Origin of the sequence: Streptococcus infantis, assembly GCF_047464155.1 — a bacterium.
GTDB classification, from domain to species: Bacteria; Bacillota; Bacilli; order Lactobacillales; family Streptococcaceae; genus Streptococcus; species Streptococcus infantis_U.
Genome location: NZ_JASHCL010000005.1, coordinates 1 through 49,377 on the forward strand (window position 1 = coordinate 1; position 49,377 = coordinate 49,377).

Annotated in this window: 46 protein-coding genes, 1 tRNA gene and 1 riboswitch; of the genes, 8 read left to right on the forward strand and 39 right to left on the reverse strand. The window is 40.5% G+C overall.

Annotated elements, in window-relative coordinates:
• From QM810_RS09015 to QM810_RS09025, 3 genes are all read right to left on the reverse strand, one after another.
• On the reverse strand, positions 1–6,733 hold a 6,733-nt coding region (locus QM810_RS09015), incomplete at its 3' end, for a CshA/CshB family fibrillar adhesin-related protein (protein WP_414254607.1).
• A gap of 256 nt (positions 6,734–6,989) precedes the next feature.
• Positions 6,990–10,640 carry a DNA-directed RNA polymerase subunit beta' gene (gene rpoC, locus QM810_RS09020; RefSeq protein ID WP_414254608.1) on the reverse strand — a complete coding sequence of 1,217 codons (3,651 nt, stop codon included), beginning with the start codon at positions 10,638–10,640 and terminating at the stop codon, positions 6,990–6,992.
• A 32-nt stretch (positions 10,641–10,672) separates the two neighbouring features.
• A complete protein-coding gene (locus QM810_RS09025; RefSeq protein ID WP_414254609.1) occupies positions 10,673–14,275 on the reverse strand; it encodes a DNA-directed RNA polymerase subunit beta in 3,603 nt (1,200 codons plus the stop codon).
• Between the two features lie 533 nt (positions 14,276–14,808).
• Between QM810_RS09025 and QM810_RS09030 the strand changes: the two genes are divergently transcribed.
• From QM810_RS09030 to QM810_RS09040, 3 genes are read left to right on the forward strand one after another with little or no spacing between them, the layout of a single operon-like run.
• The gene (locus QM810_RS09030) at positions 14,809–15,114 is read left to right on the forward strand and encodes a rhodanese-like domain-containing protein (protein WP_006150962.1); all 306 of its coding nucleotides are present in this window, start codon (positions 14,809–14,811) and stop codon (positions 15,112–15,114) included.
• A 19-nt stretch (positions 15,115–15,133) separates the two neighbouring features.
• Positions 15,134–16,789 carry an FAD-dependent oxidoreductase gene (locus QM810_RS09035; RefSeq protein ID WP_414254610.1) on the forward strand — a complete coding sequence of 552 codons (1,656 nt, stop codon included), beginning with the start codon at positions 15,134–15,136 and terminating at the stop codon, positions 16,787–16,789.
• Positions 16,779–17,072 (forward strand): rhodanese-like domain-containing protein, encoded by a 294-nt coding sequence (locus QM810_RS09040; RefSeq protein WP_414254611.1) that lies wholly within the window; start codon positions 16,779–16,781, stop codon positions 17,070–17,072. The genes QM810_RS09035 and QM810_RS09040 overlap by 11 nt, the downstream gene beginning before the upstream one ends.
• Before the next feature lie 97 nt (positions 17,073–17,169).
• Here QM810_RS09040 and QM810_RS09045 read toward each other — a convergent pair whose 3' ends face one another.
• From QM810_RS09045 to QM810_RS09095, 11 genes are all read right to left on the reverse strand, one after another.
• Positions 17,170–17,427, reverse strand: a complete 258-nt coding sequence (locus QM810_RS09045) for a metal-sensitive transcriptional regulator (RefSeq protein WP_006150993.1) — start codon at positions 17,425–17,427, stop codon at positions 17,170–17,172.
• A gap of 86 nt (positions 17,428–17,513) precedes the next feature.
• Positions 17,514–18,368: a VOC family protein gene (locus tag QM810_RS09050; protein WP_414254612.1), complete on the reverse strand. Its 855-nt coding sequence runs from the start codon at positions 18,366–18,368 to the stop codon at positions 17,514–17,516.
• 130 nt (positions 18,369–18,498) lie between these two features.
• Entirely contained in the window at positions 18,499–20,001 is a 1,503-nt protein-coding gene (locus tag QM810_RS09055; RefSeq protein ID WP_414254613.1) for a zinc ABC transporter substrate-binding protein AdcA, read from the reverse strand.
• 9 nt (positions 20,002–20,010) lie between these two features.
• Positions 20,011–20,817, reverse strand: a complete 807-nt coding sequence (locus QM810_RS09060; protein ID WP_414254614.1) for a metal ABC transporter permease — start codon at positions 20,815–20,817, stop codon at positions 20,011–20,013.
• Positions 20,810–21,514, reverse strand: a complete 705-nt coding sequence (locus tag QM810_RS09065) for a metal ABC transporter ATP-binding protein (RefSeq protein WP_045762612.1) — start codon at positions 21,512–21,514, stop codon at positions 20,810–20,812. Before QM810_RS09065 ends, QM810_RS09060 begins: the two co-directional genes overlap by 8 nt.
• Positions 21,514–21,954 (reverse strand): zinc-dependent transcriptional regulator AdcR, encoded by a 441-nt coding sequence (adcR, locus tag QM810_RS09070; RefSeq protein WP_414254615.1) that lies wholly within the window; start codon positions 21,952–21,954, stop codon positions 21,514–21,516. The genes QM810_RS09065 and adcR overlap by 1 nt, the downstream gene beginning before the upstream one ends.
• Positions 21,955–22,201: 247 nt before the next feature.
• The gene (gene dltD, locus QM810_RS09075; RefSeq protein ID WP_414254616.1) at positions 22,202–23,470 is read right to left on the reverse strand and encodes a D-alanyl-lipoteichoic acid biosynthesis protein DltD; all 1,269 of its coding nucleotides are present in this window, start codon (positions 23,468–23,470) and stop codon (positions 22,202–22,204) included.
• Complete coding sequence (gene dltC / locus QM810_RS09080; RefSeq protein WP_414254617.1) at positions 23,463–23,702, reverse strand: D-alanine--poly(phosphoribitol) ligase subunit DltC; 240 nt, start codon at positions 23,700–23,702, stop codon at positions 23,463–23,465. The genes dltD and dltC overlap by 8 nt, the downstream gene beginning before the upstream one ends.
• A gap of 13 nt (positions 23,703–23,715) precedes the next feature.
• A complete protein-coding gene (gene dltB, locus QM810_RS09085) occupies positions 23,716–24,960 on the reverse strand; it encodes a D-alanyl-lipoteichoic acid biosynthesis protein DltB (protein ID WP_414254618.1) in 1,245 nt (414 codons plus the stop codon).
• Entirely contained in the window at positions 24,960–26,507 is a 1,548-nt protein-coding gene (gene dltA, locus QM810_RS09090; protein ID WP_414254619.1) for a D-alanine--poly(phosphoribitol) ligase subunit DltA, read from the reverse strand. The genes dltB and dltA overlap by 1 nt, the downstream gene beginning before the upstream one ends.
• A 19-nt stretch (positions 26,508–26,526) precedes the next feature.
• Entirely contained in the window at positions 26,527–26,658 is a 132-nt protein-coding gene (locus tag QM810_RS09095; RefSeq protein WP_006154052.1) for a teichoic acid D-Ala incorporation-associated protein DltX, read from the reverse strand.
• Between the two features lie 279 nt (positions 26,659–26,937).
• On the opposite strand from QM810_RS09095, the gene hslO reads away from it, so the two are divergent.
• Both hslO and dusB read left to right on the forward strand, forming a co-directional pair.
• Positions 26,938–27,810, forward strand: a complete 873-nt coding sequence (gene hslO / locus QM810_RS09100; RefSeq protein WP_414254620.1) for an Hsp33 family molecular chaperone HslO — start codon at positions 26,938–26,940, stop codon at positions 27,808–27,810.
• Entirely contained in the window at positions 27,797–28,777 is a 981-nt protein-coding gene (dusB, locus tag QM810_RS09105; RefSeq protein WP_414254621.1) for a tRNA dihydrouridine synthase DusB, read from the forward strand. Before hslO ends, dusB begins: the two co-directional genes overlap by 14 nt.
• A 47-nt stretch (positions 28,778–28,824) precedes the next feature.
• Here dusB and QM810_RS09110 read toward each other — a convergent pair whose 3' ends face one another.
• On the reverse strand, positions 28,825–29,511 hold the full coding sequence (locus tag QM810_RS09110; RefSeq protein ID WP_414254647.1) for a YoaK family protein: 687 nt from the start codon (positions 29,509–29,511) through the stop codon (positions 28,825–28,827).
• Positions 29,512–29,627: 116 nt separating this feature from the next.
• On the reverse strand, positions 29,628–30,314 hold the full coding sequence (locus QM810_RS09115; protein ID WP_414254622.1) for a hypothetical protein: 687 nt from the start codon (positions 30,312–30,314) through the stop codon (positions 29,628–29,630).
• A 277-nt stretch (positions 30,315–30,591) separates the two neighbouring features.
• On the opposite strand from QM810_RS09115, the gene QM810_RS09120 reads away from it, so the two are divergent.
• Complete coding sequence (locus QM810_RS09120) at positions 30,592–30,822, forward strand: hypothetical protein (protein WP_414254623.1); 231 nt, start codon at positions 30,592–30,594, stop codon at positions 30,820–30,822.
• A 50-nt stretch (positions 30,823–30,872) separates the two neighbouring features.
• Here QM810_RS09120 and QM810_RS09125 read toward each other — a convergent pair whose 3' ends face one another.
• From QM810_RS09125 to QM810_RS09155, 7 genes are all read right to left on the reverse strand, one after another.
• Complete coding sequence (locus QM810_RS09125) at positions 30,873–31,646, reverse strand: NUDIX domain-containing protein (protein WP_414254624.1); 774 nt, start codon at positions 31,644–31,646, stop codon at positions 30,873–30,875.
• Between the two features lie 73 nt (positions 31,647–31,719).
• Complete coding sequence (locus tag QM810_RS09130; protein WP_414254625.1) at positions 31,720–34,152, reverse strand: ATP-dependent Clp protease ATP-binding subunit; 2,433 nt, start codon at positions 34,150–34,152, stop codon at positions 31,720–31,722.
• Positions 34,153–34,158: 6 nt separating this feature from the next.
• A complete protein-coding gene (locus QM810_RS09135; protein WP_178895548.1) occupies positions 34,159–34,617 on the reverse strand; it encodes a CtsR family transcriptional regulator in 459 nt (152 codons plus the stop codon).
• A gap of 270 nt (positions 34,618–34,887) precedes the next feature.
• Positions 34,888–35,076 carry a 16S rRNA processing protein RimM gene (locus QM810_RS09140; protein ID WP_414254626.1) on the reverse strand — a complete coding sequence of 63 codons (189 nt, stop codon included), beginning with the start codon at positions 35,074–35,076 and terminating at the stop codon, positions 34,888–34,890.
• A 67-nt stretch (positions 35,077–35,143) separates the two neighbouring features.
• Positions 35,144–35,359 (reverse strand): hypothetical protein, encoded by a 216-nt coding sequence (locus QM810_RS09145; RefSeq protein WP_414254627.1) that lies wholly within the window; start codon positions 35,357–35,359, stop codon positions 35,144–35,146.
• 45 nt (positions 35,360–35,404) lie between these two features.
• Complete coding sequence (locus QM810_RS09150) at positions 35,405–35,572, reverse strand: hypothetical protein (protein WP_414254628.1); 168 nt, start codon at positions 35,570–35,572, stop codon at positions 35,405–35,407.
• 387 nt (positions 35,573–35,959) lie between these two features.
• Complete coding sequence (locus tag QM810_RS09155; protein WP_414254629.1) at positions 35,960–36,184, reverse strand: hypothetical protein; 225 nt, start codon at positions 36,182–36,184, stop codon at positions 35,960–35,962.
• 236 nt (positions 36,185–36,420) lie between these two features.
• On the opposite strand from QM810_RS09155, the gene QM810_RS09160 reads away from it, so the two are divergent.
• Together QM810_RS09160 and QM810_RS09165 are read left to right on the forward strand one after the other, a co-directional pair.
• A complete protein-coding gene (locus tag QM810_RS09160) occupies positions 36,421–36,630 on the forward strand; it encodes a CPCC family cysteine-rich protein (protein ID WP_414254630.1) in 210 nt (69 codons plus the stop codon).
• 34 nt (positions 36,631–36,664) lie between these two features.
• Positions 36,665–36,880 carry a hypothetical protein gene (locus tag QM810_RS09165; RefSeq protein ID WP_414254631.1) on the forward strand — a complete coding sequence of 72 codons (216 nt, stop codon included), beginning with the start codon at positions 36,665–36,667 and terminating at the stop codon, positions 36,878–36,880.
• Positions 36,881–37,147: 267 nt separating this feature from the next.
• Here the strand turns inward: QM810_RS09165 and QM810_RS09170 are convergent, their stop codons facing one another.
• The 16 genes from QM810_RS09170 to QM810_RS09245 form a co-directional block, all read right to left on the reverse strand.
• Positions 37,148–37,468, reverse strand: coding sequence for a hypothetical protein (locus QM810_RS09170; protein ID WP_414254632.1), 321 nt, complete (start codon positions 37,466–37,468; stop codon positions 37,148–37,150).
• Positions 37,469–37,495: 27 nt separating this feature from the next.
• On the reverse strand, positions 37,496–37,735 hold the full coding sequence (locus tag QM810_RS09175) for a hypothetical protein (protein WP_414254633.1): 240 nt from the start codon (positions 37,733–37,735) through the stop codon (positions 37,496–37,498).
• A gap of 157 nt (positions 37,736–37,892) precedes the next feature.
• Positions 37,893–38,153, reverse strand: a complete 261-nt coding sequence (locus QM810_RS09180; protein ID WP_414254634.1) for a hypothetical protein — start codon at positions 38,151–38,153, stop codon at positions 37,893–37,895.
• A gap of 151 nt (positions 38,154–38,304) precedes the next feature.
• Positions 38,305–38,580, reverse strand: coding sequence for a hypothetical protein (locus QM810_RS09185; protein WP_414254635.1), 276 nt, complete (start codon positions 38,578–38,580; stop codon positions 38,305–38,307).
• Between the two features lie 50 nt (positions 38,581–38,630).
• Entirely contained in the window at positions 38,631–38,957 is a 327-nt protein-coding gene (locus QM810_RS09190; RefSeq protein WP_414254636.1) for a hypothetical protein, read from the reverse strand.
• Between the two features lie 123 nt (positions 38,958–39,080).
• Positions 39,081–39,809: an ABC transporter ATP-binding protein gene (locus QM810_RS09195; protein WP_414254637.1), complete on the reverse strand. Its 729-nt coding sequence runs from the start codon at positions 39,807–39,809 to the stop codon at positions 39,081–39,083.
• Entirely contained in the window at positions 39,809–40,816 is a 1,008-nt protein-coding gene (locus QM810_RS09200; protein ID WP_414254638.1) for an ABC transporter substrate-binding protein, read from the reverse strand. The genes QM810_RS09195 and QM810_RS09200 overlap by 1 nt, the downstream gene beginning before the upstream one ends.
• 36 nt (positions 40,817–40,852) lie before the next feature.
• Positions 40,853–41,611: an ABC transporter permease gene (locus QM810_RS09205; RefSeq protein ID WP_414254639.1), complete on the reverse strand. Its 759-nt coding sequence runs from the start codon at positions 41,609–41,611 to the stop codon at positions 40,853–40,855.
• Complete coding sequence (locus QM810_RS09210) at positions 41,574–41,864, reverse strand: MTH1187 family thiamine-binding protein (protein WP_414254640.1); 291 nt, start codon at positions 41,862–41,864, stop codon at positions 41,574–41,576. Before QM810_RS09210 ends, QM810_RS09205 begins: the two co-directional genes overlap by 38 nt.
• A gap of 74 nt (positions 41,865–41,938) precedes the next feature.
• Positions 41,939–42,041, reverse strand: a riboswitch (TPP riboswitch).
• Between the two features lie 78 nt (positions 42,042–42,119).
• Entirely contained in the window at positions 42,120–43,652 is a 1,533-nt protein-coding gene (cls, locus tag QM810_RS09215) for a cardiolipin synthase (RefSeq protein WP_414254641.1), read from the reverse strand.
• A gap of 171 nt (positions 43,653–43,823) precedes the next feature.
• Complete coding sequence (locus QM810_RS09220) at positions 43,824–44,768, reverse strand: 3-oxoacyl-[acyl-carrier-protein] synthase III C-terminal domain-containing protein (RefSeq protein ID WP_414254642.1); 945 nt, start codon at positions 44,766–44,768, stop codon at positions 43,824–43,826.
• 14 nt (positions 44,769–44,782) lie between these two features.
• Positions 44,783–46,045 (reverse strand): F390 synthetase-related protein, encoded by a 1,263-nt coding sequence (locus QM810_RS09225; protein WP_414254643.1) that lies wholly within the window; start codon positions 46,043–46,045, stop codon positions 44,783–44,785.
• On the reverse strand, positions 46,023–46,838 hold the full coding sequence (locus QM810_RS09230) for an MBL fold metallo-hydrolase (RefSeq protein WP_414254644.1): 816 nt from the start codon (positions 46,836–46,838) through the stop codon (positions 46,023–46,025). Before QM810_RS09230 ends, QM810_RS09225 begins: the two co-directional genes overlap by 23 nt.
• Positions 46,813–47,793 (reverse strand): NAD-dependent epimerase/dehydratase family protein, encoded by a 981-nt coding sequence (locus QM810_RS09235; protein ID WP_414254645.1) that lies wholly within the window; start codon positions 47,791–47,793, stop codon positions 46,813–46,815. The genes QM810_RS09230 and QM810_RS09235 overlap by 26 nt, the downstream gene beginning before the upstream one ends.
• Complete coding sequence (locus QM810_RS09240) at positions 47,790–49,064, reverse strand: glycosyltransferase (protein ID WP_414254646.1); 1,275 nt, start codon at positions 49,062–49,064, stop codon at positions 47,790–47,792. Before QM810_RS09240 ends, QM810_RS09235 begins: the two co-directional genes overlap by 4 nt.
• A gap of 188 nt (positions 49,065–49,252) precedes the next feature.
• Positions 49,253–49,326 (reverse strand) — tRNA-Pro (locus QM810_RS09245).
• Between the last annotated feature and the right edge of the window lie 51 nt (positions 49,327–49,377).

Below are 49,377 nucleotides of genomic sequence, written 5' to 3' on the forward strand. Positions count from 1 at the left end.
GAATTTCATTTCCGTCTTTATCCTTGTGACTAGTCTTCACTTTTTCGTAGACATGTTCTGTGTCGCCGTTTGGAAGTTTCTTAGTCTCTACGAAGCGGTATCCTGGAATATCTTTCTTAGGATTTTCACCATCTTCTGTTGGATATCCTGGAATTGCTTTACCTTCTTTATCTACAAACGTAGTAACTGGTGTTACTGTTGGTGTGTATGTTGCAGAAGCTTTTGTTCCGTTCATATCTTCACGAACAACTGTTACAGATGGAGCTGTTCCTGTAAATTCAGGTTCTGGTTTGAAGGTTACTGTTCCGTCTGGTGCTACTGTGTAAGTACCAACACCTGGAATTGTCTTAGTTGTTGAACCATCGTCAAATGTAGCTGGAACATCATCGTTCATTGGAACACGTCTATCGCCTTCCTTGAATGTTGGTTTACCAGACTGTTCTTTACCTTTTGGTCCAATAGTTGTAGCTGGTTCTGCTGTTGGTGTTACTGGTGTAACAGTTGGTGTGTACTTAGCTGTTACTGGTGTACCGTTCTTATCTACACGTTTCACAGTCACGCCTGTTCCTGTTCCTGTGAATGATTTTTCTGGTACGAATGTTACAGTTCCATCTGGCGCTACTGTGTATGTTCCTTCACCTGGAATTACCTTAGTTGTTGAACCATCTTCGAAGGTTGCAGGTGTATCATCATCCATCGGTACGTCTGAGTTACCTGGTGTGAATGTTGGTTTACCTGTTTGTGTTTGACCTTGAATATCTGTTGATGTTACTGGTTCTGCTGTTGGTGTGATAGGTGTAACAGTTGGTGTGTACTTAGCTGTTACTGGTGTACCGTTCTTATCTACACGTTTCACAGTCACGCCTGTTCCTGTTCCTGTGAATGATTTTTCTGGTACGAATGTTACAGTTCCATCTGGCGCTACTGTGTATGTTCCTTCACCTGGGATAGTCTTAGTTGTTGAACCATCTTCAAATGTTGCTGGAACATCGTCATCCATTGGTACACTTGGATCACCTTCTGTAAACTTAGGTTTACCTGTTTGTGTCTTACCTTGGATATCTGTTGAAGTTGCTGGTTCTGCTGTTGGAACTACTGGAGTAATCTTAGGTGTGTAAGTTGTTTCTACAGCAGTACCGTTAGCATCTTTAGCTTGAACCTTAACTGGAACAACATCACCTGAGTATGACTTGTCAATTGGTGTAAATGTTACAACACCTGTTTCTTTATCAACTGTGAAAGTACCGATTTCTTTACCTTCTGGTGACTTAGCAACTACTGATGTAGCTGGTTGACCACTTTCGTCAAGAAGAGTAATCGTATCCTTGTCGATTGGTGCAACTGGGTCACCTTCTGTGAATGTAACAGTACCAGTTTGAACCACACCTTGAGGTGCAACTGATTCAGCTGGTGTTGCAGTTGGTGTTACTGGTGTTACTGTTGGTGTGTACTTAGCTGTTACTGGTGTACCATTCTTATCTACACGTTTAACAGTCACGCCTGTTCCTGTTCCTGTGAATGATTTTTCTGGTACGAAGGTTACAGTTCCATCTGGCGCTACTGTGTATGTTCCTTCACCTGGGATAGTCTTAGTTGTTGAACCATCTTCGAAGGTTGCAGGAACATCATCATCCATTGGTACGCTTGAGTTACCTGGTGTAAATGTTGGTTTACCTGATTGTGTTTGACCTTGTTTATCAGTTGAAGTAGCATCTTCAGCTGTTGGTGTTACCGGAGTTACTGTTGGTGTGTACTTAGCTGTTACTGGTGTACCATTCTTATCTACACGTTTAACAGTTACGCCTGTTCCTGTTCCTGTGAATGATTTTTCTGGTACGAATGTTACAGTTCCATCTGGGGCTACTGTGTATGTTCCTTCACCTGGGATAGTCTTAGTTGTTGAACCATCTTCGAAGGTTGCTGGAACATCGTCATCCATTGGTACACTTGGATCACCTTCTGTAAACTTAGGTTTACCTGTTTGTGTCTTACCTTGGATATCTGTTGAAGTTGCTGGTTCTGCTGTTGGAACTACTGGAGTAATCTTAGGTGTGTAAGTTGTTTCTACTGCAGTACCGTTAGCATCTTTAGCTTGAACCTTAACTGGAACAACATCACCTGAGTATGACTTGTCAGTTGGTGTGAATGTTACAACACCTGTTTCTTTATCAACTGTGAAAGTACCGATTTCTTTACCTTCTGGTGACTTAGCAACTACTGATGTAGCTGGTTGACCATTTTCGTCAAGAAGAGTAATGGTATCCTTGTCGATTGGTGCAACTGGGTCACCTTCTTTGAATGTAACAGTACCAGTTTGAACCACACCTTGAGGTGCAACTGATTCAGCTGGTGTTGCAGTTGGTGTTACTGGAGTTACAGTTGGTGTGTACTTAGCTGTTACTGGTGTACCGTTCTTATCTACACGTTTAACAGTCACGCCTGTTCCTGTTCCTGTGAATGATTTTTCTGGTACGAATGTTACAGTTCCATCTGGGGCTACTGTGTATGTTCCTTCACCTGGGATAGTCTTAGTTGTTGAACCATCTTCAAATGTTGCTGGAACATCTTCGTTGATTGGTACACGGCTATCACCCTCAGTAAATTCAGGTTTACCTGTTTGTGTCTTACCTTGGATATCTGTTGAAGTCACATCTTCAGCTGTTGGTGTTACCGGTGTTACTGTTGGTGTATATGTTGCAGAAGCTTTTGTTCCGTTCATATCTTCACGAACAACTGTTACAGCAGGAGCCTTACCAACAAATGATTTTTCAGGAACAAATGTTACTGTTCCATCAGCTGTTACTGTGTATGTACCAACTCCTTCAACTGTCTTAGTTGTTGAGCCATCGTCAAATGTTGCTGGAACAGCTTCGTTGATTGGAACAGTTTTTTCTACTCCATCAACAGTCACAGTTCCACCCTTGAACTCAGGTTTCCCTGTTTGAGTTGCACCTTGAATATCTGTTGTTTCAGCTGGAGTCGCAGTTGGAGTTACTGGAACAATCTCAGGAGTGTAAGTTGTATCAACCTTGATTCCGTTTGAGCTTTCAGCTTGAACCTTAACAGGAGTTACTTTACCTGTATAAGATTTATCTGTTGGTGTGAAGGTTACAGTACCAGTTGCTGGGTCGATTGTGAAAGTACCGATTGGTGTTGTTCCATCTTCAGCATAAGCAGTTGTAGTTGTAACTTCATTGCCATCTTTATCCAAAAGCGTGTAGCTGTTGTCTTTAATAGTGATTTCTTTGTCTTCACCGTTAACAGAAACAGTTGTACCTGCAAAGGTTGGTGTACCTGTTTGAGTTGCACCTTGGATGTCTTTAGAAGTAGCTGGTTGAGCTGTCGGAACAGCTGCTTTTACAGTTGGTGTGTAGCTTGCTTCAGCAGTAATAGTTGAAGTTTCGCCTTTAGCATTTGTAATAGTTGCAGTTGCTTGAACCTTAACTCCTTTAGCGGTTCCAACAAAGTCTTTTTCAGGTGTGAAGGTTACTGCTCCTGTGGTAGGATCGATTGTGTAGCTTCCTTCTCCTGGAACTGTCACAGTAGTTTCATCAGTAGGTTGACCAGTAGCTGGGTCTACCAATTTCTTGCTTGTGATTTTTGCAGTTTTGTCATTGCTCAACTCAAATGTAGGAGTTTGAGTTTGTGGAACGTTTTGGATATCCTCAGAGACCTTATCTGTTGGAGTGATTGTAATTGGAGTTACTGTTGGTGTGTACTTAGCTGTAGCAGTCTTGAGGTATTCATCACGAACAGTACCATCTTTATCTCTTCCGACAGGTGCAGTCAATGACACAGTAACACCTTTTGCAGTACCAGTAAATCCTGGTTCTGGAACAAAGGTAACTTCTCCTGTAGCATCATTGATTGAGTATGTTCCTTCTCCCGCTACTGTTACAGAAGTTGCGTTGGTGACTTGTCCAGTTGCTGGGTCCACTAATTTAGCAGGATACTCTAAGCTTGGAGTGACAGCAATCTTATCCCCATTAGCATTTGTAAGAGTTGTGTTAAAGGTTGGTGTACCTGTTTGAGTTGCTCCTTGGACATCAGTTGACGTCTTATCAACACCTTCAATATCACTTGGAGTTACTGTTGGGATGTAAAGACCATCCATTGTGTTTAATACTGTATCAACGTTTGCTTCCTTATCTGGGAATTTAGTTGACCAACCAGTATCGTAACCATTACTATCTGTACGACGGATAGAGATTCCATCAGCTGTGCCTAGGAAGTGATCTTCTGGGATGAATTCCACATCTACGTCTTTACCATTACCAGTAACTTTGTATTTACCTTGACCTGGTACGACATAGTAGCCTTCAGCATCCAAAGTAGCCTTGTTCCCATTTGCATCGACAATGTATGGTGCTACTGTTTCATCAATTTTTGCTGACTCAGTTAGACTATAGCCTTGCAAACCTCGAGCAGTAAAGGCTACAGTTGCTGTTTGTTTAGCACCTTGAGGACCAGTTGTTTCTTTGAATTCTCCTTTTGGTGGATGGGTGATTTGAGTCTTGAAGTCCTCAACCTCCCCTGAAAAGGCCATTCCTGTCGGACTCTCAATTTGAGCAGCATCCTTAGCAATTCGTAACCGTACTCCTAGTTCGTTGACACTAGGATCGATATAGGTTTTGCTCTTGGTGAATCTTAGGGTAACGGCTCCATCCTTAGTAATGGTTGCTAAATCAGAGCGTTCGTCTTCATCAAAGGTACCGTTTTGGTTAAAGTCAACCCAACCATAAATATTGGCTTGAGGCGCCCCGTCTGTATGAGCTTCAACAGTAATCGTGTAATTCCCTGGTTTTGTACGATCCATCTTGATCAACTCATTGGTTTTTCCTTTGAGGTCATTCGGAAGCAATTGGTCGATTCCTTCATCAGCCGTTGTCGCTTTATCGTCACCAGTCCAATCAAGGGTATTGTTTTCATCCATATCAGGACTCAAGTGGCCGAGATAAGGTTGGTTTACTTTCTTACCTGTAAGCCCATCAACCGTTGCGATAGAATGAATAGCCTTACCATATGATTCAGGGGCATCTCCTTCATCAAGCGGGAAGAAACCAAGCATTGCTGATTGTTTACCTGAAGATGCGATATATAATCCAATTTCAGAAGCCCCACGCGTCATAACGAGTGGTACTGAAACATTAGCTGCGGATATGTTAGGACCAAATACTCCTGTTCCTAAACCACCTGTCTTCAAGTCTGCGCTTCCATAGTATTTCCATGCTACAGTTTTACCTTCTTCACCCACACCAGTTGCTCTACGTAAAAGGTTTAAGTTAAGTCCAGTAATGTTAACTCCATCAATATTTACAACGTTATTAGGTTTTGTAGGATCGAATAAGTTATTTGTATCTTGAGGAACATAGGTTTTCGTATTTTTATTATTATTTTTAAACCATTCCCCGATATGTTGCCAACCTGAACCGTTTGTAGTGAAGAGTACTAACTCACCTGGGTTAGCTGACTCACCATCGGCCATAACAATAGCAGGTTTGACCATTTTTCCGCGGAAGGTCGCAGAAATTTCAAACTGAGCACCGATATTTCCACCGTTGAATTCTGAAGAAATCGTAGTTTGTTTATTACCAGTGTCGATCCCTTCTTTACGGATTTCAGTCCATTTATTTTGTGGATCCGCAATTACTTTTGCTTCTTCTTTATTATTAAAAGCAGCTCTTGTTGTTGCATCACCAATAGAGTTGATATATCCATTTTTTGCATTTGGATCATAGGTAGCTTTTTCAGCTTCTGTAGCTCCTCGTTCTTCTAACCGCTTTTTGTAGATTTCTGTCGCTTGGAAGGGTTTCAAAGACTTAACCTTGATGGTTACCACATAGCCCGGCATAATTTCTTTAGTATATGTAGCACCAACTTGAAGTGCAAGTTTGCCATCTGATGTAGTCGTTGTACCTGTCCAGTTAGCCTTATCTCCAAAGTCCAACCAAGAGATTTGGCTGGCTATGTCTTTAGCATTGATATTTGTTGTAAAGCCAGGTTTTTCTACCTTTGGAGTTGAAGTTGCGTCTTCAACGTCTGCACCAATTCCAGTAGCTGTTGCAGTATCTGCACGGAAGGCAGTATTCTTATCAATCTCTTTACCATTACGAGGGTCGTTTTTACCTGTATTCGCAATTGAGTTTGTACCTTCAGCTGGTTTTGTATTTTCTGCAGGTTTTCCAGTTGTTGCTTCTGTCTTATCAGCAGTTGCTACTTTTTCTTCAGCTACAACTTTTTCTTTATTTTTTAGTTTAGCATTGACAGTTGTTACAAGCGATTGATAAGCTGCATCTAGTTCAGCTTGACTTGTAGCAGAAGTAAGTGCGTTTTTAGCATTAGCAAGAGCTACTTTAAGAATCTCAACACTCTCGTCTGTCTTGTTGCTGTATTTACCATTTGCCACGTTTGCTTCAATTTCAGCAACATAAGCTGACAACTTTTCAGTCTTAAGCTCAGGTTTCACTTCAGTAGAAACTGCAGGGGCTGCTTCTGCTTGATACGTTACTTCTTTAGCAGGAGCTGCTTCTGTAGTAAGAGGAGCTTCTGCTTTATCTACTTCTGTTGTAGTTGCAACTCCGTTAGCTTGTTTTTCTTCTGTTACTTCATCAGCTCCGACACCTGTAGCTGTTCCAAGCATTACTAACGTTCCGAGTAAGACCGAGCAAACTCCTACATGAAGCTTACGGATCGAGAATCGACTAATTCGGTCGTTAAACAGATCATTTTTCATGATTTACCTCCATTACCCTTTAGGGAGTGTATATATTGTTATATTTTATGCATTGTTTTTCAAAAAAACCTAAACATGCAACGTCTTATTTTAGCACTATTATACTTAAAATCAAAACATAATGCTCATCATTTTGAGACATAAAAATAAGTTAACTTAATTTCAATTTATTGCCATTTTTCAGAAAAATTACATATAATTTTCAGTGCCTAAACATGCCAAAAGAGGGGTGAGCCCCTCTTTTAACTATATAAGATTATTCAACAGTTTCGCTAGTCCCTACTAGAGTATCAGCTTGTTCCTCTTCTTGCGAATCTGCAAGGAGGGATTCTTCGTTGACTGCTTGTGGTTCAAGGTTACGGTAGCGAGCCATACCAGTACCAGCTGGGATGATCTTACCGATGATAACATTTTCCTTGAGACCAAGGAGATGGTCTTTCTTACCACGGATAGCCGCATCTGTAAGGACACGAGTTGTTTCCTGGAAGGAAGCAGCTGACAAGAAACTGTTTGTTTCGAGTGAGGCTTTGGTAATTCCCATAAGGACTGGACGACCAGTTGCTGGAACACCACCTGCGATAAGAACATCTTTGTTGGCATCTGTAAAGTCATTGATGTCCATGAGAGTTCCCATGAGAAGGTCTGTATCACCTGGATCCATGACACGGACTTTACGGATCATTTGACGAACCATTACCTCGATGTGTTTGTCTCCGATTTCTACCCCTTGGCTACGGTAAACTTTTTGGACTTCACCGAGGAGGTAGGTTTCAACTGACAAGACATCACGTACAGCAAGGAGACGTTTTGGTTGGATAGAACCTTCTGTCAATGCTGCACCACGAGAAATTTGATCGCCAACTTCTACACGCATACGTGCTGTGAATGGTACCACGTATTCGCCTTCGCCAGTTTCACCTTTAACGAAGACTTTCTTAGTACGAGTTGAAGCATCTTCTTCAATAGCAGTAACCTGTCCTTTGACTTCTGTGATGACCGCTTCCCCTTTAGGATTGCGGGCTTCAAAGATTTCTTGGACACGAGGAAGACCCTGAGTGATATCGGTATTTGAGGCAACCCCACCCGTGTGGAAGGTACGCATTGTAAGCTGTGTACCAGGTTCCCCGATAGATTGGGCAGCGATTGTACCAACTGCTTCACCGACTTCAACAGCATCACCAGTCGCCAAGTTGATACCGTAACAGTGACGGCAGACACCATGACGAGTGTTACATGTAAATACGGAACGGATAGTTACTTCTTCGACACCAGCATTGACAATTTCACGTGCTTTGTCTTCTGTAATTAATTCATTTGGACCAATGATAACCGCCCCAGTTTCTGGGTGTTTAACAGTTTTCTTAGTGTAACGACCATTGAGACGTTCTTCAAGAGACTCAATCATCTCTTTACCTTCAGTGATAGAACGGATCAAGAGACCACGGTCTGTTCCACAGTCATCTTCACGAATAATCACATCTTGGGCAACGTCAACCAAACGACGAGTCAAGTAACCTGAGTCGGCTGTTTTAAGGGCCGTATCGGTCATACCTTTACGAGCACCGTGAGTTGAGAAGAACATTTCGAGTACTGACAAACCTTCGCGGAAGTTTGAAAGGATTGGCAATTCCATGATACGTCCGTTCGGAGCAGCCATCAGACCACGCATACCGGCAAGCTGTGAGAAGTTTGAGATGTTACCACGGGCTCCAGAGTCCATCATCATAACGATTGGGTTCTTAGGATCTTGGTTAGCAACCAAACGTTTCTCCAATTTTTCACGGGCAGCACGCCATTCAGCTGTAACAGCGTTATAGCGCTCGTCATCTGTGATCATACCACGACGGAATTGTTTTGTGATTTGTTCTACACGTTTGTGTGATTCTTCGATGATTTCAGCCTTGTCTTCAACGACTGGAATATCGGCGATACCCACTGTCAAACCTGCAAGAGTTGAATGGTGATAGCCGAGGTTCTTCATACGGTCAAGTAGGGCAGATGTTTCTGTCGTACGGAAACGTTTGAAGATTTCAGCGATGATATTTCCAAGGTTTTTCTTCTTGAATGGTGGGTTGAGTTCAAGCCCATCGATAGCTTCCTTGATATTTCCACCTAATGGCAAGAAGTACTTAGCCGGAACACCTTCTGTCAAGTTAGCGTTTGTTGGCTCTTGCAAGTAAGGTAGTCCTTCTGGCATGATATCGTTGAAGAGGATTTTACCAACAGTTGTAAGCAAGATTTTGTGTTTCTGCTCTTCTGTCCATGGTTTGTTAAGGCTATCTGTTGCGATACCTACACGTGAGTGGAGGTGAACATAACCATTGCGGTAAGCCATGACAGCTTCGTCACGGTCTTTAAAGACCATACCTTCGCCTTCACGACCAGCTTCTTCCATGGTCAAGTAGTAGTTACCCAAAACCATGTCCTGAGATGGAGTAACAACTGGTTTACCATCTTTAGGGTTCAAGATGTGCTCAGCAGCAAGCATCAAGATACGAGCTTCTGCTTGGGCTTCTTCTGAGAGCGGTACGTGGATGGCCATTTGGTCACCGTCAAAGTCGGCATTGTAGGCTTCACAGACAAGTGGGTGCAAGCGAAGGGCTTTACCGTCAATCAAGACAGGCTCAAAGGCTTGGATACCCAAACGGTGAAGGGTAGGTGCGCGGTTCAAAAGTACTGGGTGTTCTTTGATAACTTCTTCGAGGATATCCCAGATACGTTCATCCCCACGTTCTACCAAGCGTTTAGCCGCTTTAACGTTTTGCACGATATCGCGAGCTACGATTTCACGCATCACGAATGGTTTAAAGAGCTCGATTGCCATTTCACGTGGCACACCACATTGGTACATCTTAAGAGTTGGACCAACGGCGATAACGGAACGTCCTGAGAAGTCAACACGTTTACCGAGCAAGTTTTGACGGAAGCGTCCTTGTTTCCCTTTGAGCATGTGACTCAATGATTTAAGCGGACGGCTACCTGGCCCTGTGATCGGACGACCACGACGACCATTGTCAATCAAAGCGTCGACCGCTTCTTGAAGCATACGCTTCTCATTTTGAACGATGATACCTGGTGCATTCAACTCAAGCAAACGAGCCAAACGGTTATTACGGTTGATAACACGGCGGTAAAGGTCGTTCAAGTCAGATGAGGCAAAACGGCCACCATCCAACTGCAACATTGGACGAAGATCTGGTGGAATAACTGGAAGGATGTTGAGAATCATCCATTCAGGCTTGTTGCCAGACTTGTGAAAAGCGTCTAAAACATCCAAACGACGGATAGCTTTGACACGTTTTTGTCCAGTAGCTGTTTTTAACTCTTCTTTGAGTTCAGCAATTTCTTTTTCAAGATCTACTTGTTTCAAGAGGTCTTGGATAGCTTCGGCACCCATTTTGGCAACGAATGAACCATGACCAAACTCACGCAAGCGTTCACGGTATTCACGCTCTGTCATGATAGACTTGTGCTCAAGTGGTGTATCTTTTGGATCGATCACCACGTAAGCAGCAAAGTAGATAACTTCCTCGAGGGCACGAGGACTCATATCAAGGGTCAAGCCCATACGGCTTGGAATCCCCTTGAAATACCAGATATGAGATACAGGAGCTTTCAACTCGATGTGTCCCATACGTTCACGACGAACTTTTGTACGCGTTACTTCGACACCACAACGGTCACAAACAATCCCTCTGTAACGAATGCGTTTGTATTTACCACAAGCACACTCCCAGTCTTTTGTAGGACCAAAGATCACTTCATCAAAGAGTCCTTCACGTTCTGGTTTCAACGTACGGTAATTGATTGTTTCAGGTTTTTTGACTTCTCCATAAGACCATGAACGGACTTTGCTTGGAGAAGCTAGTGTGATTTGCATACTTTTAAAACGATTTACATCAACCACTATTTCTTCCCTTTCTATTATAAGTGAACTGCTTATTCTTGTTCAGCAGCTTCTTCTGTTGCTTCCGCTTTTGCATTTTCTTCAGCTTCAAAGGCTGCTTTAGCCTCTTGAGCTGCTCTTTCGCGGGCTTTTTCAAGGTCATCTACGTGGATGACATCTTCGTCCATTCCTTCATCAAGGTCACGAAGTTCCACTTCTTGATCATCTTCGTCAAGGACACGCATGTCAAGACCAAGAGATTGCAATTCTTTTACAAGAACTCGGAATGATTCTGGAACACCTGGTTTTGGAATTGGTTTTCCTTTAGTAATAGCTTCATAAGCTTTCAAACGTCCGTTGATATCGTCAGACTTGTAAGTCAAGATTTCTTGAAGGACATTTGATGCACCATAGGCTTCAAGCGCCCAAACCTCCATCTCACCGAAACGTTGTCCACCAAACTGAGCTTTACCTCCGAGTGGTTGTTGTGTAACGGTTGAGTATGGTCCGACTGAACGAGCGTGCAATTTATCATCAACCATATGGTGAAGTTTGATCATGTACATGACACCAACTGACACACGGTTATCAAATGGTTCACCAGTACGCCCGTCGTATAGGATAGTCTTAGCGTCGCTATCCATACCTGCTTCTTTGACAGTGTCCCAAAGATCTTCAGAACTTGCTCCGTCAAAGACTGGCGTTGCGATGTGGATGCCAAGAGTACGAGCCGCCATACCAAGGTGAAGTTCCATAACCTGACCGATATTCATACGTGATGGTACCCCAAGTGGGTTCAACATGATATCAACTGGAGTTCCATCTGGAAGATAAGGCATATCTTCTACAGGAACGATACGAGAAACAACCCCTTTGTTCCCGTGACGTCCGGCCATCTTATCTCCGACCTTGATCTTACGTTTTTGAGCGATGTAGACGCGAACTAGCATGTTGACACCAGATTGCAATTCATCACCATTTGCACGTGTAAAGATTTTAACATCACGAACGACACCGTCGGCACCGTGTGGTACACGAAGAGAAGTGTCACGAACTTCACGAGATTTGTCTCCGAAGATAGCGTGCAAGAGGCGTTCTTCAGCAGAAAGGTCTTTTTCACCCTTAGGTGTTACTTTACCTACAAGGATATCCCCTTCTTTAACCTCAGCACCGATACGGATGATACCCATTTCGTCAAGGTCCTTAAGGGCATCTTCACCAACGTTTGGAATTTCACGAGTGATTTCTTCAGGCCCAAGCTTTGTATCGCGAGTTTCTGATTCGTATTCTTCGAGGTGAACAGATGTGTAAACATCGTCTTTGACCAAGCGTTCGCTCATGATAACGGCATCCTCGAAGTTGTAACCTTCCCATGTCATGTAGGCAACGATTGGGTTTTGTCCAAGCGCCATTTCACCTTTTTCCATAGAAGGTCCATCAGCGATAAAGTCGCCTTTTTCAACGACATCACCAACTTTTACAAGGGTGCGTTGGTTGTAGGCAGTACCTGAGTTTGAACGACGGAATTTTTGGATATGGTAAACATCAAGCGAACCGTCTTCACGACGAACTTCTACCTTATCTGCATCTGCATAGGTAACTTTACCATCGTATTGAGCGATAACAGCCGCTCCAGAGTCATGGGCTGCTTGATATTCCATACCAGTACCAACGAATGGTGCTTTTGGATCAATCAATGGTACAGCCTGACGTTGCATGTTGGCACCCATGAGGGCACGGTTGGAGTCATCGTTTTCCAAGAAAGGAATACATGCTGTCGCAACAGCAACTACCTGTTTAGGAGAAACGTCCATGTAATCAACACTTGACGCCGGATATTCTTGGTTAACCCCTTGGTGACGTCCCATGACAACTTTTTCTGCAAAAGTTCCATCTGCGTTCAATTTAGAATTAGCCTGTGCTACTGTGTATTCATCTTCTTCATCGGCAGTCAACCAAACGATTTCGTTGGTTACTTTACCAGTCGCACGGTCAACTTTACGGTATGGTGTTTGAATGAAACCATACTTGTTGAGGTGCCCGTATGAAGACAAGTTGTTGATCAAACCGATGTTTGGTCCTTCAGGTGTTTCAATCGGACACATACGACCATAGTGAGTGTAGTGCACGTCACGCACTTCATATCCAGCGCGGTCACGTGTCAAACCACCAGGCCCTAAGGCAGACAAACGACGTTTGTGAGACAACTCAGAAAGTGGGTTGTGTTGGTCCATGAACTGTGACAATTGTGAAGAGCCAAAGAATTCTTTAATCGCCGCAGTCACTGGACGGATGTTAATGATTTGTTGAGGTGTTAATACTTCGTTATCTTGAACAGACATACGTTCACGAACGTTACGTTCCATACGTGAAAGTCCAAGACGTACTTGGTTGGCAAGCAATTCACCAACAGCACGGATACGACGATTTCCAAGGTGGTCAATATCATCAACACGACCGATACCTTCAGCCAAGTTGAGGAAGTAGCTCATCTCAGCCAGGATGTCTGCTGGAGTGATTGTGCGAACTTTATCATCTGGATTTGCATTACCGATGATTGTTACAACACGATCTGGATCAGTTGGTGCTACAACCTTGAATTTTTGGAGTACGACTGGTTCTGTCAATACTGCTGAGTCATTTGGAGTGTAGACAATCTTATTCAAGTCACCATCCAAGTGGCCTTCGATACTTTCAATGACATCGCGAGTCATGACAGTACCCTTTTCAACCAAGATTTCACCAGTTTCTGGGTCTACCAATGGTTCAGCGATTGTTTGGTTAAGCAAACGAGTTTTAATATTTAATTTCTTGTTAATCTTGTAACGTCCAACGGCTGCCAAGTCATAACGACGTGGGTCGAAGAAACGAGCCACAAGTAAGGTACGTGAACTCTCAGCAGTTTTTGGTTCACCTGGACGAAGACGCTCATAAATTTCTTTCAAAGCTTCGTCTGTACGAGAGTCCATTGGGTTTTTATGGATATCTTTTTCAACAGTGTTGCGAACCAACTCGCTGTCACCAAAGATATCAAAGATTTCGTCATCACCTGAGAAACCAAGCGCACGAACCAAGGTCGTAAATGGGATTTTACGAGTACGGTCGATACGAGTGTAGGCGATGTCTTTTGAGTCGCTTTCCAGTTCCAACCAAGCTCCACGGTTAGGGATAACAGTTGAACCGTAGCCCACTTTACCGTTTTTGTCTACTTTATCATTAAAGTAAACACCTGGAGAACGCACCAACTGTGATACAATAATACGTTCACCACCGTTGATGATGAAAGTACCCATCTCAGTCATGATTGGGAAATCACCAAAGAAGACTTCTTGAGTTTTGATTTCGCCAGTTTCTTTGTTAATCAAGCGGAAAGTTACAAAGATTGGTGCTGAATAACTAGCATCATGGATGCGAGCTTCTTCAAGCGTATATTTAGGTTCTTTGATTTCGTAGCCAACAAATTCCAACTCCATTGTTTCTGTGAAGTTTGAAATTGGCAATACATCTTCAAACACTTCCTTCAGACCATGGTCTAGGAAATCTTTAAATGAATCAGTTTGAATTTCAATCAAATTTGGTAAGTCAAGAACTTCTTTGATTCTTGAAAAACTACGACGGGTACGATGTTTCCCGTATTGAACGTCATGTCCTGCCAAGATGATTCTCCTTTGTAAATAAAGTTCCAAGCTTAGTCGCCTAAGCTAATAATTATCGTTTAATGGTTCTAAAACCCCTATCAACTTATCCCCCTTGACTAATTTTTCAGAATCTTTAAATCTCTGTTACAGATGCAAAAAATACCGAAAAAAAGCACAAAAAGAGCAGTTAAATCCGACTTTTTTGAGGAGATTTAACTGCTGTGAGCCTTGTCCGGACAATATTTCAGACAAAACCTACGACAAATGATTACTCATATTATACCTGATTTTCTCTGATTTTTCAAGACCTTTGAAGGATTTTTCTTGCTTTAGTATAGTTGTAGCTTGTTTTCAGAAAAGGTAATTTTCTAGACAAGTAGTTGTTGAATAAATAAGACAGGTTCTATTCATTAACCTATCAACCAACTCTTTAGTTTGTAAGTTGGCATCTTGTATACTGAAAAAGAAACAATACTAATCAATTCAACTTACTTGACAAAAGCGTTGCTTAGTGGTTTAATATACCCCATAAGGGTATATCGGAGGTGCCTATGTTTCATTTATTTACAAAAATTGATAGTATTTCTACCAGCGAATTGGAAGCTAAACTCAAGGAACCAATTCAGCTACTGGATGTGCGGACGCCTACGGAATTCCGTAGAGGCCATATCAAAAACGCCAAGAATGTTCCTCTAACCGAAATCGGAGCTTACACACCTGCGACAAATGAAACACTTTATGTCATTTGCCATTCCGGTGTTCGAAGCAAGATGGCTGCAAAAAAGCTAAAGAAAAAAGGCTATGATGTTATCAACGTCCGAGGTGGTATGAGCGCTTGGACAGGCAAGATCATATAGAACAAGAGGGAGAAAATTAATGAAAATTATCATTATTGGAGGAGTTGCAGGCGGTATGTCTGCAGCAACCCGTCTCAGACGTCTCTTAGAAGACGCTGAAATCACTATTTTTGAGAAAGGTCCCTTTGTTTCCTTTGCAAACTGCGGACTTCCTTACTATGTTTCAGGAGAAATTTCTAAACGGGAAGCTTTGTTAGTCCAAACCCCTGAAAGTCTCAAGGCACGCTTTAATCTGGATGTGCGACCTTTCCATGAGGTCATCAGCATTTGCCCAGCAGAGCATACTGTGACTGTCCGCCATGATGGACAAGAATTCACACAAAGCTATGACAAACTCATCCTCTCTCCAGGAGCTAAACCATTTGTTCCTGCCATTGAAGGCTTGGCAGAAGCTAAGAATACCTACACGCTGCGCAATGTTCCCGATCTCGATGAAATTATGGCAGCCTTGGATAATCAACCAAAAGAAGCTGTCGTTATCGGTGCAGGCTTTATCGGGCTTGAAATGGCTGAAAACCTGGCAAAACGTGGATTACAGGTTACTATCGTGGAGAAAGCACCTCATGTCTTGCCACCATTAGATAAAGAAATGGCAGCCTTTATCCAAGCAGAATTACTGGCAAACGGTGTTCGTGTTATCACTTCCCAGTCTGCGACTCGATTTGAAGATCAAGGAAAAATCATCGTTATCGAAAACGGTCAAAAAATCACATCTGACCTCACCATCCTTTCTGTCGGTGTTGAACCTGAAAATGGACTGGCTAAAGCTGCGGGAATTGAACTGGGACTTCGCGGTGGGATCCTGGTCGATGAACGTTACGAAACCAGTCAAAAAGATATTTTTGCAGTTGGAGATGCCATCGTCGTTAAGCAAGAAATCACAGGCCAAGACGCCCTCATCTCTCTTGCTTCTCCTGCCAATCGGCAAGGACGCCAAGTAGCGGACGTCATCGCAGGACTCGTTCGTACAAACAAGGGTAGTATCGGCACTGCTATCGTTCGTGCCTTTGATATGACAGCTGCTTCGACTGGTCTCAGCGAACGTATCCTTAGCATGAATCAACTTCCTTACAAGGCACTTCATGTAAGTGGGAAAGACCACGCTGGTTATTATCCTGGTGCTACTGATATCACCTTGAAGCTCCTCTTTGACCCAAATACTGGAAAAATCTATGGTGCACAAGGAGTTGGGAAGAAAGGTGTTGACAAGCGAATCGATATCCTAGCAACTGCTATCAAAGGGAATCTCACTGTATTTGACTTACCAGAGTTAGAGTTCACCTATGCGCCACCATTTGGCTCTGCCAAAGATCCAGTAAATATGCTGGGCTACGCAGCCTTGAACCTTATCGAAGGTCTCAGCGACAATGTTCAATGGTACCAGCTCGAAGGCGAACTAGCTAAAGGAAAGAAATTCATTGATGTACGGACAAGTGGCGAATTTCAGAGTGGTCGACTCAAAGTCGATACCATTCATATCCCCCTAAACGAACTGCGAGAACGCTTGGGTGAACTAGACAAGAACCAAGCCTACATCGTTAGCTGCCATAGTGGTTTGCGCAGCTATATCGCAGAGCGTATCCTCAAGCAAGCAGGATTTATCGTCCAAAACCTTGATGGCGCTTATTCACTATACAAAATGGCGAATCCAGAAGGAGTAGAATATGCTAACTAATATCAGCATGGCTGACTTTTATGAAAAATATCAAAATGAAAATCTAGATCTTATCGATGTCCGTGAAGTACATGAATTCCAAGCAGGACATGCACCAGGTGCCAAAAATCTTCCGTTAAGTACCTTGGAGCAAGGCTACAAAGAACTCAATCCTAACCGTACATACCATATCATCTGTCAAGGAGGAGTGCGTTCTGCCTCTGCCTGTCAATTTCTCAGCGCCCAAGGGCTCAACGTTACCAATGTAGAAGGTGGCATGAATGCCTGGCCAGGTGATATTTAATAAATAAAATTCAAAAAGAGCAATTGGTCTAATTTCAAGAAAACCAACTGCTCTTTTAATCATTTATTCACTATTTAAGAGAAACGTATGTTTTTTATTACTTGCGTTTAATCAAGTATTTAACCGCCTTTTCCAATCTTTCCTTCTGTGCTTGAGGATCCTCTAAAGGGTCGTTAATACAAGATGTTAAATTCTCCGTTATCATCAGTTCAATAATACGATCAACACTGGATCGCACTGCTGTTAATTGAGTAATGATATCGACACAATCACGCTCTTCCTCCATCATCTTTTGAATACCTCGCAATTGACCCTCTGAGCGTTTGAGGCGTGTAATGTATTTTGAATTTGTCATGTCTTTATCCTTAAACGATTTTTCTACATTATATCTCTAATACAGACCTTTGTCAAAAAGAGCACTTATCTTAAAGGTAAAGACTTCTAGTTCCCCACTCTAACTCGCGTAACGATACCGTCTTTGTCAGTCATGCTTAATTCTGAGAATGAAAACCACTGAGTTATCGCCTTGCCAGTTTGAGATTGAGCAAATACTTTTAATAATTCCTCTTTGTTCTCAACTTCAACGACATAGTAGGCTAGGCCTGCCATTCCTTGCTCACGAGGAGCTAAGTTTTTACCTCCCCATTCATTGACAGCCAAATGATGATGATAGTCACCTGATGCTATCCAACTGGCATGTGGAATCGTGAATTTATCCTTAAGACCTAGAGAACCTTGGTAAAAGGCAGACGCTTCTCGACTGTTTTTAACGGATAGATGAACATGTCCCATTCTAGTACCACTTGCAATTACAAAGGGATCTAGTTCTTGTCCCAGTTCATAGATATCTTGGGCAGACAGTTCTTCTGTCACACCAATAATACGGCCATCCTCACGAATATCCCAGACTGTCACAGGTTTATCTCTGTAGAGTTCAATCCCGTTGCCCTCTAAGTCTTCCAAATAGATAGCCTCACTATAACCATGGTCCGCTCCACCCACTAGCGGTATCTTTAAATCGAGCAAGTGTTTAAAAACGTTGGCCAAATCTTCTCGAGTCGGTAAAAGCAAAGCCATATGGTAAAGACCGTAGCTCTGCTTAGGATTGCCTGTATTTTCTGTTTGGATAAGCTTCACCAGCGGTTTTCCTCCGGCACCTAGAAGAATTTCTTTTTCCGATTGATTCAATATCTCCAAACCAAGTAATTGATGATAAAATGCAGTTTGACTAGCCAAATCTCTAACATTTAAAGCCACCTCTGCCAAATGAATGCGACTATTATATTCGTAAACCATAGAAAAGCTCCTTTGTTGTAACTTTTATTATTACAGCTATTATACTCTCTTCTCAACCAATGTCAATCCAGATGCTTAGATATGATAAATGAAAGAACAATCCTCCCCATGTAGGAAGGATTGTTTCGCTTTAATGAGCCAACATTTCTTGGGCGATTTCTTGACCAGATAAATTCTCTGGATAGTAGGTTGGCCAGTTGTCCATCTCTTCAAAGAGGGCTTCTTGGCTAGTGCCTCCAAAGAAAATATGGAAATGCTCTGCCTTGACTGGAGCAATATTATGGTCGCTAAACTGAACATACTTAAATTGTCCAGCATCCGCATCTGTCGCTTCAAAGAGGAAGCGTACTCCACGATTGCCTTTCTTATAAGTCAAGATTTTCTTGCCGACATACTTGTAAGTATATTTCTTACTTTGACCACCTTGGATGAATTCCATAGTATTATCCGTGATGTTAATCTTGGTCACATCTGTTTGGTAACCCTTTTGATAGTAGGCCTTATACTCATCCTTGGTCATCTTACCAGTCAATTTAGCCTTGTAGTCAAAAACTTGGTCAAGAGTCCCATCCTCAAGGAAAGGATAGACAGACTGCCAGTTGCCAGCATAGTCACTCAAAGTACGGTCCTTAACATCTGCATCCTCAAAGTAGCCATTTTGAACGGTTTTAGTTTCCTCGGCCTTTTCTGGTTCAATCTCTGCTCCTGCCTGATCAGTTGTCTGCTTGAGAGACTTGAGATTTTTCTCCATGACAGAGATATAGTTTTCTCCAGCCTTCATGTCCTCTTCGGTCAAGCTTTCAAGAGGATTCAGAACATCTAACTTCACTCCTGTTTCTTTTGAGAGGGTATTCGCTAGGGCTTGAGAAGCATTTTCTTCAAAGTAGATATAAGAGATTTTATTTTTCTTGATGTACTCAGTCAATTCTGCTAAACGGCTTGCTGAAGGCTCCGCATCTGGTGAAAGACCTGAAATAGAAACTTGATTGAGTCCGTAATCCAAGGCTAGATAACGGAAGGCAGCGTGTTGGGTCACAAAACTCTTTTGTTTAGCATTAGAAAGCCCTTCAGTATAGGCCTTGTCCAAGGCTTGTAGTTTTTCGATATAGGCTGCTGCATTTTGCTCAAAAGTCGCCTTCTTATCTGGATAGTCATCTGAAAGACTATCACGGATATGTTCTACAAGTTTGATTGCACGCGCAGGAGACAACCATACATGAGGGTCATACTCGTGATGATGGCCTTCTTCGCCATGATCATGGTCTTCCTCTTCTTCACTACCTGGAAGAAGCAACATATCTCCAGTAGCCTTGATTGTTTTTACTTTTTTCGCATCTAGTGAATCTAAAAGCTTGGGAACCCATGTTTCCATGTTCTCATTTTCATAAACAAAGGCATCAGCGTCTTGGATTTTAGCAACTGCCTTAGGCGATGGTTCATAATCATGTGGTTCTGTCCCTGCCCCAATCAAGAGCTCGACATTGGCTGTATCTCCTGCTACTTGCTTGGTAAATTCGTAGACAGGATAGAAAGTTGTGACAATATTTAATTTTCCGTCTGCTTGTTTTTGATTAGAACAAGCGACTAAGAACAAGGTCACAAGACTTGCCAAAAGTAGGCCTAGTTTTTTCATTTACTTCTCCTATTTTATAAAACGTTTAAGTAAGCTGACTAACAAAAAGACAACTACAAAGATAATGGTAATACTTGCACTTGGTGGTGTCTCTGCATAATAGGAAATATAAAGCCCCGCAACCATGCCAAGAAAACCAATGGCACTAGCAAGTATCATCACTGAACTAAAGTTCTTCCCTAGACGCAAAGCAATACTTGCTGGTAAGACCATGATAGTCGATACCAAAAGTGCTCCCGCAGCTGGTATCATGAGGGCAATAGCCACACCAGTTACCATGTTAAAGAGAATAGACATGGTACGCACTGGAAGTCCATCGACAAAAGCTGTATCCTCGTCAAAGGTTAGGATATACATGGGTCTTAAAAAGAGGAAGGTCAGGATTAAAACAACCGCTGCAATGACAAAGAGTCCAATTACCTGCTCTTGACTAATAGTCACAATAGAACCAAAAAGGTATTGGTCCAAGCTCATAGAACTTGAGCTCTTACCTTTACTCATAACAATGAGTGAAACTGCAAGTCCTGTAGACATGAGAATGGCTGTCCCAATCTCCATAAAGCTCTTATAAACCGTACGGAGATATTCAAGAAAGACCGCTGCAATCAAGACAATGGCAATGGTTGAGATGGTCGGAGAAATTCCTAAAACCAAGCCAAAGGCAACACCCGAAAGCGAAACGTGACTCAGAGTATCACTCATGAGACTTTGACGACGCAAGATGAGGAAGGTCCCAAGAACTGGTGAAAAGAGACTCATGGCAATAACTGCCAAAAAGGCTCGCTGCATGAAATCATAAGACAATAGATTAAACATGGTCCACCTCCTGATCATTTTCATGGACATTGAAGCAACGCCATGGGGAATCTTGGTCTCGAACCAGGTGAATGTTACGATCTGCGTAATCCTTGACTTCTTCAGGATCGTGGGTAATCATCAAGACAGCCTTACCATGATGGTGGGCACTATGGTGCATGAGCTCATAGAATTCATTTTTAGTACCTGCATCCATCCCTGTCGTTGGTTCATCCAAGATAAAGATATCTGGATCCGAAGCAAACATACGTGCAATAACCGCTCTTTGCTTTTGTCCGCCAGAGAGAGAGCCAATCCGTTTATCCCGATGTTCCCACATACCGACAGAGTTCAAACTCGCCTTAATGTGTTCTTCATCGTGAGCATTCAAACGACGGAACCAGCCCTTTCTTGGGTAGCGACCTGATTTGACAAACTCATAAACAGTACTTGGAAAGCCCGCATTAAAACTGGCGATCTGCTGGGGAAGATAGGCAATTCTTAATTTTTTCCCATGAATATTTGTCTTTGAGATGGTTACTTTGCCAATTCGTGGTTGAAGAATTCCAAGACTAGCCTTGATAAGCGTTGTCTTGGCTGCTCCATTTTCCCCAGTAAGGGTGACAAATTCCCCACTATCAACACTGTAATTGATATGCTCAAGCACAGGTTCCTTGTCATAATAGAAGGACAAATCCTCTACTGTGATGTATCTCATTACTTGATTTCTCCTACTAAAGCAGTTAAAAACCGCTGGATAATTTTTTGTTCGTTTGGCGTAAACTGAGTGGCAACCTGCTCATAAGTCGAGAGGGTATGTTCATGATGATGGTGGTGTTCCTCAGCAATAGGTCGAGCCAAGTCTGTCAATTGATAGAAGACAACGCGAGCATCCTTAGGATCCTTAGATGTCTCCAACATCCCCTCCTTAATCAGGGATTTGATAGCCTTGGTAACGGCAGCTTGACTAACATTGAGACGACGCGCCAACTCAGAGTTGGTGAGCGACTCCTCTGATAAAAGCATGAGAATATGCTCCTGGGTATTGGTCAAGGCTACATCACTGGTACAATGACCAATGAGAATTTCATGCTGATTTTCCGCCTTGAGAATAATCTCATTTAAAAATTGATCGATATCTTTTGCCAACTGTCTCATGATTTGCTCCTTTCTCAGAACAGAATTTCTATAAATACAAGGTTCTCACACCATTCCTTTACTAGTTAAGTATATCACATCCAAGCAAGGAGTCAAGAAAAAAGATGAAAACAATTTTTTATGTTTTCATTTTCTCGATCTCTTTTTACTTACCTTTGTTCAAATGAAGAGGCCACTACCACAATGTCCATTACCAAAAATCATCTATTACAAAGAGCCCAAACCAAGGTTCAGGCTCTATTGCTATTTATTGAAAATCTTTGATATTACCATCGTAATCCGCCCAATCCTGACTGAAGAATCGATCATTCATTTGGTAATTAGGAGCTGTTGTTGGATTACTCAAAAAAGGATTTACAACCTTATCAAACGCCAACCAGCCTAACCAACCGATATGAATCGTATCCTTGACAAAATAAGGTTCATCACCGTTTTTTGAAAAATCAGCAATATTGGTGAAACCTTGACTCTCCAATTGGTAACGAATTTTTTCGACAGAGTGTTGATACATTTCTTCACTCAAACCTGTATAATCCATCCATTTTTTATTGACAGGTTGAAACACGAAGAGCACATTGACCTTAGACTTGGCAAACTGATCAAGCACTAACTGCAAATCATTATACTCCCTTGACTGGAGAAAGTTGTAATTTTTTTGATACCCTTCCCACTTTTTTAAATCTTTCTTTAGTTGAGTATTGTAAAAGTGGTTATCCATCCCCAAATCATTATTGGTCGTATTTTCTTCTGCATCCTTACGTGCAATATTTTCCAATTCTTCATAAGAAAATTGATCCGGGAGGCTGTTCAAATATTTTTCAATATGATCTTTATACTTTAATTGGCCTCGAATGGAGAATTGACCAAAAAGGGCAGCTTGTCTCTCATTGAACTCGGCAGAGAGATTAACCATCGTTTGATCAAAGTCTGACAATTTTTCATTCTTAGCCAGTTTCTCAACAATCCCCTTCATCGGAACTCTTGGATTTTGCTTTAAGAGTCTATTAGCCGCATATTGAGAGGCTAAATCCCCAGATTGATTCTCCAAAAAGGCAGTCAACTGATCGTTATTAAAGTAAGTTTGGAAAATAGTCGGATCATGATCCTCTTTTGTAAACCACTGTGGAGAGATTACAAATACAGCTTGTTTATTTTTAAGCTCAGGTGTGATTTGTTGCATCCCAAAATACTGACTAAGAGAAGCCGCTCCTGCCTGCCCCATAAAATAAGGACGATAGGGGCGATTATACTTTTCAGCTAATACTCCTGGATGCATGCTATCAAAACGAATCCATTCACTTGATCCAAAGAAAGGGATAAACCGCATGTCAGGGTCTGTAAGAGCTCTCACTTTTTGGCTTCTCTCCTTAAAGCTTTCTGCACTTATTGAGGCCGCAGAGTATTTTTCCTCCATAAGATTGTGACTTTTACTGCTAGGATAGAAAAAGATAAGTAGAAGAACCAATAAACCCGCTACAAGGAGTGGTCCAAAAATCAACCACAAGCGTTTAATCATTCTTTAACTCCGTAATCCCTGCTACGATTTTATTGGCTGTATTCCAGTCATCACGACCAAATTCTGTAACCGGGACACGAATATCAAAGCGATTCTCAATTTCCACAATTAATTCAACTGTTCCCATACTGTCCAAGACACCTGCATCAAAAAGATCCTCATCCATCATGTCAGAAACATCTTCCATAAACAATTCATCAATAATTTCAATAACTTCTGATTTGATATCCATTTTTTAATTCCTTCTATTTTTTAAACCATAAATCATTCAAGAATCCGGAGAAGATTAAGAATGAAATCATCACGACATGGAAGGTTATCACCATGCCAAGTAACTGAACCCAACGGTTCTCAGGCAAGGGAGCTCGCCCTGCTTTCTTACGTTCTTTATTGAGCGTTTTTTTCTTCCGAACCCAGGCATCATTCATCACTAAGCCTAGTCCATGAAAGAGTCCGTAAGCGATATAAAACCATGTTATCCCATGCCAGAAGCCCATAAGGAGCATATTCAGGATATAGGCGACACTTGAAGTCACATTTCGATTCTTAAAAAGCTTCTTTCTCGTCATTAACATGACCATGCGCATAAAGACAAAATCACGGAACCAGAAAGATAAACTCATATGCCAACGATTCCAAAACTCCTTCAAATCCCTTGATAAAAAAGGTTTGTTGAAGTTGATCGGACTACGAATTCCCATCAGATTTGAAATCGCCAAAGCAAACATAGAATAGCCCGCAAAATCAAAGAAAAGATCCAAACCAAATGTATACATGACTGCTACTACATAATAGTTAAAGAATCCACCTGCCTGAAGAGCTAGATTTTTTAGGGGCGTTAACATAATTTCGCCTAAAATATGAGCCAGGATAAATTTATACAGAAACCCCATCATGATATATCGAACTGACTCAGCTAGCATGTCCATCAACTCATCACGTTCTGGAATCGTCTTATAATTTTCATTAAAACGCTTGAAACGATCAATAGGACCACTTGAAAATGTCGGCATAAAGAGGAGAAAACGTAAATACTCCCACAACTTCAATTCCTTAATGACTCCATCTCTGAGTTCAATAATGATTCCCACCGAACGAAAAGTCAAATAGGAAATACCAATAAATCCTAATAAAGACTGTGTGCCGTTAATAGCCGGTTGCACTTTCACAAAAATGATGGGAAGTAACGATAATAAACTCACCAAGTAGAAAATCCATTTGCCATCTCGGACTTTTCGATACTGCTTGTAAAAAAGTACCAGTAATATTTGCCATATCAGATAAATACCTAAGGCAGCTATCTGATTAGTCTTGCCCCCCGTCAACATAGTTACGATAAAGAACAAACTAACCAATATTTCATACCAGGCAAAACGTTTTTTGAAAAAAAGTCCGATAAAGATTGGCAAGGTAGCAGTAATCACGTACAAAAAGTACTGCGGATTCCCATACGGCTCAATATGAGGCAGCTGTTTCAGGAAATCCATCATCAATTATTCACCTCGTTAATCAATCCTTTGATATCAATCTTGCCATTTGGAGTCAGTGGCAATTCCTCTCTGTAAAGAAACTTAGATGGCATCATGTAAGACATCATAATATCTTCCAAGTCTTCCTTGATAGCTTTCGTGATATCAATTTCGCGCTCAAATTGTTCTTTGACGCCATCTTTTAAGATAACATAGGCCAAGAGATTTTGGACCTTGTGATCCTTGTTGTAACGAGGAACTGCAACAGCAGATTCAACGTACTTGGATTTGTTCAAGTTTTGAGAGACATCCTCTAGTTCAATACGATAGCCATTAAACTTGATCTGGAAGTCCATCCGTCCACCGTAAAGAAGAAGACCTTCATCTGTCATAGTTCCAACATCTCCAGTGTGGTAGGCTGGCAAACCTTCAAATTCGAAGAAAGCTTCAGCTGTTTTTTCAGGATTGTTCATGTAGCCTTTTGAAACAGCTGGACCAGATACGATGATCTCCCCTTGCTCACCATTTGGCAATTTGTTTCCTGCATCATCAATGATGAAGGTTGGAGAATCTTCTTTGGTATAGCCAATTGGCAAGCGTTTAAGAGTCGCTAACATCTCATCTGTAATAGCGACTGCCGACAAAGCAACAGTCGCTTCCGTTGGACCGTAGGCATTGATGATGCGTGCATTTGGGAAACGCTCGCGCAATTTCTGAGCGGTTTTAACGGTCAACTCTTCCCCATCAAAGTAGAAATGGGTGATCCCTGGCATCTTTTCAGCATTGAAATCTTCAGACAACATGGCCATATCTGCAAAAGATGGTGTTGAAGTCCAGATCGCAATCGGAAGAGAAAAGATGGTTGCAAAGAGTTGTTTGAAATCTTGAGTGATGGCTGACGGAAGGGCAAAAAGCGTTCCTCCAAGAGCCAAGGTCGGTGCCCAGTACATGACAGATAAGTCAAAAGAATAGGGCGGTTGCGCCAACATTTGCGGACGCTCTGGCGTTGCAAATTCCTTGTCCGTAATCATCCAGTTGGTAAAGCTGAGCAAGTTGCCGTGCGAAATTTGCACCCCTTTTGGTTTCCCAGTAGTCCCTGAGGTAAAGATGATATAGTAGTTATCATCTCCCTTGACCGGATGTTGCAAGTCATAGACATTCTGAGCCGCATAAGCTTCACGTACTTGCTCCAAGGACATGATTGGAGCAGCTAGGTTTCCCAATGGAAATTCATTGATGGCTATGATTAAGCTTGGTTCTGCTACTTCAAGAATGGCAGACACACGCTCCAAGGCAGAATGGCTATCAATTGGGATATAGGCATGGCCAGATTTTGTCAAGGCCACAAAAGTAGCCAACATCTCATACTCTTGACCACCAAAAACCACTACAGGAGATTTCTCAGGTAGGTCTAGTCGATCAATAGCTGCAGCCAAGCTATCTGAATCAGCCTTCAATTGACCATAGGTGTGCTCTTCTCCAAGGACATTATATACTGGAAAAGCAGGCTGAGTTTGAGCAAAATACTCAATTCTTTCAATCATATCTCTAATTGGCTTATTAGACACGATTCGTTCTCTCCTTAAACTAAAATTCATTGTAAATAAAGCTTCCCTGACTTTGCCCTAAATAACTAAAGAAATAAAGTAAACCCAGTAAAACAATAAAATACAGGACAGTTTGCCCTAAAAAAACATAGTATGGTTTCTTTTTATTCATGATTGATTTCTTTTCTGTAAATTTTCATCAATTTTTTGCAAACATACAATTACTATTTAATCTCGTTCCCATTTTACCATTTTACCACTTTATTCTCTTTATTTTCAACTGTTTACCATTTTTTAGAAGTTGATTTTAGCTTATTTTAAGACAAGCCAAGCTAGGAATAAAAACATCATCCCTTTGTTATCTAGCGCAAACAATTTTAAATCATGCAATTTGAAAGACTAGCAAACACACAGCTCCCGCTTTGGGCATTTTTATGCTAAAATAGTAGCTATGGATAAAATTATTAAAACAATATCAGAAAGTGGATCTTTTCGTGCTTATGTACTAGACAGCACTGAAACTGTCCGCACTGCTCAAGAAAAACATCAAACTCAAGCTAGCTCAACTGTAGCACTTGGTCGTACTTTGATTGCCAGTCAAATTCTCGCCGCAAATGAAAAGGGAGATACTAAAATTACGGTCAAAGTCCTCGGAACTAGCTCACTCGGAGCCATCATCACCGTTGCAGATACCAAGGGGAATGTCAAAGGCTATGTACAAAACCCTGGTGTGGATATTAAAAAAACTGCAACTGGTGAAGTACTGGTGGGACCTTTTGTCGGCAATGGACAATTTCTAGTTATTACTGATTACGGTACTGGAAACCCATATCATTCCATGACGCCTCTTATTTCTGGAGAAATTGGCGAAGACCTAGCTTTCTACCTGACAGAAAGCCAACAAACTCCGTCAGCAGTTGGACTTAATGTTCTTTTAGATGAAGACGATAAGGTCAAGGTTGCTGGTGGCTTTTTGCTCCAAGTATTGCCAAATGCCAAAGAGGAAGAAATCGCACGCTTTGAAAAACGTATCCAAGAGATGCCTGCCATTTCGACTCTTCTAGAAAGCGACGACCATATCGAAGCCCTTCTCAAAGCTATCTACGGCGACGAATCATACAAACGTCTGTCTGAAGAAGAAATTCGTTTCCAATGCGACTGTAGCAAAGAACGCTTTATGGGTGCTCTTGCCAGCCTTCCAAGTTCAGATTTGCAGGAAATGAAAGACGAAGATCACGGGGCAGAGATTACTTGTCAATTCTGCCAAACTACTTATAACTTTGATGAAAACGACCTGGAGGAACTCATTCGTGACAAATCTTAATACACCTTTTATGATTGGGAACGTCGAGATCCCAAACCGGACGGTCCTCGCACCTATGGCAGGCGTAACTAACTCTGCCTTTCGTACCATTGCAAAAGAGCTCGGAGCTGGCCTTGTGGTCATGGAAATGGTCTCTGACAAAGGTATCCAATACAATAACGAAAAGACTCTTCACATGCTTCATATCGATGAAGGAGAGAACCCAGTTTCTATCCAGCTCTTTGGTAGTGACGAAGATAGCCTAGCACGCGCAGCAGAATTCATCCAAGAAAACACCAAGACCGATATCGTCGATATCAACATGGGCTGCCCAGTTAATAAAATCGTAAAAAACGAGGCTGGTGCTATGTGGCTCAAGGATCCAGACAAGATCTATTCTATCATTAACAAGGTTCAATCAGTCCTTGATATCCCTCTCACTGTCAAAATGCGTACAGGCTGGTCTGACCCATCCCTAGCAGTAGAAAATGCCCTTGCCGCTGAAGCTGCAGGTGTTTCTGCCCTTGCTATGCATGGTCGTACCCGTGAGCAAATGTATACTGGTCACGCTGACCTCGAAACTCTTCACAAGGTTGCACAAGCTCTGACTAAGATTCCATTTATTGCTAATGGTGACATCCGCACTGTCCAAGATGCCAAACAACGCATTGAAGAAGTCGGTGCTGATGCCATTATGATTGGACGCGCAGCTATGGGAAATCCTTACCTCTTCAATCAAATCAATCACTACTTTGAAACAGGGGAAATTCTTCCCGATTTAACCTTCGAAGACAAGATGAAAATCGCTTACGAGCACTTGAAACGCTTGATTGATCTCAAGGGAGAAAAGGTTGCGGTCCGTGAATTCCGTGGACTAGCTCCTCACTATCTCCGTGGAACATCTGGAGCCGCTAAACTTCGTGGCGCTATTTCACAAGCAAGTACTCTAGCAGAGATTGAAGCACTATTGCAGTTAGATAAAGCATAATCTTCTATCTCACAAAAAAGGCAAAGCTCAAAAAGAGCCTTGCCTTTTTATATATTTTCATCTTGCAAATCTAGTTGCTTCACTCTAGCTATATAGTAGGACATAATCAAAAACAAATTGAAGCTGACAATCCAAATAGACCATTCATGGAAAAAATGCATCGATACAGCCAAACTAATTGCCCCCACTACGAAACTACCGACAACGATCCCATAGTTCAAAGCTTGGCGACGATATTCTTGAACATCTCCTTCTCCTCTAACGATGCGATACAAAGCAGTCAACATCTTTCGGTAATTTCCAGAGGTCATAAAAATGACATAGGGATGATCTTCAATCAAACTACCCGTAAATGTTAGCATCATCATGCCTGTTCCAAAAGCAATAAAAGGTACTTCTAATAGAGGAAAGCGAGAAAAGAAGGGAAGAACAAGGGTCCCGATAAATAAGGGAAGCAGCATCTTAACCCGCCAATAGGCTGTTTTACGATATTCCTTCATGTGCAAGGCAAAAACAAATCCTAGGGAAAAGAAAATAATGGAGCAGAATCGCAACATGGTATTGATGACATTCGAGTCATGCCAATCTGATATCAGTAGGAGAATATTTCCTGTCTGTGTAGCCACCAAACTATGGTACTGAATGTGACAGAATACATCCAAAGAACCACCTATAAAGCCAAGAAACACTCCCATGAGTCGTGTATTTTGAGGTAAAATTAATTTATCCGCCATTGCTTTGTCACTCATTCCCTTTCGATTCATTTATTATACCACTTCTATTAGAGAAATTAAGTGAAAAACAGTTGAACTACTCTTTTCTATATTTAGAATAGACTTGAGGTACCTTTCTATGGTTGAATCAAGACAACACTAGAAACTGTACCATCCGCTCCTGTTGTAATTTGGATGACTTTTCCACCACCTACTTCAGCATTGTATTTCCCATCATCAAGAGTATAAGAATAGCTTTGGATAGAATAGTTTTCTTTCTTACCATCAGCAGATTCTACTGTAAACTGACCACTTGATGAGACAGTGATCGTTTCGCCATTAGCACCCTTCCAATTTCCAGCTGCAGCCGAAAAATCTTTGTCAACCATGGTCAAGACACCTTTATAACGTTTGTTATGTTTTGCCTGCTTGTCTTGAAGTTTGCGATCAGTTGTTGGATCATAAGTTGACTGATTCGGTTTTGCTTGTGTTCCTTGTTGATTGGATGGGGATTGAGAAGGGGCTTGCTTAGCAGAAGATTCTTGGTTCTGCTTTGTTTCTGGTGCCGTTGTTGCTTGCGATTGATTAGGAGTAGACGTCGACTGATCAGAAGATGACGACTTAGTGTTTTCTGATGAAGTCGATGACTTCTGAGTCTTGTTATCTTTACTTGAAGAACTTGCCTTAGAACTAGAAGATGCTTGTGTTGTCTTACTAGAACTATCACTCGCAGTGTTCTCTTTCTTATTACCACAAGCTCCTAATAACAAGGTTGAAGCGAGTACAGTTGCGGCCATCAATTTGATAGAAGTTTTATTTTTCATTTTACACTCCTTATGTAATGATTTTGAAATGTTTAGAAATATTTTTGTAACAATGTTGTAATATTTGGTTTTGAATCTGTCAACTATTTATATATGGTTTTGGTTTTTATTTATACTTGTTTCTTTTTTCGCCTCCTATCTCTACTATTCGTAAAGAATTTAAAAAAACAGAAAAATTCTTCCTACTGAAATGCTATGTTTTAAAAGTGTAATCGCTTGCATTTTTTTCTTGAAGGGCTATAATAAAATTGAAATAGGATGTTGGAGGTGTAGGTTTATGTCAAGCAAATATTACAAATATCTTCCTTGGATGATTATTGGTGCATTCTCTTCTTATGGAATTGCTACTCATTACGCTCAAACAACATTTGATTTGTTCTATTTAACTGCCATTTTCATGATTGTCTATGTGTCTCTAATGTACTTACACGAACATTATTTAAAATATAAATACAAAGATTTATTCATTCGAATCATGAGCAATTCTAATAAAGATAAACATCCTTAAACAAAAAATAACAACAAAAAGAGGCCGGGAAGAATCTCGACCTCACTTTTTTATTTTAATCGATAAATGGTAATGACTTCCTTCTGAGGAATCCGTTTAAAACCAACTTCCTCTAAGCTATCTCCATATTTCTCTAAGAAACTATCACTTGTACAGGATTTCTCTGGACATAGAGTCTCAATGAGAGCTAGGCCGTCATCCACTGTAAACTCATCCTCTAGTAGGTAAAGGAAACGAGGGTCATAGTCGATAGCTTTTTGAATTTTCCTGATAGATTCTTGAATAATGGATAAGTGGTCAAATGCAAAGTCCTTCTCTTCCAGTTCTCTTCCATCCAAACAACACTTACCTGTGTGAAAATTAACATCTACAAGAACGACTTCTTTTGCATCGTCTCCAGCCTTAGCTAGATCAATTGCTCGGCTAGGTAGGTAAACCAAGTGGGCAATGGTAACTGTCCAACCCCTGGGATCACGACCAGGAGTAGATACTGTCACTAGCTGCTCAATCTTTTCTAGTGGAAGTTCAAGATTGATTTCTTCTTTCACTTCACGCTGACAAGCATGGGCAGCATCTTCACCCTTATCCATAAATCCGCCAACTAGCGCTAAACAATTTTGAAAAGGATGTGCCTTACGACGAATCAGAAAGAGTTTCATTTTCCCTTCTACAAAGCAATAGGCTACCATGTCCACAGTCACACTTGGCTTTTCATACTGAGGGAGTTCTTGCTGGTGATACCACTCAAGAAACTCCTCCTGGCTTGCATGAACTTCAAAATACTCTTTTTCTGTCATCCCGGTTGGAATTTTCTGATTCATCATCTTCTACTTCCTTTCTGCAATTGATGGCAATGAAGAGGTCGTATCTACAAATTATAGATTCTTAGTTCTTGTTTTATACAATATCAAATTTCAATTGACCAGCTTTGACACCAATCTTCAGTGTCTTGCCTTCTTTCAGTTCACCTGTAAGAAGAAGTTCAGCTAGTTTGTCTTCTACTTCTGTTTGCAAAGTTCTGCGTAGTGGACGAGCTCCCATCGCTGGATCATATCCCTTCTGAGCCAGAAGCTTAAGGGCAGATGCTTGAAGTTTCAAGTCAATCCCTTTTTCTGCCAAACTTGCAATCAATGGTTTGACCATAATCTTAACCACGTCCTGCATATCTTGACTTGACAAGCTATGGAAGACTACCTTCTCATCAATACGGTTGATAAACTCTGGACGATAAGCTTTTTTCAACTCTTCAAACATACGTTTTTCCATACTCTCTTGATCAAAACGAATATCTCGAGCTCCAAAACCGACTGTCTTATCATCACGAAGGGCTGTCGCACCAAGGTTTGATGTCATGATAATAATGGTATTTGAGAAATCAACCCTGCGACCCTTACTATCCGTTAAGACACCATCATCCAAGACCTGCAAGAGCACATTAAAGATGTCTGGGTGAGCCTTTTCTACCTCATCAAAAAGCAAGACTGAGTAAGGTTTGTTACGAACCTTCTCGGTCAACTCTCCGCCCTCTTCGTAGCCTACATAACCTGGAGGAGCTCCGTTGAGACGGCTGGCTGCAAATTTCTCCATGTATTCACTCATGTCAAAGCGGATAAGGGCTGACTCGTCATCAAAGAGAACTTCTGCCAAGGCCTTGGCCAATTCAGTCTTACCAACACCTGTTGGTCCTAGGAACATAAAGGATCCAATTGGTCGTTTGTTATTGCGGATTCCCGATTGATTTCGGCGAATAGCACGACTGATACTAGATACAGCCTGTTCCTGCCCAATCACACGCTTGTGGAGTTCAGCTTCAAGATTGAGATACTTCTTAGCATCCGTCTGTGTCAATTTTTGAACCGGAATACCTGATAAGCGACTCAAGGTTGTCAAAATATCAGACTCTTTTACCAGATCTTTATAGACTGGAACTTCCTGCTCTTTTGCAATGAGCTGAGTTGCTTGTTTCCATTTGCCATCCATCAAGGCCTTGTCAGCAGCTGTTAAACCTGACTCATCTTTTTTAGCGTGTTTTGATTTATTTTGGACAGTTGCTGCTGCTTCATCCAAAAGATCAATTGCTGAGTCTGGCAAGTGACGACTTGTCAAATAACGATGGGCCATTTTGACAGCTGTTTCGACTGCATCGTCAGTAATCTGGACATGGTGGTGCTTCTCATAAGTTGCTTTTAATCCTTGTAAGATAGCCATACTATCAGCCACGCTCGGCTCCTCAATCATCACTTTAGCAAAGCGACGAGAAAGGGCTGCATCTTTTTCGATATGTTTTTGGTATTCTTCCTGAGTAGTTGCTCCGACAGTTCTCAGAGTTCCACGTGCCAAGGCAGGTTTCAGGATATTGGCCGCATCTAAGGTCGAGTCAATCCCGCTTCCTGACCCCATAATGGTATGAAGCTCATCGATAAAGAGAATGACCTTACCATCTTCCTCGATATCTTTGATGATATTGTTCATACGTTCTTCAAAATCCCCACGAAAACGAGTTCCTGCAACCACATTCATCAAGTCAAGTTCTAGGACACGCATTTTAGCCATTTCATCTGGCACATCTCCATTGGCAATACGTTGTGCAAGGCCAAGTGCCAGTGCTGTTTTACCAACACCTGCATCTCCAACTAGAACGGGATTATTTTTGGTCTTACGGCTCAAGATTTGAATCATACGAGAGATTTCTTGGTCACGGCCAATAACTGGTTCCAACTTGCCAGAACGAGCTTGCTCTGTGAGGTCATGAGTGTAATCTTCCAAACCACCACTTGGAGTTTGAGGCATGCCCATCATATTGGCCATCGAATTTTGCTTGTCTGCTGCGGAGCGGTGACGCTGACGCAGAGCCTTCAAATCTTCCTTTGTCCACCCAGCACGCGCTTCAAGGCTACGACGAAGTCCAGCAATTTTGACTTGGTCCTTCTGGTCTTCATAAGAAAAACCTGCTTTTTCCAAAATGCGAGTAGCTAAAGCATTGCCGTCATGCAAGATTGCGTAGAGAAGGTGCTCAGTTCCCAATGCTTTTGCATGTACAACGGAGGCAACATGTTCCGCCTCCAACATCAAGACGTTTAAACGATAGGAAAAAGGGAGTTCCTTGTAATCTTCCTTGTGGTTAAAGTTTGCCTCTGTTAATTCAACAGCTACCTCCTCTAAACGATCAATTTCATATGGAAACTCGTTCAAAGTTGCTCCAGCAACACTGTAGCTATGATTAGCCATAGCAATCAGTAGGTGCCAAGACTCCAGGTAGTCTGCTCCAAAGCGACTCGCCACTAGAAAGGCACTGTCTATACATTCTCTCAATGCTTTTGAATATTTCATGTAATTTTATTTTCCTTTTCTATCTACTTCATGCAATATCTGACGAAGCATATTCGCACGAATATAATCAGCTTCCTCGCCCAAAACACGATCTGAGGCCGTTGCAACTAACAGATTCATCTCCTGACGAGTCAAGAGTTCTTGTTCAAGTAAAAGTTTTAAAACATCTTCAAAGATAACTTGGCTGACTTCTTCACCCACTGAATACAACAAATCGCGGAGCATATCATGATGGTTAGAAAATTCAATTCGACCAATGCGAATATAACCCCCACCACCACGTTTACTCTCAACTAGATATCCTCTACTCTCTGTAAAACGAGTTTTAATCACATAGTTAATCTGGCTAGGTACCACTTGAAAGGTATCCGCTAGCTGGCTTCGTTGCAATTCTACGATACCAGATTGTTCTAAAATTGCCTTGATATAGGCTTCAATATGATCCGATGTATTTTTAAATTTCATAGCTTGCTACCTCCTTCTTAAACTTTGACTATCTTTGACTATACTATCATTTACGACTCTATAAGTCAAACTTTTAGGGCTTAATCCTTGAAAATACTGAGTTTTTTAAAAAACACTTTAGCATTAATTCGCCTTAGTTTTTCTTGAAAGTTCCTAAAAAAGTCTAAAAAAAAGCCCTAAAAGGGCGTATTTTGACGAGTTCAGCAGGCAAGAAATTAGCTCAATTAGATAGCCTTTTTATTTTACTTCTAAACCATCCATAATTGCTATTCATGTTGTCTCATCAACTTCTAGAGAAATTAGCTCATCAAATGACGTTGCCTGATATTCCTTTTCCCCAATCACTACTATAATGTCATTAACAGATTTTGGGAAAACCCAACATTGTTGACCATTATAATCAAAAGAGGCTTCCCAACCGTTACTATATAATTCCATTAAGTCGTCTATTATGGCCATATACATCCTTTTTCATATTGTTTTCTACCAAATAAGGCAGGCAAAGGTACCCCGATTGCCCTTAGCACTACGAAATTACTTTAATTGATATAATATCACTTTCAGGGAGAGAGAGCTCTGAAGGTTCATTAGACCTTGGATTATCAATGAGAATCGTAATTTCATCCTGTTCATCATTGTCCATTTCATCAACAAAATCTATGACAAGCCCCTTGATAATTTTACCATTATTAGTGACTACCTGAACTCTTAATCGGAGATAAGTCCATAGCCTTTTACTCATTTTCTACATCCTTTCTAGCCTAATTGCTAGTTTTACTTGAGCCATTTATGTAAGAATTCTAATCTCCTTAATACTACCTACTATCAAACCAGCAGCAAACTCTTCGTCTTCTCCAAGTTTAGGTGTCAGCTTAAGAAAAAAATCATAGTAATCAACAACATCGCCATCTACTCCTCTTTTTAGCATATCTAATATTTGTTGACTGTATTTCATCGCCCGCTCCTACTGATAAAAGAAATATAGTATATCTTACTTAAAAATAACAAGTCCCCTGATAAACTAACCTGCTATTTTTCTTTTCTTAAAAAATATTAAATACTCAAGCAAATAAAGGAACTGGTTTGACAATCAATAACCTATTTTATGCTATAATTTATGTAATGAGAGTTACTACCTCCTACATTAAAGGCTTCGGCTGTGGGAGGTGTGTGCTCTCTATTTTTTATGCTTATTATCTTCAGCTAATTCTTATAAAAGATACCTCTTTGAGTTATAATTTAGATAAGAAAGAAGTATGGCTTTCCCGCCCAAAAAGCTTTATAGCCGTGGGAGAGTCATGCTTCTTTTCTTTTAAAAACGTAACTGGATTTCTCTAGGTGCTTATTCATATTCAATTATTTCACCGATATAATTCTCATCAGAATCACTTTCAAAAGCGATCATATACTTAGAATCGAAGGAAGGAACAGTTTCGTATTCAAAACCTTTTAGCCTTACTTTCCGACAGATAATAGTTCCATTAAGTCCCTTATCTAATTCTGGATCTAAGTACAGAATTAAATAGTTTCCAAGTCTATTTTGACCGATAACTCTATTAACTTTCATGGTATACCTTCCTTTTTTATTATATTATATCATATCATATCTAAAAGACTTTATCATTCATTAGTAATATTAACTAGATTAAAGTATAATGATACTATAACTCTTGCAGAAGCTAAGAAAGCCTATCTCAGTAAAGTATAGAAAGATAAGAAATTTAAAAATATAAAGTATTTAGCTCTAGCCAATTAATATTTCTGGTTTCACTATTTTAAAACGATAATTAGGAGTAAGTAATTATGAATAAGACTGATAGAGAAAACTTAGTAATGATTAATGATGAAGAATATGTACATTGTCCAGTTTGCGGAACATTGACCGCCGTTTATGACATTTGTGAACATTGTAATTGGCAAAACACAGGGGAGACCAATATTGATGGCGGACCTAATAAGATGACTTTAGTAGAAGCTAAGGAAGCTTACCTTAAGGGAATTCCAATAATATAACAAACTATAGTACTATAAAAGCAGGAAAATAAAAATGGAACTTAGAAAGTTTAACAATAAAGTTGTAACGATTACAGACGTTGATAACCAGACCTTTGAGGGAATTTGTCTTTTTGAAGATAAGGATACTTTTGATGAAGAGTATGATGCTTTATCTGTTAAAACAGGTTTACGATGGATGAGATTATTTGAAAATGAAATTTTAAAAGTTGAAATTGCTGATAAAATCGACCAGTCAAAAAGCCCTTAGATTTGTTTCTAAGGGCTGATTTATTTGCAAGGATAGGCAGGACTGTCGAGGCTCCTGCATTTCTCGACCCACTAGCTAAATGGCGCGTTGGTGACAGATTCTCAACATCTATCCTTCGTATCTTAATTATTTCACAGTATCCATCAAAAACAAATTATGAGAGAGGCGACTGAACATCAAAAATAGTCTATTATATTTAAGCATGTTTACTATTGTATATAATCTTTATCAGTCATATTATTCAATGCTTATAAATAAATGCAGAATTTATGACTTTCTATCCGAGAAAAAATCTCTCCAGTAAGGATTTTCTCTATCAAAAATTCTAACTTCTTCTTCAGTCATATTGTGAGGATAATCACGAAAAAGGTTATAAATTTTTTTCTGGTCAAAGCTGAATAATATTTCTCCTCTAACATCTATCTTATCAATCCACCAAACTTTTGACTCTTCACTATCTTTGTAAAAATCACTGTACCCTTCAAGATTAGACTCCGAAAAAATGGGTTCATCTATTTCATCTGTTTCATCTATTTCATCGAATGGGTCTTGTTTGCTGTAGTCATTTAGTTCATTATTTAACATCATTTAATCACTTTTTGTTATCTCTTAAAATCAGCACCAGGTAAAAGATTTCTCGCTTGGTAATTCGCCTCTATCCCACATCTGCTTCACTGCTCCACGAGCCTTGTTTGCATAATAGGGTGCCCCAAGTTCTTTATCATAATTTGACTCGATAGCAACTGTAACTTCACCAGTGCGCTCATCAATCTCAATCAAACCTGGGTCACGATTTTCTGGAATATACCAATATCCTAAAATACTAGAATTGAAAATTTTAATTAGTTTCAACATTGCTTTTTCCTACATACTATATTTTCCAAAGAAGTTCAAGTCATTTAGTACCACACAACTTGCCCTGATTCTTTCAAGCTACCATCTTCATTTTTTAGATTTATAATACATTTTGACACATTGAACGGATTGATTGCTATAGTTTCTATGCAAAACGCTATGATTGACTATCCGATAGCGTATATACTGCCACTTTATTCATCAATTCATCCTCTGTGTAGTCAATTGCAAATGTATTCATTTCAAAAAAAGATTTTGGTGGAGTTGAATCCACAAAAGGGAGACTATTTATCCTATACTCTTTGTCTCCAATTTTTACAAATTGATTAACTCTTAATTCAGAAAAGTCTGGATTTTCAACTGTAATAGAGACCAAACGATTTGGAATTCTGTAAACAGCAATGATTCTATTTCTCATATAATTACCTACTACACAAATACTTGATTTAAAGTAAGTACCTCGGCCATTAACATTTAATTCAAGATCTGCGCCTATATATTTTTAATTTCTTCTTTTTTCATACAATACCATTCCACCTATAAACTCAAAGAACAAGATAAGCCCAAATTTAGCTATCTACTAGTTGTTTTGCTTTTTCATAGTAAGTCTTTAAAAAATTTTGGCACAATTCTCTGTTCTCTGTATCTTCTTCGACATAGAAATAATACATTGGTTCATCATTAATAACATCAAAAAGAGGTTCATTCTCTGCTATCAAACTGTCAGCAAAAGCCTCATCTTCGCCTAATTTAGCAGTGAGCTCAAGAAAAAAGTCATAGTAATCATCAACATCACCACTTACACCTCTTTTTAGCATGTCTAATACTTGTTGACTGTATCTCATAACAACTCCTCTTTCTAATTATAAGACAACACTTCACCTACACTGAATCATCATTTTTCAATCATCCTGATGATTTCTTTTAAGGTTGGCTTGGTCTTTCTAATTCTATCCCATGCTCTCATTTTTAAAAAAGTTGGTAAAGGAATGCCATTTATTTTAGGCATTTCTTTAGATAATTTATATTTTTGTCTAATTTTATCTTTATTATCCATTACATACTGATTACGAGGTAAACAATAAAAAATACCCTCGCCAAAATAACTTAGCTCTTCATCGGATATTTCAATAAGTTCTTCCGGTTTTACAAAAATAGACCTATTTACTCTATCTTCTCCACTAGAAAAAATATTTTCCACAAAATCTTTATCAAATCCCATTTTTATACCATGTTTTATTTTTCTTCATTATAGCGCTTTTAGCACCTTCTCGCAAGTCAGTTTCTCTTTGTAAAAGACAAAAAGGGACTGGTAAATATTAAACTTCACCAACTCCCTTCATTTCTAATTATTTAAGCCCAACTCCTCTAATATCTGTCGTTTATAGGCAATTTTTTGAACTTCCTTATCTTCAGTTTCAGACCAATCAAGTTTGATTTCAGCAACAATCTGTCCCGGTCGATTTTTCAAGATATAAATCCGATCACTAAGGTTAAGGGCCTCCTCGATACTATGCGTAATGATGAGTGTCGTCAGGCCTAGCTGTTTATGAATATCAAGATACCAGGCATGAAGTTCCATTTTGGTCATCTCATCCAAGGCGCTAAAGGCCTCATCTAGAAGAAAGAGCTTGTGTCCGAAAAGATAGGTCCGAAGTAAGGCTACACGCTGGCGCATCCCACCGCTGAGTTCATGAGGATACTTGTCCCGTACGGCCGTCAACTGAAAGGTAGCAAGGATTTCATCCGCTTTGGCAATAGCTTCTGCCTTATCCACCTTTTGAATTAAGAGGGGCAAGATGATATTTCCTAGCACCGTCTTATGTTCCAAAAGCAGATCCTTTTGTAACATATAGCTCACGCGCCCCTTGGGATTTTCCTCTCCGTCAAGAATGATTCGTCCTGACTGGACTTCTAAAATGCCTGCAATCAGGTTAAAGAGGGTTGTCTTTCCTACACCACTGGGTCCTAGGATAGAGACCACTTCACCTGAAGTCACTTGCAGGTTAATATCCTCTAAAATCTTTTCATCATCGTAGGCATAGCTTACGTGTTCTAGTCTAATTTCTGTCATTATTTCACAAATTCGTTAGTGAACCCTTTATCAGTCAAGTCTTCCTTAAGGATACCATTTTCTTTATCCCATTTGTAGAAGGCATTCCAGCGATCCGCATCAAATTGTCCCCATTTTTCCTTGTCGCTAGCATACTCTTTTGACAAGTATTTTTGAGATTCAATGACGAAGTCACGTTTATCCTTGAGTTCAGGTGCATTCTTGATGAGGATATCGGCTGCTTCTTCTGGGTGCTCCATGGCATATTGGTAGCCTTTTTTGATGGCTTGGATTACTTTGCGAGCTTCTTCTTTGTTGTCTTTCAGATAATCGTTGTTAGCGATGATAACTGGTGAGTAGTAGTCAAACTCTTTAACATAGTCCTTCAAGTACATAAAGTTGGCATCCACACCTTGAGATTTAGCAAGAATACCATCCCAACCGTAGTAAATCCATGCAGCATCAAAAACGCCATTGGCAATCGGAGTGATCGAGTTTGAATCGTTGTTTGGTACTTTTTCAACCTTGTCAAAGTCTCCACCTTGAGATTCTACCAAGGTTTTCAACATAGCAAGCTCAGTTGGGTCATTCCAAGTTCCGTATTTCTTCCCAACCAAGTCTTTAGGGCTATTGATATTGTCAGACTTACGAGAGATAATTCCTGATGTATTGTGCTCAACGATTGCTGCAACTGCAGTAATGCCTGCCCCTTTTTCCAATTTCTTAGCCATGTAATCTTGGAAATAGATAGCAAATGGCGCCTTACCATTGATCACCAAGTCAGATGAACTTTCTTCTGGTGGCAATTTCAAATCAACATCCACTCCAGCTTCTTTGAAATAACCTTTTTCTTTAGCTACATAAAGCCCTGTGTGGTTGGTATTTGGTGTCCAGTCTAGGATAAAGTCAATTTTTTTGAGTTCTGCTTCTTTGTTATCCTTAGAAGCTGTTCCTTGGTCACAAGCCACAAGCACGACAGCTAGAAGAGCTGTTACAATCGTTAAAAACACTTTCCATGTTTTCTTCATTTTTATTTCCTCTTTTCTTTTTACAAAACACTTCTTTTAAGTACGTTTCCATTTAATCACATATTTTTCACTGATATCAACTAGCTTCATACCCAGAAGACTGATCAGCGATACCAGAATAATAATCGCGAACATGGTATCATACTGAAACAGTTTTTTGGACTGAATCATGTAGACACCTAGTCCTTCAAAGCCTCCCAACCACTCAGATACCACTGTTGTGATAAAGGCGTAGGAGACACTGACCCTCAATCCTGCATAAAAGTAGGGCAGGCTGACAGGGATTTTAAAATGCCACAGGATTTGCCAAGGATTTGCTCGCATCAAACTAAACAAGGTCAGCATGTCCTTGTCACAATGCCTAAATCCATCTAGAATACTGACGATAATCGGGAAGGTTGTCGTCAAGATAATCAAGACAATCTTGGGCAAGATTCCATAACCAAGCCACAAAACCAGAATAGGCGCTATGGCAATGGTCGGTATGGTCTGGACAACCACCATCATTGGGTAAATCAGGTCATTTAACCAGCCCAGACTATCCATAAGGACGGCCATGATACAGGCTATCAAGACACCCAAGACCAAACCTAACAAGGCTACTCTCAAGGTTGCCCAGCTGTGGTACCAGAGAAATTCTCTGTCACGAACAAAAGACTGAAGGATTTCAAGTGGTGTCGGCAAGATAAACTTTGGTAAGAGTTTTAACAAACCCGCTACCTGCCAAAGAGATAAGACACCCAAAAATCCTAGCAGACTAATGTGCCGTCTCATTATATTTTTCAAGTTTATCATCGATGCTTAAAATCTCTCCTACATTTATTTTCACATTGGCAAAAACATTGTCTGCCCCTTGACCTGCCACTTCTAATGCTTCTTTGAGAATGCGCATGAGTTGATCAAAGTCTCCCTCTAAGACCGTTTCAAAGGGTGTCACTACCATAGTCACTCCTTGAGCTTGCAGATAAGCAATGACTTGATCAATAACAGCTATGCGGTCAATCCCTTGTGACAGGGGTAGGACTTGTAAAGCAATGCTTGCTTTCATTAAAACCTCCTTCTAAGTTACAGTTTTTCTTTGAAAAAAAGAAAAACCTCTTTCATATATGAAAAAGGTGCAAAATTAGGCCAAGTATCGTTCCCTACGCTGGCATTACCCAGATCAGGTGCGGTCGAAGTTTAACACTTCCTCTCAGACTGTACACAGACTCCCATATATTATATGGACATATGATAACGAAAAATAAATAAGATGTCAAGGAAACTGCTTACAGAAAAAGAGACGGTAAACCGTCTCTTTCAATTAAAGCATAGGTGCAAATAACTGTGTTACTTCTTTAATCATCATTTGATACCATGTAGGATTTATGGTGTCCGAGAAGATTTCTTGAGATTGTTCAAAAATTTCTTCAAAATCTTTTCGAATATCCGCGATTGACTCTGTTTTGTAGAGTAGTACTGCATTTTCATAGTGATGAACCAAGCTACGATAATCCAAGTTAATCGTACCTACAGCCGCGAATCGATCATCAACAATCATTTGCTTACTATGGATAAAACCAGGTGTGTATTCAAAAATGCGAACACCCGCAGATAAAAGATCTGGATAAGCTCCCCGTGTTACAAGTTGAATGAGTTTCTTATCTGGTATGTGGGGTGTGACTATTCTCACATCTACACCTCGCATCGCCGCATTCTTTATATCCTCTGTTAAATCATAATCGATAATGAGATAAGGCGTTGTGATATAAACAAAATCCTCTGCTTGATTAATCAGATTTTGATAGACAATTTTACCCACCTTCATCTGGTAGATTGGTTTCGGCCCACTGCCGTATGGGATACAAAGACCGTTACCAGATCGTGTCTGATTTTCCAAATGATACTGATCAAAGTCACTGATTTCCCCACGGTTGATGTACCAGTTCATGAGAAATAGTCTTGTAAAGGCTTGAGTCGCCGGACCATCTATCCGAATTCCACTATCTTTCCAGTGTCCAAAACGTTCAATATGATTAATATATTCGTCTGCAAGGTTGATCCCGCCAGTGTAGGAAATCTGCCCATCAATAACCAAGATTTTACGGTGGTCACGGTTGTTATAGGCCACTGTCATACGAGGAATCACCTTATTAAATTTATGAGCATCAATCCCTTTAGAACGCAAATAAACAGTATAATCCCCAGGCAAAGTCACCATACAACCGATGTCGTCATAGAGCATCTTGACTTCGACTCCCTGAGCTGCCTTTTCTTCCAGAACTTCGAGTATGCTATCCCACATCAAACCCTCTTCGACAATGTAGTATTCAAGAAAAATAAACTTTTCAGCTCTTTTAAGATCCTCCAGCATCTGTTGCCACATTTCCTCGCCACTTGCGAAAAATTGTGAATCTGTCTGGTCATAGACTTCTGCATTACTATCCATATGTAGCAAGGCATTGATAATTCCGTAAGCTGATTTATCTGTCTCCTGTAGTTGCAGATGGAGTTGGCGCCCATTATTCTCATGAAATGCAATAGAATTCAATTCCTGGAGTTGTTTCAGTTCTTTTTTTGATAGCCTTCTTTCACCGAACATGAGATAAAGCAGTGGACCAAACACCGGCACAAAGGTCACAATCAACCAAGTCACCTTGCTCTCAGGAGACATGGAGCGATTGACAATCGCTATAACAGTTGCCACGCTAACCAGAAATACAAGGGAAACCCAAACAAGCGGAGCAATCTGACTCATGTAAAGAATAATGCCAAAAATAACAAATAATTCTATCAGAATTATCGCAATACTAAAGCCATACTTGGACATCAATAATCGAAATTTTCTTGTCCCCATATCTCCCTCTCAATTTCTAAGTCTACTCCCTAATTCAACGTCTGAAAACGCTTGTCACCTTCTAGTATACTTAGTTTCATAAAACTTATCAAGCTTTTTCTGTATAGGCCGATAGTTCTACGTTTAAAATTAATTTAAAAAGCAGGCTACTTATAAGTGCCTGCTCTTATTTTACAATTTCAAAGCCAACATATTGACCGTCATACCAGCTGCAGTTCCCATCAAGAAGATGGTATCTCCTTCCTTCACATAGCCATGATCGAGTGCATAGGCCAAGCCAAAAGGTACCGCAACGGAAACCATATTCCCATACTCACTGACAATATTGAGATACTTGTCTTTGCTAACTCCTAATTTATCCATGACAAGTGGTAATGCTCGACTAGCTTGGTGTGGAATAATATAGTCTACAGCATCTTTAGAAATACCAGATTTCTCTTGGAATTCTTGGAACATTTCTGGAATGACACGAGCAGAAAGCAAGAGGATTTTCTTCCCTTTCATATCAAACATGAAATTGGTCTTCGTCTCTTCAGAGTACTCTTTTGGTTGATATGAAGTCAAACCTCCACGGATTTCAGTATCGTGAGCTCCCTCCGACCAAGTCCGTTGAAGGCTTGCTATTACTCCCTTATCCTTGTTACTTGCTTGGAAAATAAAGGCTGCGGCCCCATCACCAAAGAGTTCATAACTTTCTTTTTGCTTCGGATTGAGACCCAAGCTACCAACTTCACTAGATACAATCAAAACGCGATGATATTCTCCTGCTTCAATCAAATGTGACATAGTCGAAAGAGCTGAAATAAAACTTGTACAAGTCGTGTTGATATCCATAGCTGGTATAGAGAGCCCTTTTGCCACGCGCTCATGAATCAAAGCAGCTGTACATGGAATAGGCTGAACACCCACCGCACTAGCTGATACAAGGCAATCAATATCTTTCATACTTAAGTTTGCATTTTCAAGTGCACATTGGATAGCCGCTTCTGCCAAATCTAGCTGTGTTTCTTCATTTTCAACCACACGATGACGGGTTTGGTCTTTAAATTGCACTGTATTTTTTGGAAGGTAAACTCCATAGCCTGCAATTTCTACATGTCTTTTCACTTCTGTCATAATCTTTTGTCCTTTCATAAACGTTGGATACGTTTGAGCTTACGACTTGTATCCCAATGATAATCTGAAAATCGTATTTCAGGTGCTTTAAACTCTTTTTGTTGAGCTAAGAGTCTGAATTGCTCTGTGATTGCTGTTTCTACTTGCTCGTCCCTTCGACTCAGACAAACTTCCACTAACTTCTCAGAATGTTGTTTGACTTGGTAATCTCCGACATTCTCCACAAAGAGAATGCAACGTCTGATAAAGTCAGGATAAATCGTGACCTGACCTCCATCTTGTCCATCAAAATAGAAGATGTCGTCAGAACGCCCTTCAACCTTGTCAATCCTTGTATAATGAGATCCACAAGGACAAGGTTCAGGATTTTCAACCAAGATATCGTTGAGCTGATAGCGATAAACAGGCTGACTACTCCGCTTAAAATCAGTAATGACTGGATAAAAACGACGGTCATCCAAATAGTGTTTTTCCACAAAAATGATATCTTCGTTGAGATGAAGATTCCCAGCCGAGCACGTACAAGCTAAGAAACCTTCCGTTGCTTGATAAACCTGATCAATAATCGGTAACTCAAAAGCGTTCGAAATTCGCTCCTTATCACTATCTTCCAAGATTTCAGCCACCGAAACGATCTTTTGTGGGTGAATGACTAACTCCCCAGCTTTTAGACGTTTGCTCAATTCAATCAACATAGAAGCAGGTGCCACCACAATGGTCGGTTGATAATTGTTGAGACGCTCGATATGCTCATCTGTATTCTTGAAAATATCAAAGTACTCTAAACGAATAAGCGCCGTATTGATGGTCTGATACAATTCATTATCCGCTCTGAGGAAAAAGGCTATGCGGTGCCCAAAAAGGTGACCTTTAGGCAACATCTTTGCCAAGATAGCTGCTGCCCACATACTTCTCTCTTTTTCAGTTGTGATAAAGAGTCCCCGGTGTCCAGATGTCCCAGAAGACAACCCAACAGCTATTTCACCTTTGAGTTCTGTAAAATTTCGAGTCTTCTCACTTTCGATAGCCAATGCCAAGGCCTCGTCTCGATCCACACCTTGAGTATTAAGCTCATTGAAATGCGTCATCATAAATGCTTTATCCATATGGTCAAAGTCGTTAGGTACACCATTTTTAAAATAAGGCGATTCACGTTTGAGAAAGTCCATATAGGCAGCCAACTGCTTTTTCTGATAGTTTTCTAAGGCTTTTCGAGATTTAAAATTATGTAGCCAACGAGTTTGGATAAAGGTTTTAAGAAAGGTTATTTTTTTCATACAAGATCCGCTCAATCCTTTCTACAGGGTCATGGCTAACTAGCACTTCTATTCCATCCTTTAAAACCTCTTCCAAGAGCTCTGTTCCTTTGATATAGTCATCCTTACTATCTTGCACCAAGGAAGGAACCAGATGCATCTGTTTGGTGTAAGGTAAAAGGTCAATTCCCCAACAAAGATCTGCTGCGATAAAGAGATGATAATCTGGAATAAAGAGACAGGCTTGGCCCTTAGCATGCCCATCGATAGAAGCAACGAAGATACTACCATCTCCAAACAAATCATAGGTAGGACGGTAATTAAAGTTGGAGTTTTGCTGATTTGCCTTGATGACTGTCAATCTTTCATCGAAATCACTCGGCAAAAATTCTTTAAAAATTAAATCTTTTAGTTTGGGTTTCTTGTAAACATCATACACTTCCTGGGTCAGGATAAAGTTTGCATTCGGAAAGAAGCTAGCCCCTCCTAAATGATCTGGATGTAGATGAGACAGCAGGACAAACTTGATTTCTTCTGGTTTAATTCCTTTAGCCTTCAGCAAATGCGAAATCTGATCCTGCTCTGTCATTTGAACGGGCGTCCCCAAGCGATATAAAGCATATCTTAGTTTTGTCTTAATATTGTAGTGATAGCCAGTATCATATAGCAGATAACCTTTATCCCTGTGCTTAATCAAAAAGACACCTGCTGGGAAAATCATCTTTCTATTCTTGACACCTTTAAAGAGCAAACCAGCATAACTAGTACAGTATCCCGCTGGGAAATACTCAATGCTTTCGATAATCTTGGACATATTGTTCAATCCCTTCTGAAATACTAATTTTCGGACGATACCCCAATTCCCTCTCAGCCTTGCTAATATCTAGAGTTTGACTATAACGAAGTAGATAATAGGTATATCGTGTTAAAGGCGGTTCCCCTTTCAGATTCAAGGACTTGTAAAGAAACTCTAAACTACTTGCAATCCCTGCTAATAGAGATGCTGGAATTTTTCTATATTTGATTGGATAACCCAGACCTGTCAAACTTTCCTCTAACAAATCTCTAAAAGCCCTCGGTTCACCATTAGTAATGTTATAAACCTCACCTTTGGCTTCTGGAGCTTCTATGGCCAAACGGATTGCCAGAGCAACATTTTCCACGCAAGTCATGTCCATGAGCTGACGCCCATCCCCAATCAAAGGAATGCCAATTTTTTGACTCAGATTAATCACTCGTGGCAAAATGCTGGTATCTCCAATTCCAAACAGCCCCCGAGGTCTCAAGATAATACTCGGAACATCTGGATAATCTTTAAAGAGCTTCTCTGAAGCCAATTTGCTACGGATATAATTATTGAGATTATTTTCTTCTGGAGCATCACTTTCTTTGATAGCCAACTGATCCTTAGGAGCAGCATAGATGCTTGGTGAGGATACATAGACTAAACGTTGAATACCTGTTTGGCGACATGCCTCGAGAACATATTTTGTTCCTAAAACATTAGCCTGATAAAAATCTTCCCAAGGCCCCCAAACTGTTGACAGTGCTCCCGCATGAACGACCAGATCCATCCCCTTGCAAGCCTCTAGCACATCATCAGCTTTGGTCAAATCACCCTGAAAATAGCTAACCGAAGAATTCTCTAAAGAGCGACCAACCTTACTGTTTCTACCAAAAGCTCGAACCTGATAGCCATGCTCGACTAATTCTTTTACGACATATTTACCCAAGAAACCTGTCGCTCCAGTTACTAAAACTGTTTTCATTTTTCTTTCTCCTTATCCGCTAGCAGACGATGGATTTCACTCTCTAAAATTTCCGTCGGATGGTAAGAATGTGCAGCTTGGCGTAAAATCTCTAATTCGGACCAATCCTCTTTAGCTAATAAACTATCAAAGGCTTGTCCAATTACCTTGCTATTATCTCTTTTAGCTGTAAAAGCAACACCCGCTTCCACCCCACGAACGGCATAATCAAATTGGTCATAATCATGAGGCAAAATCAAAGCTGGTTTGCCATAAATGATACATTGATAAAAAATCCCAGCCCCCCCGTGATGAATCACGTAATCCATCTGGGGAATGTACTCCTTATAGGGGAGATAAGAAACTACGGAAAGGTTCTCCATGAGATTTTCACATTGGAAGGACTCTCCACCTACACCACGAGTTACAAAAAAGTGACAATCAGGATGAGCTTTTGCAAGTTGCGTAGCTTGATAAATAAGATTTTCTTTGGCCCAAGCTAGTTGTGTCCCACAAGTCATCAAAACTTTCTTTCGCTCCATAAAAGGAGACAAATCTAAAGGATAATCCTCTCCTGCCTCAACTGAAGCACCAGAGGGCCCTAGCCACTTGTAGTGTTCTGGGAATCCCTTTTTTAACTCTACCTCTTTCATTCCAATACCTAGAATAGAATAGGGAGAATAAATGGTCTCATGACCTAGTTGATTATACAATTTAAAATTATATCTTTTTAAGCGATCACGAAACGAAAAAGATACAATCCGTTTCACTAACCGAGTTGCTTTTCTACCTAAAAATTGTACTGAAACTTGCCAACGATTCTTGGGACTTCCCAGTCCACCAAAGAAACAAGGAGGACCATCTGTCGTTTCAATCGCAAACTGGGTCGCCATAGTTGATATCCACGGAATGCCAAGTTGATTAGCTACTAAACCTCCAGACAAGGTTATAAAATCAGCAATGACGATATCAGGGCGATTTTTTTGCCACTCTTCCAATAATTGATCTGAAACTAGATTAATTAAATCAATACTTGCTGAAAGTTGATGATAGGCTGATATAATTCCTAATTGCTGATCATTATTTGCGGCACGTTCAAAATCCTCTATGTGATTTTCTAATATTGGAACTACATTAAAACCTGCAGCATCAGCAACGGCTTTTTTTTGAAGACCAGTGAATAAACGAATCTCATATCGAGGGTTATTAAGTAAAGGTATTAATAAATTCATTGTTGGATACAAATGTCCACTTAAAGGGACAACTACAACATCAATTTTAATTCTTTTCATATGTCTAGGATATCAAATTTTAAAAAAAAGAACTATCGATAAGATAATTCTTTACTTATTTATTAGTTTTGACATAAAAAGGTAACGAAACATTTAAGAAAGTGCAATATGAATTTACAGATAATAATGATAAAAATCAAATATAAAAATAAAAAAAAGGCAACTGCCTCAATTTAAGTATTGACTAATCGGGAAGACAGGATTCGAACCTGCGACACCTTGGTCCCAAACCAAGTACTCTACCAAGCTGAGCTACTTCCCGAGTTAAATGTTTAATGCACCCTAGAGGAGTCGAACCTCTAACCGCCTGATT

Bases quoted from the DNA above. Each gene is read 5' to 3' on its own strand.
- QM810_RS09030 (WP_006150962.1), top strand. From the start codon at position 14,809: ATGTTTCATTTATTTACAAAAATTGATAGTATTTCTACCAGCGAATTG.
- QM810_RS09035 (WP_414254610.1), top strand. From the start codon at position 15,134: ATGAAAATTATCATTATTGGAGGAGTTGCAGGCGGTATGTCTGCAGCA.
- QM810_RS09040 (WP_414254611.1), top strand. From the start codon at position 16,779: ATGCTAACTAATATCAGCATGGCTGACTTTTATGAAAAATATCAAAAT.
- QM810_RS09045 (WP_006150993.1), bottom strand. From the start codon at position 17,427: ATGACAAATTCAAAATACATTACACGCCTCAAACGCTCAGAGGGTCAA.
- QM810_RS09050 (WP_414254612.1), bottom strand. From the start codon at position 18,368: ATGGTTTACGAATATAATAGTCGCATTCATTTGGCAGAGGTGGCTTTA.
- QM810_RS09055 (WP_414254613.1), bottom strand. From the start codon at position 20,001: ATGAAAAAACTAGGCCTACTTTTGGCAAGTCTTGTGACCTTGTTCTTA.
- QM810_RS09060 (WP_414254614.1), bottom strand. From the start codon at position 20,817: ATGTTTAATCTATTGTCTTATGATTTCATGCAGCGAGCCTTTTTGGCA.
- QM810_RS09065 (WP_045762612.1), bottom strand. From the start codon at position 21,514: ATGAGATACATCACAGTAGAGGATTTGTCCTTCTATTATGACAAGGAA.
- adcR (WP_414254615.1), bottom strand. From the start codon at position 21,954: ATGAGACAGTTGGCAAAAGATATCGATCAATTTTTAAATGAGATTATT.
- dltD (WP_414254616.1), bottom strand. From the start codon at position 23,470: ATGATTAAACGCTTGTGGTTGATTTTTGGACCACTCCTTGTAGCGGGT.
- dltC (WP_414254617.1), bottom strand. From the start codon at position 23,702: ATGGATATCAAATCAGAAGTTATTGAAATTATTGATGAATTGTTTATG.
- dltB (WP_414254618.1), bottom strand. From the start codon at position 24,960: ATGATGGATTTCCTGAAACAGCTGCCTCATATTGAGCCGTATGGGAAT.
- QM810_RS09095 (WP_006154052.1), bottom strand. From the start codon at position 26,658: ATGAATAAAAAGAAACCATACTATGTTTTTTTAGGGCAAACTGTCCTG.
- hslO (WP_414254620.1), top strand. From the start codon at position 26,938: ATGGATAAAATTATTAAAACAATATCAGAAAGTGGATCTTTTCGTGCT.
- QM810_RS09110 (WP_414254647.1), bottom strand. From the start codon at position 29,511: ATGGCGGATAAATTAATTTTACCTCAAAATACACGACTCATGGGAGTG.
- QM810_RS09115 (WP_414254622.1), bottom strand. From the start codon at position 30,314: ATGAAAAATAAAACTTCTATCAAATTGATGGCCGCAACTGTACTCGCT.
- QM810_RS09120 (WP_414254623.1), top strand. From the start codon at position 30,592: ATGTCAAGCAAATATTACAAATATCTTCCTTGGATGATTATTGGTGCA.
- QM810_RS09125 (WP_414254624.1), bottom strand. From the start codon at position 31,646: ATGATGAATCAGAAAATTCCAACCGGGATGACAGAAAAAGAGTATTTT.
- QM810_RS09130 (WP_414254625.1), bottom strand. From the start codon at position 34,152: ATGAAATATTCAAAAGCATTGAGAGAATGTATAGACAGTGCCTTTCTA.
- QM810_RS09135 (WP_178895548.1), bottom strand. From the start codon at position 34,617: ATGAAATTTAAAAATACATCGGATCATATTGAAGCCTATATCAAGGCA.
- QM810_RS09140 (WP_414254626.1), bottom strand. From the start codon at position 35,076: ATGGCCATAATAGACGACTTAATGGAATTATATAGTAACGGTTGGGAA.
- QM810_RS09145 (WP_414254627.1), bottom strand. From the start codon at position 35,359: ATGAGTAAAAGGCTATGGACTTATCTCCGATTAAGAGTTCAGGTAGTC.
- QM810_RS09150 (WP_414254628.1), bottom strand. From the start codon at position 35,572: ATGAAATACAGTCAACAAATATTAGATATGCTAAAAAGAGGAGTAGAT.
- QM810_RS09155 (WP_414254629.1), bottom strand. From the start codon at position 36,184: ATGAAAGTTAATAGAGTTATCGGTCAAAATAGACTTGGAAACTATTTA.
- QM810_RS09160 (WP_414254630.1), top strand. From the start codon at position 36,421: ATGAATAAGACTGATAGAGAAAACTTAGTAATGATTAATGATGAAGAA.
- QM810_RS09165 (WP_414254631.1), top strand. From the start codon at position 36,665: ATGGAACTTAGAAAGTTTAACAATAAAGTTGTAACGATTACAGACGTT.
- QM810_RS09170 (WP_414254632.1), bottom strand. From the start codon at position 37,468: ATGATGTTAAATAATGAACTAAATGACTACAGCAAACAAGACCCATTC.
- QM810_RS09175 (WP_414254633.1), bottom strand. From the start codon at position 37,735: ATGTTGAAACTAATTAAAATTTTCAATTCTAGTATTTTAGGATATTGG.
- QM810_RS09180 (WP_414254634.1), bottom strand. From the start codon at position 38,153: ATGAGAAATAGAATCATTGCTGTTTACAGAATTCCAAATCGTTTGGTC.
- QM810_RS09185 (WP_414254635.1), bottom strand. From the start codon at position 38,580: ATGAGATACAGTCAACAAGTATTAGACATGCTAAAAAGAGGTGTAAGT.
- QM810_RS09190 (WP_414254636.1), bottom strand. From the start codon at position 38,957: ATGGGATTTGATAAAGATTTTGTGGAAAATATTTTTTCTAGTGGAGAA.
- QM810_RS09195 (WP_414254637.1), bottom strand. From the start codon at position 39,809: ATGACAGAAATTAGACTAGAACACGTAAGCTATGCCTACGATGATGAA.
- QM810_RS09200 (WP_414254638.1), bottom strand. From the start codon at position 40,816: ATGAAGAAAACATGGAAAGTGTTTTTAACGATTGTAACAGCTCTTCTA.
- QM810_RS09205 (WP_414254639.1), bottom strand. From the start codon at position 41,611: ATGATAAACTTGAAAAATATAATGAGACGGCACATTAGTCTGCTAGGA.
- QM810_RS09210 (WP_414254640.1), bottom strand. From the start codon at position 41,864: ATGAAAGCAAGCATTGCTTTACAAGTCCTACCCCTGTCACAAGGGATT.
- cls (WP_414254641.1), bottom strand. From the start codon at position 43,652: ATGGGGACAAGAAAATTTCGATTATTGATGTCCAAGTATGGCTTTAGT.
- QM810_RS09220 (WP_414254642.1), bottom strand. From the start codon at position 44,768: ATGACAGAAGTGAAAAGACATGTAGAAATTGCAGGCTATGGAGTTTAC.
- QM810_RS09225 (WP_414254643.1), bottom strand. From the start codon at position 46,045: ATGAAAAAAATAACCTTTCTTAAAACCTTTATCCAAACTCGTTGGCTA.
- QM810_RS09230 (WP_414254644.1), bottom strand. From the start codon at position 46,838: ATGTCCAAGATTATCGAAAGCATTGAGTATTTCCCAGCGGGATACTGT.
- QM810_RS09235 (WP_414254645.1), bottom strand. From the start codon at position 47,793: ATGAAAACAGTTTTAGTAACTGGAGCGACAGGTTTCTTGGGTAAATAT.
- QM810_RS09240 (WP_414254646.1), bottom strand. From the start codon at position 49,064: ATGAAAAGAATTAAAATTGATGTTGTAGTTGTCCCTTTAAGTGGACAT.